Origin of the sequence: Falseniella ignava CCUG 37419, assembly GCF_000301055.1 — a bacterium.
In the GTDB taxonomy this organism is placed as follows: Bacteria; Bacillota; Bacilli; order Lactobacillales; family Aerococcaceae; genus Falseniella; species Falseniella ignava.
Map to the genome: position 1 here is coordinate 220,742 of NZ_JH932301.1, position 48,993 is coordinate 269,734.

General features: G+C 41.6%; 53 protein-coding genes, 1 other RNA gene and 1 riboswitch. Of the genes, 41 read left to right on the plus strand and 13 right to left on the minus strand.

The genetic code is table 11. The features are described 5' to 3' along the window. Positions 1-100: 100 nt before the first annotated feature. Positions 101-619: a phosphodiesterase gene (gene yfcE, locus HMPREF9707_RS05240; RefSeq protein WP_006701653.1), complete on the minus strand. Its 519-nt coding sequence runs from the start codon at positions 617-619 to the stop codon at positions 101-103. A gap of 123 nt (positions 620-742) precedes the next feature. On the opposite strand from yfcE, the gene ftcD reads away from it, so the two are divergent. Continuing rightward, a complete protein-coding gene (ftcD, locus tag HMPREF9707_RS05245; RefSeq protein WP_006701654.1) occupies positions 743-1,639 on the plus strand; it encodes a glutamate formimidoyltransferase in 897 nt (298 codons plus the stop codon). A gap of 2 nt (positions 1,640-1,641) precedes the next feature. Here ftcD and HMPREF9707_RS05250 read toward each other — a convergent pair whose 3' ends face one another. After that, the gene (locus HMPREF9707_RS05250) at positions 1,642-2,085 is read right to left on the minus strand and encodes a GNAT family N-acetyltransferase (protein ID WP_006701655.1); all 444 of its coding nucleotides are present in this window, start codon (positions 2,083-2,085) and stop codon (positions 1,642-1,644) included. A 126-nt stretch (positions 2,086-2,211) separates the two neighbouring features. Here HMPREF9707_RS05250 and HMPREF9707_RS05255 point away from each other — a divergent pair, with 126 nt between their 5' ends. Then, positions 2,212-3,465 carry a DUF1576 domain-containing protein gene (locus tag HMPREF9707_RS05255; protein WP_006701656.1) on the plus strand — a complete coding sequence of 418 codons (1,254 nt, stop codon included), beginning with the start codon at positions 2,212-2,214 and terminating at the stop codon, positions 3,463-3,465. Between the two features lie 111 nt (positions 3,466-3,576). Next, positions 3,577-3,729: riboswitch (Lysine riboswitch) on the plus strand. Between the two features lie 265 nt (positions 3,730-3,994). Here HMPREF9707_RS05255 and HMPREF9707_RS05260 read toward each other — a convergent pair. The 7 genes from HMPREF9707_RS05260 to HMPREF9707_RS05290 all read right to left on the minus strand — a co-directional run bounded on the left by HMPREF9707_RS05260 (position 3,995) and on the right by HMPREF9707_RS05290 (position 10,347). Further along, entirely contained in the window at positions 3,995-4,282 is a 288-nt protein-coding gene (locus HMPREF9707_RS05260; RefSeq protein WP_006701657.1) for a hypothetical protein, read from the minus strand. 93 nt (positions 4,283-4,375) lie between these two features. Further along, positions 4,376-5,065, minus strand: coding sequence for an MgtC/SapB family protein (locus HMPREF9707_RS05265; RefSeq protein WP_006701658.1), 690 nt, complete (start codon positions 5,063-5,065; stop codon positions 4,376-4,378). A gap of 183 nt (positions 5,066-5,248) precedes the next feature. Further along, positions 5,249-6,823 (minus strand): ABC transporter substrate-binding protein, encoded by a 1,575-nt coding sequence (locus HMPREF9707_RS05270; RefSeq protein ID WP_006701659.1) that lies wholly within the window; start codon positions 6,821-6,823, stop codon positions 5,249-5,251. A 21-nt stretch (positions 6,824-6,844) separates the two neighbouring features. Continuing rightward, positions 6,845-7,741: an ABC transporter ATP-binding protein gene (locus HMPREF9707_RS05275; protein WP_006701660.1), complete on the minus strand. Its 897-nt coding sequence runs from the start codon at positions 7,739-7,741 to the stop codon at positions 6,845-6,847. A gap of 9 nt (positions 7,742-7,750) precedes the next feature. Then, positions 7,751-8,536 (minus strand): ABC transporter ATP-binding protein, encoded by a 786-nt coding sequence (locus HMPREF9707_RS05280; protein ID WP_006701661.1) that lies wholly within the window; start codon positions 8,534-8,536, stop codon positions 7,751-7,753. After that, positions 8,537-9,385, minus strand: coding sequence for an ABC transporter permease (locus tag HMPREF9707_RS05285; protein WP_006701662.1), 849 nt, complete (start codon positions 9,383-9,385; stop codon positions 8,537-8,539). Beyond that, positions 9,382-10,347, minus strand: coding sequence for an ABC transporter permease (locus HMPREF9707_RS05290; RefSeq protein ID WP_006701663.1), 966 nt, complete (start codon positions 10,345-10,347; stop codon positions 9,382-9,384). The genes HMPREF9707_RS05285 and HMPREF9707_RS05290 overlap by 4 nt, the downstream gene beginning before the upstream one ends. Before the next feature lie 224 nt (positions 10,348-10,571). Here HMPREF9707_RS05290 and HMPREF9707_RS05295 point away from each other — a divergent pair, with 224 nt between their 5' ends. Together HMPREF9707_RS05295 and HMPREF9707_RS05300 are read left to right on the plus strand one after the other, a co-directional pair. Next, a complete protein-coding gene (locus HMPREF9707_RS05295; protein WP_006701664.1) occupies positions 10,572-11,540 on the plus strand; it encodes a sulfurtransferase in 969 nt (322 codons plus the stop codon). A 35-nt stretch (positions 11,541-11,575) separates the two neighbouring features. After that, positions 11,576-12,460 (plus strand): sulfurtransferase, encoded by an 885-nt coding sequence (locus tag HMPREF9707_RS05300; protein WP_006701665.1) that lies wholly within the window; start codon positions 11,576-11,578, stop codon positions 12,458-12,460. A gap of 46 nt (positions 12,461-12,506) precedes the next feature. Here HMPREF9707_RS05300 and HMPREF9707_RS05305 read toward each other — a convergent pair whose 3' ends face one another. After that, the gene (locus HMPREF9707_RS05305; RefSeq protein ID WP_006701666.1) at positions 12,507-13,412 is read right to left on the minus strand and encodes a hypothetical protein; all 906 of its coding nucleotides are present in this window, start codon (positions 13,410-13,412) and stop codon (positions 12,507-12,509) included. A 139-nt stretch (positions 13,413-13,551) separates the two neighbouring features. Between HMPREF9707_RS05305 and HMPREF9707_RS05310 the strand changes: the two genes are divergently transcribed. From HMPREF9707_RS05310 to HMPREF9707_RS05460, 32 genes are all read left to right on the plus strand, one after another. After that, the gene (locus HMPREF9707_RS05310; RefSeq protein ID WP_006701667.1) at positions 13,552-14,049 is read left to right on the plus strand and encodes a PTS sugar transporter subunit IIA; all 498 of its coding nucleotides are present in this window, start codon (positions 13,552-13,554) and stop codon (positions 14,047-14,049) included. A 111-nt stretch (positions 14,050-14,160) separates the two neighbouring features. Further along, positions 14,161-14,514, plus strand: a complete 354-nt coding sequence (locus HMPREF9707_RS08510) for a hypothetical protein (RefSeq protein ID WP_006701668.1) — start codon at positions 14,161-14,163, stop codon at positions 14,512-14,514. 70 nt (positions 14,515-14,584) lie between these two features. Then, on the plus strand, positions 14,585-15,091 hold the full coding sequence (gene tadA / locus HMPREF9707_RS05320) for a tRNA adenosine(34) deaminase TadA (protein ID WP_006701669.1): 507 nt from the start codon (positions 14,585-14,587) through the stop codon (positions 15,089-15,091). Between the two features lie 194 nt (positions 15,092-15,285). Next, entirely contained in the window at positions 15,286-16,527 is a 1,242-nt protein-coding gene (locus HMPREF9707_RS05325) for an ABC transporter substrate-binding protein (RefSeq protein ID WP_006701670.1), read from the plus strand. Between the two features lie 78 nt (positions 16,528-16,605). Then, entirely contained in the window at positions 16,606-17,472 is an 867-nt protein-coding gene (locus HMPREF9707_RS05330) for a carbohydrate ABC transporter permease (protein ID WP_006701671.1), read from the plus strand. A 1-nt stretch (position 17,473) separates the two neighbouring features. After that, on the plus strand, positions 17,474-18,313 hold the full coding sequence (locus HMPREF9707_RS05335) for a carbohydrate ABC transporter permease (RefSeq protein WP_006701672.1): 840 nt from the start codon (positions 17,474-17,476) through the stop codon (positions 18,311-18,313). 451 nt (positions 18,314-18,764) lie between these two features. Further along, positions 18,765-19,436 (plus strand): cobalamin B12-binding domain-containing protein, encoded by a 672-nt coding sequence (locus HMPREF9707_RS05340; RefSeq protein ID WP_006701673.1) that lies wholly within the window; start codon positions 18,765-18,767, stop codon positions 19,434-19,436. Beyond that, positions 19,433-21,130 (plus strand): ASKHA domain-containing protein, encoded by a 1,698-nt coding sequence (locus HMPREF9707_RS05345; protein ID WP_006701674.1) that lies wholly within the window; start codon positions 19,433-19,435, stop codon positions 21,128-21,130. The genes HMPREF9707_RS05340 and HMPREF9707_RS05345 overlap by 4 nt, the downstream gene beginning before the upstream one ends. Before the next feature lie 3 nt (positions 21,131-21,133). After that, positions 21,134-21,967, plus strand: coding sequence for a hypothetical protein (locus HMPREF9707_RS05350; protein ID WP_006701675.1), 834 nt, complete (start codon positions 21,134-21,136; stop codon positions 21,965-21,967). Beyond that, positions 21,964-23,001, plus strand: a complete 1,038-nt coding sequence (locus HMPREF9707_RS05355) for a uroporphyrinogen decarboxylase family protein (RefSeq protein ID WP_006701676.1) — start codon at positions 21,964-21,966, stop codon at positions 22,999-23,001. The genes HMPREF9707_RS05350 and HMPREF9707_RS05355 overlap by 4 nt, the downstream gene beginning before the upstream one ends. Before the next feature lie 17 nt (positions 23,002-23,018). Next, complete coding sequence (locus HMPREF9707_RS05360) at positions 23,019-24,236, plus strand: ABC transporter substrate-binding protein (protein WP_006701677.1); 1,218 nt, start codon at positions 23,019-23,021, stop codon at positions 24,234-24,236. 82 nt (positions 24,237-24,318) lie between these two features. Next, positions 24,319-25,188, plus strand: a complete 870-nt coding sequence (locus HMPREF9707_RS05365; RefSeq protein ID WP_006701678.1) for a carbohydrate ABC transporter permease — start codon at positions 24,319-24,321, stop codon at positions 25,186-25,188. Between the two features lie 8 nt (positions 25,189-25,196). Next, positions 25,197-26,015, plus strand: a complete 819-nt coding sequence (locus HMPREF9707_RS05370) for a carbohydrate ABC transporter permease (protein ID WP_006701679.1) — start codon at positions 25,197-25,199, stop codon at positions 26,013-26,015. A 4-nt stretch (positions 26,016-26,019) separates the two neighbouring features. Further along, positions 26,020-27,063 carry an ABC transporter ATP-binding protein gene (locus HMPREF9707_RS05375; protein ID WP_006701680.1) on the plus strand — a complete coding sequence of 348 codons (1,044 nt, stop codon included), beginning with the start codon at positions 26,020-26,022 and terminating at the stop codon, positions 27,061-27,063. Between the two features lie 6 nt (positions 27,064-27,069). Then, a complete protein-coding gene (locus HMPREF9707_RS05380; RefSeq protein WP_006701681.1) occupies positions 27,070-27,972 on the plus strand; it encodes a DUF7916 family protein in 903 nt (300 codons plus the stop codon). Between the two features lie 9 nt (positions 27,973-27,981). After that, positions 27,982-28,680 (plus strand): histidine phosphatase family protein, encoded by a 699-nt coding sequence (locus HMPREF9707_RS05385; protein WP_006701682.1) that lies wholly within the window; start codon positions 27,982-27,984, stop codon positions 28,678-28,680. Positions 28,681-28,694: 14 nt separating this feature from the next. Beyond that, entirely contained in the window at positions 28,695-29,723 is a 1,029-nt protein-coding gene (locus HMPREF9707_RS05390) for a uroporphyrinogen decarboxylase family protein (RefSeq protein ID WP_006701683.1), read from the plus strand. 37 nt (positions 29,724-29,760) lie between these two features. Further along, positions 29,761-29,850: signal recognition particle sRNA small type (ffs, locus tag HMPREF9707_RS08745), an RNA gene on the plus strand. Positions 29,851-29,993: 143 nt separating this feature from the next. Then, entirely contained in the window at positions 29,994-30,416 is a 423-nt protein-coding gene (locus tag HMPREF9707_RS05395; protein ID WP_006701684.1) for a bis(5'-nucleosyl)-tetraphosphatase, read from the plus strand. A 1-nt stretch (position 30,417) separates the two neighbouring features. Next, positions 30,418-31,245 (plus strand): putative RNA methyltransferase, encoded by an 828-nt coding sequence (locus HMPREF9707_RS05400; protein WP_051007506.1) that lies wholly within the window; start codon positions 30,418-30,420, stop codon positions 31,243-31,245. 33 nt (positions 31,246-31,278) lie between these two features. Continuing rightward, a complete protein-coding gene (gene dnaX, locus HMPREF9707_RS05405) occupies positions 31,279-33,315 on the plus strand; it encodes a DNA polymerase III subunit gamma/tau (protein ID WP_006701686.1) in 2,037 nt (678 codons plus the stop codon). Between the two features lie 20 nt (positions 33,316-33,335). Further along, the gene (locus tag HMPREF9707_RS05410) at positions 33,336-33,830 is read left to right on the plus strand and encodes a hypothetical protein (RefSeq protein WP_006701687.1); all 495 of its coding nucleotides are present in this window, start codon (positions 33,336-33,338) and stop codon (positions 33,828-33,830) included. Positions 33,831-33,915: 85 nt separating this feature from the next. Further along, positions 33,916-34,239 carry a YbaB/EbfC family nucleoid-associated protein gene (locus HMPREF9707_RS05415; protein ID WP_006701688.1) on the plus strand — a complete coding sequence of 108 codons (324 nt, stop codon included), beginning with the start codon at positions 33,916-33,918 and terminating at the stop codon, positions 34,237-34,239. A gap of 15 nt (positions 34,240-34,254) precedes the next feature. After that, on the plus strand, positions 34,255-34,851 hold the full coding sequence (gene recR, locus HMPREF9707_RS05420) for a recombination mediator RecR (RefSeq protein ID WP_006701689.1): 597 nt from the start codon (positions 34,255-34,257) through the stop codon (positions 34,849-34,851). 20 nt (positions 34,852-34,871) lie between these two features. After that, positions 34,872-35,507, plus strand: coding sequence for a dTMP kinase (tmk, locus tag HMPREF9707_RS05425; protein WP_006701690.1), 636 nt, complete (start codon positions 34,872-34,874; stop codon positions 35,505-35,507). Between the two features lie 11 nt (positions 35,508-35,518). Continuing rightward, positions 35,519-35,848, plus strand: coding sequence for a cyclic-di-AMP receptor (locus HMPREF9707_RS05430; protein WP_006701691.1), 330 nt, complete (start codon positions 35,519-35,521; stop codon positions 35,846-35,848). 6 nt (positions 35,849-35,854) lie between these two features. After that, positions 35,855-36,832: a hypothetical protein gene (locus HMPREF9707_RS05435; RefSeq protein ID WP_006701692.1), complete on the plus strand. Its 978-nt coding sequence runs from the start codon at positions 35,855-35,857 to the stop codon at positions 36,830-36,832. 21 nt (positions 36,833-36,853) lie between these two features. After that, positions 36,854-37,213, plus strand: a complete 360-nt coding sequence (locus HMPREF9707_RS05440; RefSeq protein WP_006701693.1) for an initiation control protein YabA — start codon at positions 36,854-36,856, stop codon at positions 37,211-37,213. A gap of 26 nt (positions 37,214-37,239) precedes the next feature. Further along, on the plus strand, positions 37,240-38,001 hold the full coding sequence (locus HMPREF9707_RS05445) for a tRNA1(Val) (adenine(37)-N6)-methyltransferase (RefSeq protein WP_006701694.1): 762 nt from the start codon (positions 37,240-37,242) through the stop codon (positions 37,999-38,001). After that, positions 37,994-38,314 carry a GIY-YIG nuclease family protein gene (locus HMPREF9707_RS05450; protein ID WP_006701695.1) on the plus strand — a complete coding sequence of 107 codons (321 nt, stop codon included), beginning with the start codon at positions 37,994-37,996 and terminating at the stop codon, positions 38,312-38,314. Before HMPREF9707_RS05445 ends, HMPREF9707_RS05450 begins: the two co-directional genes overlap by 8 nt. Beyond that, entirely contained in the window at positions 38,315-39,184 is an 870-nt protein-coding gene (rsmI, locus tag HMPREF9707_RS05455; RefSeq protein WP_006701696.1) for a 16S rRNA (cytidine(1402)-2'-O)-methyltransferase, read from the plus strand. Between the two features lie 12 nt (positions 39,185-39,196). After that, entirely contained in the window at positions 39,197-40,180 is a 984-nt protein-coding gene (locus HMPREF9707_RS05460) for a YdcF family protein (protein WP_006701697.1), read from the plus strand. 64 nt (positions 40,181-40,244) lie between these two features. On the opposite strand, the gene mscL is transcribed toward HMPREF9707_RS05460, so the two are convergent. The 3 genes from mscL to pcp all read right to left on the minus strand — a co-directional run bounded on the left by mscL (position 40,245) and on the right by pcp (position 42,549). Further along, the gene (gene mscL, locus HMPREF9707_RS05465) at positions 40,245-40,619 is read right to left on the minus strand and encodes a large conductance mechanosensitive channel protein MscL (RefSeq protein WP_006701698.1); all 375 of its coding nucleotides are present in this window, start codon (positions 40,617-40,619) and stop codon (positions 40,245-40,247) included. Between the two features lie 96 nt (positions 40,620-40,715). Then, positions 40,716-41,837 (minus strand): NAD(P)/FAD-dependent oxidoreductase, encoded by a 1,122-nt coding sequence (locus HMPREF9707_RS05470; protein WP_006701699.1) that lies wholly within the window; start codon positions 41,835-41,837, stop codon positions 40,716-40,718. A 70-nt stretch (positions 41,838-41,907) separates the two neighbouring features. Next, the gene (pcp, locus tag HMPREF9707_RS05475) at positions 41,908-42,549 is read right to left on the minus strand and encodes a pyroglutamyl-peptidase I (RefSeq protein ID WP_006701700.1); all 642 of its coding nucleotides are present in this window, start codon (positions 42,547-42,549) and stop codon (positions 41,908-41,910) included. Between the two features lie 96 nt (positions 42,550-42,645). Between pcp and HMPREF9707_RS05480 the strand changes: the two genes are divergently transcribed. The 5 genes from HMPREF9707_RS05480 to ftsX all read left to right on the plus strand — a co-directional run bounded on the left by HMPREF9707_RS05480 (position 42,646) and on the right by ftsX (position 48,950). Then, on the plus strand, positions 42,646-43,494 hold the full coding sequence (locus HMPREF9707_RS05480) for an NAD(P)H-hydrate dehydratase (protein WP_006701701.1): 849 nt from the start codon (positions 42,646-42,648) through the stop codon (positions 43,492-43,494). A 106-nt stretch (positions 43,495-43,600) separates the two neighbouring features. Continuing rightward, entirely contained in the window at positions 43,601-46,003 is a 2,403-nt protein-coding gene (gene secA, locus HMPREF9707_RS05485; protein ID WP_006701702.1) for a preprotein translocase subunit SecA, read from the plus strand. Between the two features lie 211 nt (positions 46,004-46,214). Then, positions 46,215-47,316 (plus strand): peptide chain release factor 2 gene (gene prfB, locus HMPREF9707_RS05490; protein WP_198003485.1). Its coding sequence is split into 2 segments (ribosomal slippage): positions 46,215-46,286 and positions 46,288-47,316, totalling 1,101 coding nucleotides; the frame shifts between segments, so codons are not numbered across the junction. A 75-nt stretch (positions 47,317-47,391) separates the two neighbouring features. After that, positions 47,392-48,069: a cell division ATP-binding protein FtsE gene (gene ftsE / locus HMPREF9707_RS05495; protein WP_006701704.1), complete on the plus strand. Its 678-nt coding sequence runs from the start codon at positions 47,392-47,394 to the stop codon at positions 48,067-48,069. After that, the gene (gene ftsX / locus HMPREF9707_RS05500) at positions 48,066-48,950 is read left to right on the plus strand and encodes a permease-like cell division protein FtsX (RefSeq protein WP_006701705.1); all 885 of its coding nucleotides are present in this window, start codon (positions 48,066-48,068) and stop codon (positions 48,948-48,950) included. The genes ftsE and ftsX overlap by 4 nt, the downstream gene beginning before the upstream one ends. Positions 48,951-48,993: the final 43 nt, after the last annotated feature.

Here is a 48,993-nt window from a genome sequence, read left to right on the forward strand (position 1 = left end):
CCAAGTTTGTTCAACTGAAAGAGCAGAGCTGAACAATTACCCTCATTAAAACTCCCGCAGAATCAAGTAAAACAAAATAAGAGTAGAAACACAGTGGTTTCTACTCTGCATCGCTTAATGAAATGAGTGACCATTGGCCGTTTTCGTAGAGAGCGCATGAGCAACTGCCATCCTTTGGCAAAGTGGTCGATCCAGGGTTGATTACGGTTAGTCGATCGATTTGCTCGATGGACTTGATATGGCTGTGACCAAATAGGACCGTATTGGCACCGAGTGATTTAGCACGGTCAAGTCGATCCTCAAGAGTCTCCTCGTAACCATGGACAGCATAAATGACCACGTCACCCCAACGAAGCAATGCTTCCTTGTTCGACAAATCTTGTTGCGTAACCATGCTATCCACATCAGCGTCGCAATTTCCTTTAATAAAAGTAATGTCACGCCCTACTAAAAATTCAGCTAACTTAGCTGGTTCATAAGTCGCATAGACTGGATTGCGCGGACCGTGATACAGCACATCACCTAAGTGTAGGAGATAATCGCAATCACCCAAGGCTTCTAACGCTTTTTTCGTTTGGATATAGGAACCATGCGTATCGGATAGGACTCCAATTTTCATATACACACCTCATTCTATTTTACGCTATACATTGAAGTAGCGTGCTACTTTAATTGTAACGCATTTGGTTATTAGAAGGAATATGCTACACTCAAGGAGAGAAAAAAGTGATGGAGGGACGAGATGGGTCAGTTAATTCAGTGTGTGCCGAATTTTAGTGAGGGGCGCGACGCAAAAGTTATTGAAGGGTTACTAGATGTGGCGCAATCGGTAGAAGGGGTTACGTTAATCGATGCATCATCCGATGAAAGTCATCATCGAACGGTGGTTACTTTGATTGGCAATCCGGCGGGCATCGAGGAAATTGCAGTACGATTGATGCGTTATGCGGTGGAGCAAATTGATTTAACCGCACATCAAGGTGAGCATCCGCGGATGGGTGCGATGGATGTCTGCCCGCTGATTCCACTGAAAGGAATTACAACGGAAGAATGCGTTGAAGTCGCTAAGCGTATTGGACAGCGAGCATCCGAAGGGCTTGCACTCCCCATTTTCCTATATGAAGCGGCAGCGTCAGTGCCAGCACGCCGAAATTTAGCGCGAATCCGAAAAGGGGAATTCGAAGCAATGGCGAATAAATTACAACAAACGGAGTGGCAGCCCGATTATGGACCGAGTGCACCTCACCCTACAGCAGGAGTGACGGCCATCGGTGTCCGTCAGCCACTGGTGGCTTTCAATGTAAATCTAAATACGGCGGATTTGTCGATTGCTCAAGAAATAGCGCGCAGTGTCCGGGGTTCGAGTGGGGGCTTTAAGCACTGTAAAGCGATTGGCGTGATGCTTGAGGACCAGCAAATCGCACAAGTCTCAATGAATATGACAGATACGCAAAAGTTACCACTCTACCGAGTGTTCGAATGCATCAAACTTGAAGCAAAACGATACGGTGTTTCGATATTAAGTAGTGAAATTATCGGGCTAACCCCAGGTCAAGCATTGGCGGATAGTGCCGCCTATTATTTACAGCTGAAGACATTCGATTATCAGCAACAAGTGATTGAAAATCATTTGATCTAGTCCTAATCCAACCGATACTGATACCACTCCTCGGCAACACGTTCAAAGCCAATGGCTTCGAACATTCGCTGACTTTGGTGGTTGAAGCGATAAACATTGGCATGAACTTCATCAAAACCACAATAATCAGCTAATTCAAGGATTGCTTGAACACTCCGTCGTCCAAGGTGTTGATTTTGGAATTCAGGAGCGACGACGATGCACAATTCACCGTTATCTAGCAGAGTAATATCTCCAGCGAGTTGCCCCAAATATTTAATATAATAACACCGGCCGTGGGTCGATAAATAGTGATACATCTTTTCAAGGACTTCGAGTGTATAGGGGGTGGTAGTATGATCCACTTGTAAGCATAATTGTGGATTTTGATACCACTCGAGGGTTACTTCAGGGCAGGGATAATAAGGAACGAGTCTTAAGGCTTGATCAATAAGAATGGCTTCCATCTGTCTACTCCTCGTATGTCGGAATTTTTAAATATTATAGCACAAATCCCTCAGGCGATTACCGGTCTATTTACACGATACTTAAGGCAACGTATAATAGAGGGACAGCTAAGAAGGAGTGGAAGTATGAACCAAGTTGAGCAATCATCATTTCGTTATTTAGATTTTTATTTATTAGGCATTATGGTACTTGTGACGGGATTCTTTGCGCAAGATGGGGCTAGTATTCTACAAGGACTATGGCAAATTACGCTGTCTCCAAGTCAATTGATCAGTGATTATATGTTGATTGGTGGGGTGGGTGCTGCCTTTGTCAATAGCGCGTTAGTTTATTTAATGATGGTCGCGCTGGCCCATTATTTAAAATCCGAATTAACGGGGATCTTAATTGCGGGACTCTTAACAGTTTTAGGTTTTGGATTTTTCGGTAAGCATATTCTCAACTCCATCCCATTAATTATCGGCGTGTATCTTTATACGAAATACCAAGGCATTTCATTTTCTCAACAAGTTCATGTGGCGTGCTTTGTGACAGGGATTTCGCCGGCGGTCAGCTATATCGCTTTGGGGCTCGAGTGCCCCTTATGGATTTCAATACCTGCTGCAACCATTGTGGGGATTCTAATTGGAATGATTGTGATTCCATTAGCGGGACATATGTTGAACTTTCACAAAGGTTATAATTTGTATAACATCGGGTTTACAATTGGTGTGATTGGCTTAGCCTTGCGAGGAGCCCTGCGCATGTTCGATTTACCAGTGGATAGTGTTAGCCATCTATATTTAGAAAATGATACTATAGCGACGACCTTTGTCGCGATATTGGGGCTGTTCTTAACCGTCTATGGTCTGGTCGAGAATCGAGGCTGGCGGGGGTACCGGGAATTGCTTACTCGAACTGGGAAAACATCCTCTGATTATGTTCAAGACTATGGTAAAGGCATTGTCTTAATCAATATGGGGGTCTTGGCATGGTTATGTCTAGCCTATGTCAAAATAAATGGTGGCATCATTAACGGTCCTCTAATCGGAGGAATTTTAACCGTCATCGCTTTTGGTGCTTTTGGTAAACACCCGAAAAATTGCTTGCCGATTTTCCTTGGTGTGATGATGATATCGATGTTGAATATGTATGGTACATCGAATACAACGTCATTATTGATTGGGTTGTTCGGTACGACCATCGCCCCGATTAGTGGAGAATATGGCTTTATGGTAGGTATTTTGGCAGGAATGCTCCATAAGGCGATTGCATCGAATGTGGGAATTGTCCACGGTGGATTGAACCTTTATAATAACGGGTTTGCGGGGGGATTTGTGGCGAGTTTAATGGTGCCATTACTTCAGACATTTCTGCCTCGAGATGGACAAAATGAGTAGTTGAAAAATAAAGTTAGCCTGGAGCCATGATTACCTATACTGCGGTATGGCGCCAGGCTAACTTGACAAGAAATACAAACCATACTATGATGAAGTAACAATTAGATGAACAAACTAGGGTGAGGTTGCTGATAATATAAGTAAAGCGCCAGCTTGAAAGGATTATTGGCCGAAGTGCACTAAACTGCACTGGGGATAGGTTGAAGAAGTCTATCACTCTGATGGGTTGTTGCCCAAACAACTTATCAAGGAGCTCCTAGCTTGTGGGCAAAAGACACGGAAATTATTTTTAATCAGACGTCGAGCTTTTGCTTAACGTTTTTTTGATTATTGGTGTATTGAGTAGCATGCTTAATTGAGCCAATCGATCAAATGGCGTATCAATAATTGTAGCGGTAGCCCCGCATTATCGCAAAACTAAGAATGTTGAATGGATTGAGTCATCAAACTATTCAAGTTCATTTTTGCAACATGTATTAAGCAAGGGATGCGGAAACATCCCTTGCTTTTTTGGTGTCTATTTTTATTTTCACCGTATCCGTTTACTATGCGTCATCCCTCGCAACAAAAAGTAAGTTGGGTTCCCACGATAATCGGCTAACGAGCCAAGTTGTTGCTGGCAATTCGGACAGAGCAGGGCGTTTGCAAGATTTGTCAGGTCGAATTCAGCTTCAATAATTCGTGGGACTTGCAGCTTAATAAGGTTGCCGCGCCCTCCCTTTTGATACAGAGCAATGGCTTGTTTGCAATGTTGGCATGAAACAAGGAGTGGGTAAGTATTTTTAATTTTTCGGTAATAAGGGTTTGAGTATTTCATAGGGTTCAACTCCTTCAAAATATTATGAATGCGATAGGCAAGTAGATGATTAATATAAAAAAGCTAGGACAATATCCTAGCTGAATCGCTAAATTAGACAAAGGTGACACTCTTAACGTTTGCCACTTCATCCCAAATTGTGCGTGTGATAGCTTCGACATCAATCTTACGCCGATCTCCAGTCATCTTAAATTGATAGTGATAACTGCCGCTATTTGTTGAGATAATAATATCTTTGACTTTCAAATGATTGCGGTCGATAATATCGTGTAAATCTTTCAACTTCGAACGTGGTTCATTAAAGTAAATATCTAAGACATAGGAACGATCGGTAAGCATCAGATTGATCGCAATTAAAATAAATAACATTACAATTGTACTTGATATCACAATGATAAAGTATCCAAGACCTGCTCCAATCCCTAAGGCTGCACTACCCCAAAGGGTTGCGGCTGTAGTTAGTCCCGTTACGGTCGCATTGCGATTGATAATAATGGTTCCAGCGCCGAGGAACCCGATGCCACTGACAATTTGTGCAATTAATCGGGATGGGTCTGAACTGATAATGCCAAGTAAGTCTGGATGTGCACGATTAAACTCAATTACACTTTCAGTGAGTTCCAGTTGGATCAAAGTAATCATGCAAGCGCTGACTGCTACAATCAAGTGCGTTCGAAGTCCAGCGGAACGGCCACTGCGCTCACGGTCAAAACCAATTAAGCTAACGCATAAAACAGTCACGAGTAAGCGAAGAAAAACATCTTGCGGATTAAGTGTGCTCATAGAATCAAGAACTCCTTTATAATCTACTGAGAGTTAATTATACCAAATATCACGCTTAATGGACATACACTAAAGCGGTCTTAGAACAATGCAAAACCCTCTCTTCGGTTTGATTCCGTTGAGAGGGTTTATCTTTCGTCAAGTTCATACTTCGCCTGAAGTATGCAGAATTTAAATCAGGACTTATTCATTGGTATTATCCAACCACACATTGGTAAATTCAATTTCACCGTTAATTTTACGGCTGTCTTGATCTGCCATTGGGTGTCCTTTCACATAAGCTTTAGTAACTAATTTTGCACCCCAGTTCCAAGTTGGAATGGTTGGTAATTCTTCAGCTAAGAGTGCTTGGATTTCACGGTAGATTTCAGCGCGTTTTTCTGGATCGACTTCACGATTTCCTTCTTCAAGTAATGCATCCATCGTTTCAGAACTATAAATGCCGTAGTTCATTGCTTGGCCGGTTCCGTATTTATAAGCTAAAGCAGAGATGTCCGGTCCAATGTATCCTTGGTGCATTGTTAATTCGAAGTCTTGTTGTTCTAAGACTTTTTCGTCATATGAACCATCATCCATTGAGTTGTGGTTTAACTTAATGCCAACCTCTTCGAGTTGTTGCGCTAAGATTGGAACAAAGTTATCCCATCCTGGATAGGTATCGATGGTTGTTTCAAAGTAGTAGCCATCTTCATTTAATTCATAACCAGCTTCTTCAATGAGTTCGCGTGCACGTTCAACGTCACGTTCTGGAACTTTCGCGTCTTCATTTAATGCCCAAGCATATTGGTAAGGAATATAGTATTCTGCAATGGATCCATTACCACGGTAGTTTTTCTCTAACATATCTTGACGATCAATCGCGTAAAGTACGGCTTCACGTAATTTTTTATCGGTGAAAATTCCGTCCTTCATATTGAAGACGATGTTCCCCATATTTGGGAAGGAGATATCGGTCACAACGTAATCTTCATTTTCTTCCATCGTTGGGATTTCATCTGCCGGTACACCGTTACGGTTTTCATCGGTTTCGCCATTTAAGAAAGCTTGGTATGCTACATCGCCATCCGGAATAAAGCGGACAACCACTTCATCTAAGTAAGGTCCTTCTTTGAAATATTCTTCGTTCTTTTCAAGGACTAGGTAGTCTCCGGGAATATGCTCTTTGAATTTGAATGGACCTGTACCGATCGGATGTTGATTGGCTTCGTTATCTAACCAATCTGTTCCTTCATAAATATGTTTTGGCATAATTTGCGTTCCGTGCCATGCGATAGCGCTTAAAATGCCTGCATTCGGTTCAGATAGTTTGAAGTTAACGGTGTTTTCATCGATCACTTCGACTTCTTCAATGTCAGCTAATGAACTTGCTGCAAATCCTTCTTCACTTAAGATTTGATCAAACGTCCATTTAACGTCTTCAGCAGAGAAAGGCTCGCCATCGTGCCATTTAACGTCGGGTATTAAGTGGAATGTTAAGTTTAAGCCATCTTCTGAAAATTCATAACTCTCTGCAATATCTGGAACGATTTCGCTGTAACCGTTAATTTTCAAGAGTTTATTCATGACGTTTTCGATGACAACTTTAGCTGCGTTGTTTGGGGCAGCATTAGGATTATATGTCTCAGGTTCAGCAGCGGTTGATACGACGAGCGTTCCACCTTCTACTGGGTCTTGAGCTTGAACTGAGCCCATTGCCATCGTATTGATTAAAGGGAACACACATAAGAGTGTTACGATGAGTTTTTTAATCTTTTGCATAGTAATTCCTTTCTAATAAATCTATTCGACAGAACAATTTAAGTAATGATTCGGACTAATCTCAATCATTTCCGTACTTTCGTGTTGGCCATAGTTCTGGTTGAAAGCATGGATCATGCGATCTAAGGCTTCATTTGTCACCTCCTTGCCATGGGCATTTGAGATTAGCACTTGGGTATACGGGTGGCGTGCTTCTGTTAATAATTGATGCGCAGGAATATCTTCGATAATTTGGCCGTGATACATAATAAATAAGCGGTCCACGATATTACGTAAGCTTAAAATATCGTGGCTTACGATAATCATGGTATTTTGTTGGGCTTGGTGCGCATCGAGTAACATCTCTAAGACACTGGCGCGAATGGATACATCCAGCATCGATACCGGCTCATCGGCTACGATAATATCGGGACGAATGAGTAAGCTACGTAAAATAGAAATTCGCTGTAGCTGTCCGCCAGATAATTCATGTGGATAGCGTGATAAGTAATGATCCGTCGGCGTGAAACCTGAACCTGCCAAGGCTTGGTCAATGATCGCTAAGCGCTCCTTTTGGGAGTTCCCAATTTGGTGAATTCGCAAAGGTTGCATTAAAATTTCTTGGATGGTCTGACGCCGGTCAAAGACCTCGTAAGGGTTTTGATAGATCATTTGGATTTTGCGTCGAAAGGCTTTGCGATGTTTCAGCCAATCAGAAAGTGATTTTTGATCAATTTCAATCGCGCCGTCATCTGCTTGATCTAAGGCGACTAGCAAGTTTAACAGGGTTGTCTTGCCGCTGCCAGACTCCCCAATGATGCCTACTTTTTGTTGCGGATGGATGGAAAAATTTAACTGATCGACTGCTTTAATTTGATGATGATGAATCTTGTCGGTAAAGATTTTCGTTAAATTAGTTACTTGAATAATTGGTTGCATCGAATCCTCCTACTGAATCAGTCGTTGGTAATCGGCCACAAGTTGCTGTGTATAAGGGTGGGTAGGGTTATGAAAGACTTGTTCAACAGGTCCTGCTTCAACTAACCGCCCATCTTTTAGAATAAATACTTCTTCACAAATTTGCCGAACAACGGATAAATCGTGAGTAATAATCAACTTTGTATTGTCGTAATCCAGTTGAAGCTTTTTAAGTTCGTCGAGGATACGATTTTGGGTAATCGCATCGAGTGCGGTGGTTGCTTCGTCGAGAACCATCAGTTGTGGCTCGAACAATAAGCTCATCGCAATCGAGACGCGTTGTTTCATCCCGCCAGAGAGTTCGTGTGGATAATGTTTCCTTACAATTGGATCGAGATGGAGTAAAGTAAATAAGTCGATAATTCGTTGATCGATAGCATCCTTTGGCGTATGTGGCCGGTGCGTTAAGTAAATATCGCGTAATTGTTGTTCGATGCGATGTACCGGGCTTAAAATGTTCATTGAATTTTGGAAGACGACAGAAATTTCTTCCCAGCGAATCCGATTCAAAGCTTCGGGTTCCATCGATAATAAATCCACCGAATTAAAAAGTACACTGCCACTCACACGGGTTTGTTTAGGGTTTAATAATCGGAGAACGGCGTTCATCAATGTTGTTTTTCCGCTACCAGATTCGCCAATAATGCCGTAAGTGGTATTTTTATCTAAAGTCAGTGAGACATCATGAATGACTTGATTTTCACCTTGATCTTGAAGGTATGAGACATTTAAATTTTGAATTTGCAGTAAACTCATTTATAACTCCTCCTGTCTCAGTGGATTAGATATTTGATTGAAGCCTTCGGCAATTAAGTGAAAAGCGTAGACGGTAATAACTAGGAACAATCCACCAAACAGAGCGACCCACCAAGCTCGGGTTAAGTAGGATTTACCATTATAGACAATCCGTCCCCAACTAGGTTGTAAAGGGTCACCCAATCCTAAGAAAGAAAGGGCTGATTCGTAGAGAATCGCACCGGATACCGAGCTAGCGGCACTGGTAATAATTGGATAGATACCATTGGGTACGATATGACGTGTAATAATTCGCCAATCAGATTCACCCAAGGTAATCAAACTTTTAATAAAGGTGCGTTCTTTAAGGGCAATCACTTGCGAGCGCATCATGCGAGCAGCGCCCGTCCAACTCGTCAGCGCAATTACTAAAATAATATTTAGAATACTAGAGCCATACAAGGCTACAACAATAATGATAAGGAAGAAAGTTGGGACCATCATAAATACGTTGATGACTTCCGCGATAAGTCGGTCAAACCATCCGCCGTAATATCCAGCAATGGCTCCGATAATAATTCCTAATAGATTCGAGATTAAGGCAGCAATTAAGCCAATGGATAAAGAGGTCCGTGTACCTAAAATGACCATGCTGAATAGGTCACGTCCTAATGCATCCGTTCCGAATAAATAAGTCCTAGAAGGGGGTGCGAGTAAGTCATCATTCAAAAAGGTCGGATCATGTGTAGCAATAACATCGGCAAAAATTGCAATCAAAACTAAAATCAGCAAGAAAAAAAGTCCTACTTTGAGCTCGGTTGATTGATTGATTTGTCGCTTTATACGTGTCCATTTTTTCAGTTGAATCACCTCATTCTAATTCTTGGGTCAACCATCGCTTGCACGATATCAATTAAAATCATAAAAATAATGACTGAAATCGAGATAATTAAATAAATCCCATTCAATATCATATAATCTCGAACATTGATTGAATCGATGATTAATCGCCCCATGCCCGGCCAACCGAAGATAATTTCAATCAGTGAGACCCCACTGAGTGTAAAAGCCAGTGACGAACCGAAAAGAACAATGACTGGCGAGGCAGCATTTTTTAAGACATAACGATTAAAGATATGATTGTCTTGCATGCCAGCGGCTCGGAAGAGCTGAATATAGTCATCTCCAATCACATTCAAAATCGAAGTACGTACGACACGAAAATAGATTGGAACTTGAATAATAACAATTGTTAGGACTGGCAGTACCATATGGTAACCAATATCCAAGGCGCGTCGCATTCCAGTATAGCGCATCCGGACATTTTGCATCCCAGAGGTTGGGAACCATCCTAAGAGAGAGGCGAAAATAATAATTAAGACCATCCCAAGCCAGTAGCTCGGAATTGCATCAATGAAGTAAGAAATATTGATTAAGGTCCGATCAAGTGTCCGGTTGTCTTTGCGAACGGAATAAATCCCCAGCGCCGTGCCGATCAATGCAGACAAAATAGTCGATGATAATGTTAAAATAAGTGTCGGTTTAAGGCGTGAGGATAGAATCGACCAGACACTCACGTTGTTCTTATACGAAAAACCTAAATCTCCACGTAATAAATTGCGTAAATAATGCCAAAATTGGATGTGGAGAGGATGATTTAAACCATACTCCATCCGAATCTTTTCAATCATTTGTTGGTTCGGATTTTCTCTTCCGGCAAGTAGTTTAATGGGATCCCCCGGAGCTAATCGAATTAAGAAAAAGGTCAGGACAAAAGTCAATATAATGGTAAAAAGTCCTAGAGCAAGACGCTTGAGAACGTATTTCTTCAACAGGTTTCCTCCTTTAACTAACACTTCGCTAGTTCGTGAATTCACAAACAGCCAATTTCATGTTACCATAGAGCTGTAAATTTTCACAAAGAAAGCGCTAAAATTAAAGTGAAATATTCATGAGCGTGAACTCATTTTGTGAAAAATATTGTAGTCAAGAAAAAAGCATATTGCCGCTAAAAACGGTATAATGATGCCGAGGATATTTAGAAGGGGGAGAATCGATGAATTTGTCACATGAAGAATTAATGAAGCAAAATTACAACCGTTCACAACCTGGAGCCGATTCAAGGTTAATGGATTCACAGCGGAAGGTGCATCCGAAGTTCTTTGTTGATGCAACATGGCTAGCCGAACATCTGGATGAGGTTGTTGTCGTCGAAGTCACTCGTGATGATGCAGCTTACCAGTTGGATCAAGTGCGAACTCGTAAGCATTATTTAGAAGGTCACATCCCTGGAGCGATTCATTTATCGACCGATGAATTAGGAGAATTCAAGGGGTACTTTCCTTCAGCGGAAGCGATGGCGAAAGTCTTCGAGCAAAAGGGGATTCGTTACGATACACCGGTCGTATTTTACTCTTTTTATGCGCGAGATATTATGTATATTGCGAGTCGAATGGCACTGGTGGCCTATTATTTAGGAGTGGAATCCGTTTATTTATTAGACGGTGGTTGGCAGGCGTGGGAACGTGGTGATTATCCCATTGAAGTTGGGGAAGTTACCTTACCTCAAGTCGCATTCGGGCGCTCGGTGCCTAAGTATCCAGAATTATTAGTTCAGACGCCTGAAGAGGTTGTTCAACTTTGTCAGGCAGAACCTGAGGCAAAATTAGTCAGTGTTCGCAGTTGGAATGAGTATATCGGATCGAATCAGGGTCATGCTTGGAACAAAGGGGTTGGTGAAATAAAAGGCGCTCTTTACGGTGGAGATGATTTTTTAACGAACGAACAAGGTTATGTAGCGAATCCTAAGGAATATCAGCCTTCGTGGGAGGCATGGGGAATCGAGCCAGAAGATAATTTGATTTTATATTGCGGTACGAGCTGGCGTGCTTCGACGTGTTTCTTTATAATGAAAGAATTGGGATATCAACACTTACGACTGTACGATGGCAGTTGGTATCGATGGTACTTAGCGCATGAAGCAGATCCAGAGCGATTCCCAATTCAACAAGGAGATCCAAGATAATTGAAAATAAAAAATTATTTAAGGAGGAAGTCGCGATGGTAGGAAAGAAGCGGTGGCAGAAAGAGAATGCGCGCCACTATGTTACAAGTGAATGGTTAGCTCAGCAGTTACATGAGGGTCTTGAAATTCAAGTTGTAGAAGTATATGATCCAGTTCAACCCGGGCCGAACGGACGTAGCCGAGCTGATTATTTGGCTGGGCATATTCCGGGTGCAAGCTTATTTGACTTTACACAATTTGGACCTCGTCCAGAATATTTACCACCCCTTGAAGTTTTACAAGAAGTCTTTGAGCAACAAGGGATCCGTTACGATCAACCTGTTGTCTTCTATGGTAGTTCATCGGTTCCTGGAATGCATATGGCAGCCAAGACTGCGTTTGTTGCCTATCTTCTGGGTATGGAACAAATTTATATTTTAGATGGAGGCTACCAAGATTGGCTCGATGGGGGCTATGACGTTGAGTCGGATGAAGTTGCTGTGACGTCGGTGCCATGGGAGAATCCACCTAAAACCCGTCGAGTCGCTATTGTTCAAACACCTGAAGCATATCAAGCGCTGCGTCAGCAACAGACCGATCGATTAGCTGTAAGCTTCCGAAGTTTGAAAGAATACCAAGGACAAAGTGAACAAGCAGCTGGGGAGATTAAAGGCGCTGTTTATGCGGGCGACGAAAGTTTATTTACCGAAACGTATCATATTCAACATCCGGAGAATTTTGAAGATCGTTGGCAAGAAGAGGGTATTTGCCTAGACCGTCCACTAGTTATTCACTGTGGATCAGGTTTCCGTGCTTCAACCGGCTTCTTCTTGTTGAAAGAGCTCGGTTATGAAGATGTGATTCTCTTTGATGGCAGTTGGGCAAAATACTACCCAGCACACCTCCAAGCTCCCGACCAATACCCAATAAAAAATGGTTAATGAATGACAAAGTCCACTGTGGTGAGCAGTGGACTTTTTTTATCGGTTAATAAGCAATAACGCCCACCCCAACGCCTAATTGGTCGAGATGTTGACTGGCAGCTTTTTGCAATGAGGTTTGTTGTGGCAGTGGTTGATCGATTGCTTCAATATAAGCGTCTCCGAAAATACGCTCGATACTCATATTTGGCCAGTTGGCTTGTGCAATAATCTCAAAGAGTCGCATAAAGGCAAGGATGTTGCTAGTCGGCGCCATAAATTGAGCATTATTTGGGTAGAGCAGCCAAGAATAACAATAAAAATAATGGATGGTTAATTCGGGGAAATACCGAGCTTTAAATTCACGAGCAAGGTCGAATTCATGGCGAATCTGATTCGGATGGATACGGCTTCCTTCCATAATATGGACACTAATAATTGGGTCCTTTGGTAGTAAATAACTCGGAAAGTCTGAACGAAATACAGTATTATCTGGCAATGTTTCCGGCCTGAAATGGGTGAATTCAAATTGTAATTCGCCCAATTTAAAGATACGAAACTTAAAAATTTGCATTAACCACGGGAAATCAGCTGACGTAATACCTCTTGGATTCGATTGATTGAATCTTAAAAAGAGATCCGAAATGGTTTGGTGAAAAATATCGAGCGACAATTGTTGTTGTTGATAAACTTCTAAGACGTGTTCGAGCATAATGGCTAGCGTAATAAAATTGTCCCAATGATTATCAGTAGCAACCTTTTCGCCTTTTAGTGCACGAAGTGCCAATGATTGGTAGCGTTGATGATTAAGTGAGTAATCGCGTATCATTGGTTGAATTAATGTGATATCAAATTGTTTAGATCTGGAGACGGACTGGTTATATTGAGTGAGGATTTCAGTGAGTCGATTTAGACGGGGAATATAATTTATAAAGTATGTTTCATAACTTGATGTAATGCATGGAACGAGCATAAGGAAACCTCCAACGATTGATAGTTTTATTATATCAAATATCAAAAAATCATGCCGTATGATTATTCAATTGATAAGATTTTTGTTATAATAAAAGTTAAGTTAACAATATTAAGTGAATTATATAAGGAGGCGTACGATGTTCAATTTTTTCAAAAAGAAAACAGAGCCAAAGAATAAAGTGGTTGAAATCTATGCTGTTGCACCAGGACAATTTGTTCCAATCGATCAAGTGGAAGACCCAGTATTTTCGAAGAAAATGATGGGCGATGGGTTTGCGATTCTACCCGACTCAGCCGCAATTTATAGCCCAGTTACGGGTAAAGTAGTCAGTGTGTTCCCAACACAACATGCGTTAGGAATCGAATCAGACGGTCTAGATGTCTTGTTGCATATGGGGATTGATACGGTCGAATTGAATGGAGAACCGTTTGATATATCTGTTCAAGAAAATCAATCGGTAACATCAAGTACACAAGTAGCCACGGTTGATTTAGTGGCTTTAGACAATGCAGGTAAGAATAATGCGATGATCGTTGTCTTTACCAATTCAGATACCGTAGTTGATCATATTGAATGGATAGCAGACGGTCAAGTTCAAGCAAATGCGTTAGTGGCGAAGGTACACTTGAAGTAGCGGCTTGACGAACAAACTTTGCAAAGAGAATTATCACATCAAATTATTTCTGAGATGAAACAAGATGTGTTATAATAAGAGTAGCTAATAAAATATCGAGGAGGAAATAAAATGAGTCAAAATAATTCAAACAAACTGTGGGTTTTAGCGGGCGCAGCATTAGTAGCAGGCGCAGCATTTTTAGTGTTAAATGATGATGCTCGTGAAGGTGCGAAAGCACTAGTCAATCGTGAACGTGCGAAATTATATGTTCGTAATCACTTAGGTGGTAGCGATGCGATTATAAGTGCAATCGATCATTTACCAGATCGTGAAGTTAATGCAATTTTAGCGATGGCAAATGGAGCTTCTAAAGGAGCAAATCGCGCTTATAATAAAGGGTCCGATGTATTCAATGCGATTGTAGATCGTGCTCGCGATTTAGGCGACGATGTGACAGATGCTGTCAACGACTGGATTAACTAATTAGAGAATTTTTAATTGAAGGCCTCGCTTTGTCGAGGTCTTTTTTTGTGAAAACAGCGGGAGGTGCAAAATGGAAAAGGAAGAAGCGTCGCTACAAGGAATTCACGAACGATGGATGCGACAAGCGTTGGAGGAAGCGGATAAAGCAGAGCAATTGAATGAAGTTCCGATTGGCGCCATTATTGTCAAAGACCAACAAATTATTGGTAGAGGATATAATGTCCGAGAAACACAACATCAAGCAACGGGACATGCGGAAATTCAAGCAATTGAAGATGCTAACCGCCACCAACAAGCATGGCGTTTAGAAGGCGCGACGATGTATGTCACGTTAGAACCTTGTCCAATGTGCGCCGGTGCCTTAATTAATTCCCGAATTCAGACAGTAGTGTATGGGGCCTCAGACCTGAAAGCGGGGTGTGCAGGGACCTTGATGAATTTATTGCAAGATGATCGCTTTAATCATCAAGTTGAAGTTATCTCCGGAGTTCTTGCAGAAGAATGCGGAGATAAATTAAGTTATTTTTTCAGAAAGTTACGCCAGCGAAAAGGGAAGAATATAGACAGAGCGGAGTAGATTGTTACCTGTTTGAGTGTCATAGGATTGTCAGTGCTAGGGCATCGTGATATAATTCACTTATAATAATAAGTTAAAGGAGGGCGCCTATGGTTAGATGATTTGCAATAAACATAACTAGGAATGTTAATAGAGTGGCGCCTTTTTGTGTTGGACGGCGTCAATTGTAGTTGATTGAAAAGAAGGAGAAACATATGAAAAAAATTATGAAATGCTTGGCCGCTTTAATGTTGTTATTTACGACCATAGTTCCTTTTGGAACAACGGCTCATGCCGAGGAAATAGTTGAAATTAATTTTATGATTCCAGATTGGGGTGCCCCTTCTGAAGAGCTGTTGAAAGAATTTGAAGAACAATCAGGCATTAAAGTCAATGTTTTACCGACAGCTTGGGATGATATTCGGGATAAATTAGCGATTGCTGCTGCAGGGAATACAGTCGCGGCAGATGTTTTTGAAGTTGACTGGTCGTGGGTCGGAGAATTTGTTAATGCGGGTTGGTTAGCACCAATTGAATTAGAAGATGCGGACGATTTCCCAGCATTATCACAATTTGCAGTAGATAAAACGGTATATGGTGTTCCTTATGCGAACGACTTCCGTATCGGTTATTACAATAAACGCATGTTCAATGAAGGAGAAGTAGATGAAGATGTTACTTCTTGGGATAAAGTTATCGAAACAGCGAAAACATTAAAAGAAGCTGGTGTGGTTGAATATCCAGTTTCAATTCCGATTGAAGCGGGTGAAAATACTACGACCACTTTCTTATGGTTAGCACTTTCTCGTAACGGTGTCGTCTTTAATGAGGATGGAACGTTGAATGCTGAAGCAGCCCTTGATGCACTGACAGTTTATGAGGAATTAATGACGAATGAATTAGTCGACCTTGGTAACGTTAACAGTTCAGGATATGATTCATTTATGCCAATCGTCAATGGTGACGCAGCCTTTGTAGTTGGTCCTTCCGGACTGCTTCAAATGGTTGAAGGCGAAGATTCTGCTGTAAAAGGTGAAATTGAGACGGCCCTATTGCCAGGTAAAGAAACAACCTCTCCTGTAACAGCTTCATTCCAAGAAGGTGTAGGAATTTCACCAAATACAGAACATCCTGACGCAGCCCTTGAATTCGTAAAATGGTATACTTCACCAGAAACTCAAGCGCGTTTATTTGATGAGTTAGGTTCACTACCAACACGTATTAGTGTGCTCGAAAAAGTCGTTGAAGAAGGTAAAATTAATATCGCGGGTGTGATGACAGAGTTAGCGGGTATGATTGAATCGCCTTTCCCACACGGTGTTCCTGCATACTACACCGAAATGAGTGCAGAAATTTATAACGTCATTAATCAACTAGCAACTGGCAAATTAACTGCTGAAGAAGCAGCAGAGCAAATGGTTGAAAATGTTAATAAAGTGGTTGAAGCAAATAAATAAGGAAAAGCACAACAGACCAGTTATTTGCTGGTCTGTTTTTGTATCAAAATATGATAGAAAGAAAAGGGGTGAGAATTGATGGATAAGATTAAACGGGGCGCTTTATTTCTACCAGGGATATTGCTGATGGGAATATTAGTCCTTTATCCGATCATTAAAACTTTTTACTTGAGCTTATTAAATTATAAATTAACGCGACCGAATCAAACAAAATTTATCGGTCTGGAAAACTATATAAAAGTTATACAATCGCAAGATTTTATGAATGCGTTAATCAATACACTATATATTTTGGTGATCGTTACAGTCGTAGTGTTAATTATCAGTATTGCGATAGGCATGTTGTTAAATATCAATTCATCAATGAGTTCTTTTCTAACAGCATGCGCCATTATTCCCTGGGCGCTACCCCCTCTAGTCAATGGGATTATTTGGCGATTTATGTTCCATCCAACTTATGGGCTAATTAACAAATTATTGTTAAATTTTGGTTTAATTGAAACGCCTGTTTTCTGGCTAACGGATCGGTGGCAGTTGTTGATGATTGTGTCATTTGTTATTGCTTGGCGTGTGATTCCGTTTTGTGCCATTATTGTATTAGAACGATTGCAGGCTATTCCATTCGATCTATATGAAGCAGCACAAGTTGATGGAGCCAATCGTTGGTATCAGATGACGGATATTACCCTCCCTTTTATTGCTCCTGCGATTAAAGTTGTTTTGTTACAAGCTTTATTAGCAGGTGTTATGGCATTTGACGAGATTATAGCGCTCGCCGGCTATCGCTTTGAGACACAATCACTTCTCGTATATAATTACATGAATACATTTAGCTATCTAGACTTTGGTTATGGATCTGCGATTACTTATATCTCAATGCTCTTATCCGGGGTGTTTGGGTATTTCTACATTCGATCAATCAATATAGAAAATGCGGTGGATTAATATGAAGAAAAGAAGTAAGGGACTTTACTCAATTGCGGTGGTTTTATTTTTAATCTTTACCTTGGCGCCGATTGTTTGGAATTTTATTATGAGTTTAACGCCGAACAACGAACTGGTAAAATTCTCTACGCAACTATTACCTACAACAATCTCGTTTGCGAATTATCAGAAGATATTAGATTCATCGACCAAGGCGCATCAAGTTGTTTTTAACGGATTGAAAAACTCAATCAAACTCGCATTGTACACGACGTTGATGTGTGTTCCATTAGCAACCTTAACAGCATATGGCTTTCGTCGATATCATTTCAAATGGAAGATCGGACTTTTTCGTTCATTATTGATCACAATGGTAATACCAGTCTTTGCTACCATTATTCCTATTTTTGAAATGTTTGCACAATTTAAATTAATTAACAATTTATTTTGGGTAAGTGTGATTTGCGTCACCGCCTTTTATCCGCTCTCGACTTGGATGATGTATAACCATTTTCATAGTATTTCACAAGATTTATGGGACGCTGCGGCGATGGATGGCGCGAATGAATGGTATACGGCGTGGGAGATTATTTTACCTGCCTCAAGAAATGCCATATTAGGTTGCGTATTGACGGTTATTTTGATGACGTGGAGTCAATTTCAAATTCCGATGATTCTATTGACGTCTCAATCTAATAAAGTCGTAACATTAATTTTATCGGAATTTATGACTCGTGACTCGGTAGATTATGGTATGATTGCTGCATCAGGATTATTTACAATTTTGCCGCCACTTATTATTGCAATTATTTTCCGTCGAAGCTTAGTAAGTGGACTGTCATCAGGAAGTGTGAAAGGATAATGTGACTCGAATTATTCGAGAAAATATCATAATCTTTATGTGAATTTATTCATTAGTGTGAATGGATTGTTTAACTTAGAATTTAATGATAAAATAATCTTGAACTATGTTGCATAGATTGTTTTAGAGGAAGGAAGGGATTGCCAATGCGAAAGTGATTTAGCGTAATGGAACAAGTTTTGTTTATTGAAGAATCCCTTGTCAACATCTAAAACTGAATATTTCAACATGCCTTCAGATTAACGGGATTGTCGTTTTTTTAAGTGAGATTAGAAAGCGTTGATGGACCGTCAATTGTGCCAAGGGCTTGTTTGTCTATGCAATATTTGCGTTATTTTTAAACTTTAATAGATGATTTAACGAGATATTGCCGTTCAATCCAAAGGGGTTGATCGGTTTTTTGTGTTGTTGTGAAATATAAGTGGGTTCGTAGCAAACTTGAGGAGAAGACATGGAAGAACAGGATAAATTATTAAAAAGAATTTCAGATCTCGTATTAGATATGGATGAAGAGGGCATCGTTGATGCAGTCAGGGAGTATCTCGATGCAGACTTTGATCCAGAAGTAGCTGTATTAGATGGTTTGGTTGATGGCATGAATCGCGCAGGGGAGCTGTTTGCTGAAGAAGAGTACTATGTGACCGATTTGCTGTTTTGTGCAGATACGTTCGAATTAGGAATGGAAATCTTACAACCGATTTTAATGGAGCGAGTGGATACTCGAGCGGACTTACCGAAAGTGGTCATTGGAACTGTGGAAGGTGATACGCACGATATCGGGAAAAACTTATGTCATATTATGCTTGAAGCAGGAGGCTTTGAGGTAATTGACTTAGGTAAAGACGTTCCACTCCAAAACTTTATTGATGAAGCTGTCGCACAAGACGCACATCTGATTGGACTGTCAGCGTTAATGACAACGACCATGGGTGGGATGCGTCGGGTGATTGAGCTTCTAGAAGAACAAGGTTTGCGTCAGCAAATTAAAGTAATGATCGGAGGCAGTCCAGTCTCACAAGCTTTTTGTGATGAGATTGGCGCTGATGGTTATTCCGAAAATGCTTTTGAATGTGTGGAGTTAGCGAAGCGATTAACTCATCACACTGAATTGGAATCAAAATGATTGTCAAAATAAATTTACCGGATGGGCGTCAATTGGATTACGATACAGAAAGTCGCGAATCGCTTTGGCAATGTCTGCGTCGACATGACGTATTAATTAGTGGAGACTGTGATGGGCGTGGGCGTTGTGGCCAATGTCGCGGAACAGTTTCAACTCAAGGACAGTCGCCTAAAGAGCGGCTCTTATGTCGTTATTATCCAACGCAATCGGTAGCAGTGACTAATTTTAAACTTGAGACACAACATACGATACTGACTGAAGGGACTTTGCCTCACTTTGAGTACCGACCCGCTATTACAAAGCGCATACTGACAGCGGGAGAGGCCCAACAAGCGTCAAAACAACTCGGTTTATCTATGGATGAACAAACCCACCAATGGACGGGAGTCTACGACCAAGGTGAGATATTCTCTATCGAACCGGGGGATACAACGGCGTGGCAATACGGTCTGGCAGTCGATATTGGGACCACAACGGTCGTCGTAACATTAGTGAACTTACTGACAGGCGAGCAGTTGGCGACAAAAAGCCAACTCAACCAACAAGGGCAATATGGCTCCGATGTTTTAACGCGAATAACGCATGTGATGGATTCAGGCTTATCAGGGTTAGATAACTTGCAAACCGCTGTTATCAATACAATTAAAGGATTGATTCAGGCGTTGCGAATTCAAACAGGGGTGAATTCGCAATATATCTATCAGATGGTTATCGCGGGAAATCCAGTGATGTTGCACTTGTTACTTGGAATTAATCCAGAGCCGTTAGGCCGTTCGCCTTATGAGTTAGTCGTTAAATCGAGTCAAAATTTTCAAGTTCATCCTGAATGGGATTGGTCTATTAATTCACGGGCACGTATTATTACGTTGCCGATGATCTCAGCTTATGTTGGCGCAGATGTTGTTTGCGGCGCCTATGTAGCGGAACTCGATCGACAAGATCAAGCCATTGTGATCGATATTGGGACGAACGGCGAGATGATTTTAGCCTCCAACCAACATCTTCTCAGCTGTTCGACCGCAGCGGGACCAGCGTTTGAAGGGATGAACATTACATCAGGAATGAAAGCCTCGAGTGGTGCGATTGAGGAAGTGCGTTTGACGCCTGAAGGGGCAGTCTTATCAGTGATTTCAAATACAGAGCCGATTGGACTCTGTGGTAGTGGTGTATTAGCAGCATTGCGTGAGGGACTCCGATATCAATTGGTTAATGAACGTGGACGAATTATCGATCCACAAAGTCTAGCGCCGGATGATGATCGTCTTCAGTACATTGAAGTCGACGCAACAGGGAAACGTCGAATTCGTTTAGCTGAGGGAGTCTATTTATCGCAACAAGATATTCGCCAAGTCCAATTAGCGAAAGGTGCGATTATGGCCGGGATTGAACAATTGCTAGTTGAAGCTCAAACTACGGCAGAAGCTATCCAGCACGTCTATATTGCCGGACAGTTTGGAGCACATATTGATGAGTCGAGCCTGATTGAAACAGGCATCTTACCTCAAGCTTTTAAAAATAAGTTGCACTACTTGGGGAACACATCTCATAGTGGAGCCTATATGGCACTGATGTCACTTGACGTCCGACAGGACTTAGAAGCATTAAGTCAGCGAATTGAACCGCTCGAATTAAGTCTAATGGACGACTACCAGCGACGTTTTGTACGCCACACACTATTTGAGAAGCGGGGTTAAGCGATGTCGCATTGGAAGCGAATTGAACAGCTTGAAAGATTACATTATCCTTTTGACAGTGGCGAAGGGTTGACTTCAAACCAGCATCAATGGTTAGCAGAAACGCACGGTTCTTTAGAGGTGATGCAAACATTAATCCGTTTGCGTCAAAAGGCGACTCAAAAACCATATGTATTAGCACCGATCGGTCATCTGATGGCGTCACAAGCACTCGGAGCGCATGTAAAATATGTAGCCACCGGCGGAGCTTATGTCACACGATGGGAAGCTCAAGCTGACTTGGATCTTACCCAAATCGTCCCGTTAATCGAATGGTTGAATCAATTGGATGAACCTGTAGGCTTCAATGACACCGGGCTTTGGACCATTTGGGAGAGCCTCATTGGCTTACGGGAATTACTTACGGTGCTTAAACGAGATGCGACGGTGCCACTCCAAGCTTTCAAACAATTGTATCAACAGTGGACGAAGCTCTTACAAGCCGAATTGAAACTCAAGCGAGGGATGATTATTCTAGGTGATCCAATTGGAATTCCCGAAATAATCGGGGATGCGTTTTATCGAGAATACGTCATGCCTTGGCAATGGGAGTGGCTATGTGAATGGTTAACTTATGTTCGTTGCACATCAGGCGTGGTTTATGTTAATCCATTAATGGCGGATGGACTGATCCGGTATCGAAAGACTGATTATCGGGTCATACACCACCGCTGTTCGAATGATCGATTTACCGATCAAGTTTTATTAAATCCAATGTATCAAGGGGCTGTAGTCACTCGACTGCTTGATGGCAGCGCCGTTGAATTATTAGTAACTGAAAAGGAGTACTGCAATTGAATTCAATCGAGAGGTTAGCTGCTTTTAATCAAGGGTTGCCAGTAGATCGCCCACCCTATATGTTGTTTCATGGAACATTTGGTGCGAGATTGACCCACCAAACGTATCAAGAATCTGAAGCAACTGCGGGTAATATTGCAGCCAAGGAAATCGCTGTATACAACGCATTCGGATGCGATAATGTTTCGGTGAATTTGGGGTTAAATGGACTGGGAATCATCTTAGGGAGTCAAATGAAGTATCCGGAAGATGCCAGTCCGATGTTAGATGTTCCATTGCTGTCATCTTTAGATGAGTTAGACAAAATTGATTTATCCAAAGTTTCTTTCGAAGCTTCTTGCTTATTACGTAAACATGATTTAGCGATTCAAATGATTCAAGACCGACTCGGTCAAGAGGTTGCAGTAGCTTATGAGCTTACAGGTCCCTTAACTTCCGCAGCGAGCTTAATTAATATTGAGACTTTGCTGCGTGGAACTCGAAGACAACCCGAACAAGTGCATCAACTCTTAGAGTTAGTAACACAAGCAACGTTACGTATTATTGATGCCTTTGCATTAAATCATCAAACAACATTCAATATAACGGATCCAGTGTCATCAGGAGCTTTGATTAGCGGCAAACAATACCGTGAATTTAGCCAACCTTATACTCAACGCATTGTAGAGCATATTAAACAATATCAACGAGGGGAGGTGGTGATTCACATTTGCGGCGATACAACAAAGTTTCTGACCGATATTGCCAGTACTGGAGTCGATTATATCTCAATCGACCAACAAGTTGATTTGAAAACAGCGTTGGAGATTGTAGAAGAATTACCGGTAGGTATTATCGGCAATATCGATCCAGTGAAATATCTCCTTCAAGGTGATATTAACTCAATCCAGCAACAAGTTGCCCAAAGTTATGAGGCAGCAAAGCATAGTTCAACGAAGTATATTATTGGACCGGGATGCAGTGTGCCACTAGCCACACCGATTCAAAATGTGACGGCGTATGTGGAAGCGATAATGCATTACGGTCGAATGTAGAAATAAGGAGACAGATTATGAAAAAAATAATGTTAAAACTTGTAGCGGCAGTCATGCTACTAAGCGTTTTCGTTCCGAGCTTATTCACTGCAGTTCACGCAGAAGAGAAAGCGGAGCAAACCGTGAGTATTTTAGTTCCTGGTTATGATACAGGTTACTTACGTGAAGAACTTGATGCCGGTATTAAAGCTTTTGAAGAAGCTGAAGGGATTAAAGTTGAAGTCATTCCTGTAGGATGGGATGAATTAAACAGCCGTATTGTTCAATTAGTAAATGGCGGACAAGCGCCAGATATTATGCTAATTGGGACACGTTCACTTCGTCAATTCCGTGATGAAGGAATTATTCGCGACTTAGATGAATTCATTACACCTGAATTTATTGAACCGCGTGTTGAAAGTGTCTATCACACAGCAACGATTGACGGTAAACAATATGGTATTCCAATGGCGTTCTCAAGTCGTGCATTAATCTACCGTACAGACTTAATTGAAACACCGCCAACCAATTGGGACGAATTATTAGAAGTGGCAGAAAAAGTCAAAGAAGAACATGATATTTATGGATTCTACTTACCAATCGACGGACCAGGAACTTCGATTGAATTAATGAACTTCTTCTACCAAAATGATGGCTTCCCAGTAAGTGAATCAGGTGAATTCCAACTTAATACACCTGAAATTGTTGAAACTGCAGAATACTTAAAACAATTCGTCGATAAAGATTTAGTTCCAAGTCCACTTGAATCTGAACGTAACGATCAAATTAAAATGTTCGTTAATGGAGACTTAGCAATGTTCGTAACAGGTCCATGGGATCAAGAAGCTTTAGAAGAACATAAAGAAGAATACCCATACGCAGTGGCACCCCTACCAGAAGGTAAACATCCAGGCGTTAACATTGCAACGGACTCTTACGTTATTACACAAGGAGCTAAAAATCCAGAAGGTGCATGGAAATTCATTGAATTTATGGGTCAAGAAGAATTCCAACGTCCAGTGAGTGAAGCATTCAACTGGTTCCCAATTCTTAAAGCTGAAGAAGCTGACGAAAGATTCCAAACAGACTTTATGAAACCGTTCTTAGAGACCATTGCTTTCGGTTACCCAGACCCACATACACCAAACTGGGATGAGTTTAACCGTGCATTCGTTCAAGCTTTACAAGAAACCTTGTTAGGTGAAAAAGACGGTCAAACTGCCTTTGATGAAGCTCAAAAAGAAGTCGCTGAATAATTTTTAAACGAAAAATTTTTGCTGGGCCAATTGAGCCCAGCAAAATTTTAAATCAATGGGAGTCTGAAGGAGGGATTATCAGATGCGAAAACATACCGATTGGGTACCTTATACTTTGATTATGCCAGCAATTATTCTTTTGATTATTTTATATGGTTATCCTTTTTTCTTGACATTGATTCAGTCATTTCAAGAAGTGCGATTGTTTGGTGGCGAGTCGACTTGGGTAGCGTGGGGGAATTTTAAAAAGATTTTTACCGATAGTTCTTATGTAAAAAGCTTGTCGATCACCTTGCGTTATGCGATTTTTACGGTATTTCTTAAAATTGTAATTGGCTTTATATTCGCCATGTTGTTAAATAGCGATATTTACTGTAAGAAGTTCGTGCGTTTTCTGTTCCTTTTACCATGGGCAATGCCACAAATTGCGGTAGGGATTGTATGGAAATGGATTCTCGACGGTAAATATGGTTATTTAAATTACTTTTTACAGCAGATCAATGTGATTAGCTCAAATATTTCTTGGTTAGCTCGTCCAGATATTACACTCTATGTCGTCGGGATTGTTGATGCTTGGATGGGATGGCCTTTAGTGACGATGATGTTCTTATCGGGACTAGAAAATATTCCAACGAGTCTTTATGAAGCAGCGCGTGTCGACGGTGCAGGTTATTGGTCCCGCTTTGTCAATATTACCTTAGCTCAGATGAAGAGCATTATTATGGTGACCTTAACATTGGTAACCATCTGGACTTTCAACTCCTTTAACGTTCTCTATGTTATGACGGAAGGCGGACCACTTCGCTCAACGGAAACATTAATGATGCGCGTCTATAACGAAAGCTTCCGTAATTTTAACTTCGGAATTAGTAGTGCGCTTTCGGTTTTAATTTTAATTTTCTTAGTCCTTATTACGTTCAACTATATTCGTAATATCTTGAAGGAACAGTAGGTGATGACATGCAAAGAAAATTACGAACAGCAATTGTTATTTTAATTGGGCTTTTAATCAACTTGCCGATTATCATTATGGTTATTTCTTCGTTAAGTTCCTACTCTAACCTCTTGCAAAATCCGGTTCACAGTTTTGAGTGGCCACCGATGTGGGAAAATTATACGGAGACGCTCTTTGGTGAAAAAAGCATTATTAAACCGTTAATCAACAGTTTGGTTGTCTCAGGGGTTACGATGGTGCTATGTACCAGCGTTGCGGTCTTAGCGAGCTATGCGACAACGCGTTATCCGATTCGATTTAAAAAAGGTTTTCTTTATACGGTCCTACTATTTCAGATGTTTTCACCCGTCTTACTCTCTGGACCACTTTATGCCATCTTTAATACGTTAGGTATTTTAGATACTCGCTTATCACTGATTATTGGTAACACGGCGAGTTGCTTGCCGATGACGATTTGGTTATTGTATACCTATTTACAAGGGATTCCGCTCTATATCGAAGAAGCTGCGCGAATGGATGGCTGCACTTGGTATGAGAGTGTCTTCCATGTGTTGCTTCCAATGGCGTTACCGGGAATTATAACGGCTAGCTTATTTGCCTTTATTTCTGCTTGGGGAGATATTATCTTCGCCCGCTCAAGTATTTTGAATATGGCGAATAACACGTTGCCGCTAGCTATTATTCGTTTCGAAGAATATAATCGGACACGTTGGGATCTACAACTGGCTGCCAGTACGATTTCAACCATCCCAGTCTTTGTATTCTTTATGTTTATTCAAAATTCAATTGGCCGTGGGTTAATGCAAACAAGTAGTAAGGAGTAGAACTATGTCAAAAGTAACGATTGATAACGTCACAAAATCTTATAGTCGTGACACTACTATTTTTACCGATTTATCGCTGGTCTTCCCAGACAATGAATTTATCGTTATTCTAGGGCCGTCTGGTTGTGGTAAGACGACCTTGCTTCGGATGATAGCCGGATTAGAGGATTTCGATAAAGGACGTATCTTAATTGACGAGACCGATGTCTCAAATATGAAGCCTGAGCAACGTGATATTGCGATGGTGTTCCAAAACTATGCGCTCTATCCGCAAAAGACGGTCTATCAAAATATGGAGTTCGGTCTTAAAATGCGTAAAGTTCCAGCTGAAGAGCGTGCCGAACGTATTAAAAATGCGAGTGAAATTCTAGGCTTAGATCAGTTATTAGATCGCTATCCAAAACAATTATCTGGTGGACAACGCCAACGGGTAGCATTAGGGCGAGCTCTAGTGCGCGATCCTAAATTATTCTTGCTCGACGAGCCTTTATCGAACTTAGATGCGAAGCTTCGAATTAAGATGCGCTCAGAAATTATCCAACTTTATCAACGAATTGGTAAAACAATGATCTATGTGACGCATGACCAGACTGAAGCGATGACGATGGGAACACGCATTTTATTAATGAATGAAGGTTTAATTCAGCAATATGATGTTCCGGAAAAATTATACGATGAACCCGCGAATATTTTTGTGGCACAATTTATCGGAAGTCCACAAATGAATATTGTCAGTGAACCGGTTCAAAATGGGAAAGTGAAATTTGGAAATATTACGTTAAATGTGCCGGAGGGGTACCAAGGTGATCGAATTCATATTGGATTGCGGGCAGAAGATTTACAAATTGCTGACGGTGAATTCTATGAAGTATCACATACAGAAAACTTAGGAAACGAACAATTAATCTATCTTTATGATGACCAAGGTGAGGAAATTGTGGTGCGAGATTACGAACGTACACAGCTAGAACCAGGTCAGCGTGTCGGATTAACCTTGTTAGATCATAAGATTCATTGGTTCGACCATCAGACAGGGGAGCGAGTTTAATTATTGATGAATGCGAGAAGAATATTAGATTGTTATGCGAGTGATTTTGAGCAAATGAATCGGAAGATGCTGTTGCAATCCATAGCTGCTGCGGAAGGTCGTACGGTACTCGTTGAATTAAAAGAAAGTTTTGAATCATATATAAAAGACTTGACCAATTCTGAATTGGCAGTGGCAGCCGGCGCGGATTTGATTTTATTGAATCAGTTGAATGTACTAGAACCGGTTATACTAGGGATCGACCAAGCTGACCGTCCGGTTCAACGCTTAAAAGAATTAGTCGGTGTTCCGTTAGGGGTTAACTTGGAGCCGATTGTGCCGACATCTGCTCAAACCTACGAACCATTGGAAACGATGATATCCGGTCGGAAGCTAAGTGTTGAAACACTAGACGTTATTGAGAATTTGTCGTTGGATTTCTTATGTATTACAGGGAATCCAAAATCAGGCGTTACGAACGAAGGAATTGTACAGAGTATTCAACTTGCCAAAGAACATTATTCAGGAATCATTATGGTAGGGAAAATGCATTCTGCAGCCATTCAAGAGCCGGTCATGACAGAAGCCGTTGCGGAGCAATTTGTAGAAGCAGGAGCTGATGTGGTCTTATTACCAGCCGTTGGGACGATTCCGGGTTTTACGATGGAGGAATTCCTAGCGTGTCAACGTATTATCCGTCAATCAGGTAAGTTGGTCATGGCTGTTAATGGAGCGAGCCAGTGTTGTGCACCGAGAGATGTAATCCGTCAGATTGCTTTGAATAGCAAAGTAGGCGGCGCTGATATCCATCACATTGGATCATCGAACAGTGGTGGTGTGGCACCTTTTGAGAATATTTATGAATTGTCGATGACCATTCGTGGAGAAAATCACACATTAAGACAATTAGCGAGATCGATTCGACGTTAGGAGAAAAATATGGACGCAAAATTAGAAAAAGGTTTAACGATTTATTTTATTCGTCATGGGGAGACTTACTTCAATTTACATCAACGAACGCAAGGTTGGGTAGATCCGTTTTTGACCCCTAAAGGGATTGAAGATATGCGCCAAGTTGGCAAGCGTCTTAGCCGAGTGCGTTTTGATGCAGCCATTGTCAGTGACTTGAAGCGTACCACGAGAACGGCGGAGATTTTACTAGGTGAAAGTATTTATCCACGTTGGATGGTGCCAATTCGCGAATTAGCGGATTTCCGTGAGATTAGTTTTGGGAGTTTTGAAGGAATGACTGCCAATGAAACATGGGAAATACTCCGGCAATATCTCGGTTTCCCTTCGGTTGAAGCGATGTTAAATGAAACAACCGAGGCCGAGCGGCTCTCTGCACTGAAACCGGCAGATTTGCATGGTGAGGGTGAAGATTATCAAGATTATTTGGCTCACTTACATGTTGGGGCAGATAAACTGCTTGATGAGTTAGGAGATACGGATGCGACCTTACTCTTTGTGGGGCACAGTATTAATATCCGTCATATTTTACAATATTTGATTCCGAAAGAAGACCATATTCCAGAGCTTTATGATATGTATTCGATGAAAAATGGCGGGGTTATTACGATTAATAATCAATCCGGATATTTTAAAATTCACCAATACATGGATAAATTTTATGAGTAAAGGAGACGATGCCAATGGAACTCACTTCCGCTGAACGTTGGGAAAGACTTCATACGCAATCCCCATTAGATACGATGCCGGTCGTACTCTTTGATAATTTAGTGAGCGCTAAATTAATCGACCGAACTTACCTTGAATCTGAAGCAGACGCGACATTATTGCTTGAGAAGTTATTAAAAAGTTATCAAACCTTTAAAGCAGATTCCGTCTCTTTAAATTATTCGATGAGCGAAATCAATCAGGTGCTTGGCGGTGAAAGTAAAGTTACTCATCCAAATACTTCACGTAGTATTGTGGCTTATCCTGCCCAAGCATTAGACGACGTTGCGGCATTGCCAGAGTTGGCATTGGAGACACTTCCGGTTACTTTAAGGTTGCGTCAAGCCATCGAACATTTTCTTAATGAGACACATGGAGAAGTCCCAGTTCGTCTTCATTTTAGAGGTCCTTTCAGTATGGTAGCAGGTTTGATTGAATCGGAGAAAATTTTACGCGGTATGCGCCGAGATCCAGAAGGACTCCATGCAGCGTTAGCTTATACGACACAATTAGCCACACAGCTCGTTGAATGTTTCAGTGATTTGGCACCGATTATCTACAATATAAGCGATCCGGTGGCGAGTGGTAGTTTAATTAGCCACAAGCAATACGAGGCGTTTGCCTTTCCATATACGCAACAACTTGTCGAAACATTGCATCAACAAAATCAACGCGTACACCTACACATTTGTGGTAATACGGAACGAGCATTACCGTTGATTCAACAAACGGGTGTGGATGCATTTAGTATGGATCAAGTGGTTGATGTGGCAAAGGCTTTTGAAATGACTGATCATCAGTTGTTGCTGATGGGCAATGTCGATCCCGTTAAGTTTTTCTTAGAGGGAACACCTGAAGAAATCAAGCAGGAAGTTGAACGCATTGCTCAAGCCGCAAAAGATGCAAAAGGAACATTAATTCTAGCTCCAGGATGTGATTTGCCTTATGATACACCGATTGAACAAATTCAGGCCTTTATGGAAGCAGCACGCGCTTGTTCGTAAAAGGGTGTGACTTGCTTTCAAGAGAAACCTATGATACTATAAAGATGCCAATGGTGGAGTCACGAACCGGGTCAGGATCGGGAGATAGCAGCTCTAAGTGACGAAGCCATGTGGTATTTTTTTATATTCAAGTGAGCGCCATTCCGAAAGGAGGCGCTTTTTAATTGATTGTGATTCATCCAGTCTTTGGAATATAAAACCCTCAAAAAATCATCAGATAGTGTATAATAGGAGTAATTAACTGGAGAAGATGTAAGTGAGGGATAATGGATGCAAGTACAAGAAAAATCATGCGGCGCTGTAGTATATTATACTGACCACGGCGAAAATCATTATTTATTGATTTGTCACCGGAATGGGGGTCATTGGGCCTTTGCGAAAGGGCATGTCGAAGCAGGTGAAACAGAAATCGAAACAGCTCAACGTGAGATTCAAGAAGAAACAGGATTGAATGTTACGATTGATCCGCGCTTCAGAACGTCGGTGAGCTATTCACCGAGTCCAGGTGTTCAAAAAGAAGTAGTTTACTTTGTAGCTTTATCCGACCAATTAACGGTGACTCAACAAATCGAAGAAGTTACCAATGTTCTTTGGTTGCCTTATTCACTTGCCTTGGAACGGCTCACTTATGAGAATGATCGAGATATTTTAACGCAAGCTCAGCAATATTTATTGACAAAGGAAGGCGAATAAATTGAGTATCCGATACCAATGTCCAGTTTGCCAGCAACCTCTGCAAATCGAAGGTCGCAGCATGAAATGTCCGAAGGGACATCATTTTGATTTTGCTAAAGAAGGCTATATTAACTTGCTTCTACAAGGACATTCGACGAAATATGACAAATCGTTATTCCATGCTCGACGGGAATTAAATGATCGAACGAAGCTGTATCAACCGGTTATTGATTGTATCACTCACATCTTGACGGCGAATGGATCACTAGCCCTCAAGTTGCTTGATGCTGGAACAGGTGAAGGTTACATCTTGAATCAAGTTGATCAACAATTAAAAGAACAAGGTATTCATTCCGATGCTGTAGGCATTGATATTGCCAAAGACGGTATTCGTCAAGCTGCCAAAACTTATCGAGCAATCGATTGGGTGGTGAGCGATTTGGCCAACGTACCTCTAACGGGACAACAATTTGATGGCATTTTGAATGTCCTAAGTCCCTCTAATTATCAGGAATTTAATCGATTGCTACGTCCTGGAGGGCAAGTCATTAAAGTGATTCCAAGTACCCACTACTTAAAAGAACTACGTGAGAGAATCTACAATACATCTGATCGCTCGCAATATGATAATACTAAAGTTAAAACCTTGTTCTACCAACATTATCCCGCTGTTCAGAGCCAAATCTTAGAATACATTGTGAGATTAACTCCGACGGATTTGGCATTACTCATCGATATGACGCCGCTGACTTGGGGGTTGAATTCTCAGCAGCGTCAACAATTATTAAATCATTCAATTGATCAAGTGACGATGCATTTTGAAGTGTTGGTGGGGCAAACAAACTAAGCATTTTACTATAAATTGAGAAAGGAGCGCGCCATGAGTTATCAAGCTTTATATCGCGTTTGGCGACCGCAAACATTCGATGAAATGATTGGACAAGATCCGATTAAAGAGACACTGAAAAATGCGGTAAAAAACCAACAAATTAGTCATGCTTATTTATTTACTGGTCCTCGTGGGACTGGAAAGACGAGTGCAGCTAAAATTTTGGCGAAAGCCGTCAACTGTCCGAATACCCAAGATGGCAACCCTTGTAATGAATGTGACTTGTGTCAACGGATTACGCAAGGATTGTTAAGTGATGTAGTAGAAATTGATGCGGCAAGTAATAACGGAGTCGATGAGATTCGCAATTTGCGTGATAATGTTCGTTATGCAGCTAGCGAAGCCACCTATAAGGTCTATATTATTGATGAAGTTCATATGTTAACAACCGGAGCTTTCAATGCATTATTGAAGACGCTCGAAGAGCCACCAGAACGTGTTATTTTTATTTTGGCGACGACAGAGCCGCATAAAATTCCAGCAACGATCTTGTCACGAGTGCAACGTTATGACTTTCAACGAATTAGTGAGACAGATATTGCCAATCATTTAGCTCATATTTTAGAGCACGATCAAGTCGCCTACGATTCAGAAGCGCTTGCGCTGATTGCTCGAGCAGCCAATGGAGGGATGCGCGACAGTCTCAGCCTGTTAGACCAAGCTATCTCTTATCATCCAGAGAAAGTGACCTTAGATGCGGCACTGAGTGTTTCAGGCAGCTTAAGTCAAGAGGCGCTCTTAGCTTATATTGAAGCCATCTATCAACATCAAGTGGAAGCTGCTTTAGCCATTGTTCGTGAACAATTAAGTGAAGGGAAGCAAACGGCACGTTTCATTGAAGAACTAATCTTATTAAGTCGGGACTTATTGTTATCTCAATATTTGGAGAAAAATCAAACGCTCTTAACCGACGCTCAGCTTGAAACCATTGAAGCAATCCCAGCGTCCTTCTACTATCAAATGATTGAATCACTCAACGAAACCCAAAATAAGTTGAGGTTTTCTAATCAACCGCAAGTTTATTTAGAGATATTTACGGTTCAACTGGCGTCCGAACAACCATCTCAGTTGGTAAGTTCCTCAGCGACACCGCAAGATTCCGAACTGGTTGCGCAAGTTGTCCAACTTAAAGAACACTTGACGCAATTGGAATCCAAAGTAGAACAATTGGCTCAATCCACTCAGCAAGGTCGTGCGGTAGTCACGTCTGAACCGGTTTCTAGCGAACAACCATTGACTCCGCGTGAGCGCCCCAATCATCAAGCTGCTACTTATCAGCTCGATCAATCGGCGGTCTACCATGTATTGAATGAGGCGACCCATCAAGGACGTAAGCAAGTGAAGTCTGCTTGGTCTTCGATTGTTGGGCAGCTGCCTCCCCAGATGCGCCGCCTCTTTACCGATAGTGAAGTGATCACTGCAGGGAATGGCTATATTTTACTTCGCCTCGATAGTGCCCTGTATGCAGGAGAAATCCAACATGAGATGCAAGTTCAACAGGTATTACAGCAAGCCATCGAACAAATTTTAGCAGAGTCGTACAAAGTCGTGCTTGTATTAAGTAGTGAATGGCCAACGTTACGCCAACAATACAAAGTTTTGCGCGATCAAAATAATAATCAGCCGATTCCATTGCGAGATCGGGAGGATGAGAATGAACCAAAAAATGAGACGAACTCGCCAGAATTGTCGAATGAATCCGTGATGGCACCGGATGAGGAGCCATCGTCATTTGATATTGAAGTGTCTGAGGAACCAATGAATGATACCGTAAGGGACGAGTCTGTGCCTGAGGAATCTACTGTGGAGATTCGGGATTGGAAGCAAGGAACCAACGAAGCGGGTGCCAACGCTGAAAATGAGGTTGAATATACCGATATTTTTGGCACAGTCTACCAAGGTGAACCCGAAGAAGCAACCTCCATCGAAACAATGCAATTTTCGGAAGATCCGGAAGAAGATGCAGCAATTCGAGAAACCATCAACTTATTTGGGGAGGAAAATATATCGTTCCATTATGATCGATAGCATTTAGATGAGGTGAGAGAATGAATTTAATCGTTAGCAGTTACATTAATTTGTGGATTTGGTTGATGGCATTATTATTCATTTACTTTTTAGGAACGCGTTATAGTGCTCAGCCTCAATTAATTCGCAAATATGCGTCGTTACAAATTATTTTAGCTGCCTTAGGGGTGATGACGTTGTATCACCAAGTAATGTACTTAGAGTCACATATTCATGGAGAATTAATTTTATCGTTGCTACTATTAATCGCAACGTTAGCGGTCCAACTGCATCTATTAAATCAGCTCGTCGTGGTCGGATCTCAAACCATGATCGGACCTTATAATACTCGGCGCGAACAAGCGTATCGTAGTACGCAGAGTGTTACTTTGGTGATAAGTTTTATTTTATGGTTGATTACTTATTATCGAGCCAGCGAAACGGTAGTTTGGACCTGTATTGGAATCGGGGGTTTGAATCTCTTATCGATGGCATCGTATCGCATCTTCCAACGATATTTGCATCACAAGTTCTAGACAGTGAGCCTAAGAGAGACGATGCTATTTTAGGGGAAACTATGATATAATTAAAGCACAAAATAAGATGAAAAGGATGATGAAGATGGCGAAAATACCCAATATGGCTAATATGCAAGGCATGATGAAAAAAGTTCAACAAATGCAAAAAGATATGGAAAAAGAACAGAAAGCCATTCAATCTGAAATCTTTGAAGTAAGTTCTACCAATGACTTAGTGATTGTTAAAATGAATGGCAATCGTCAAATTGAGTCTCTCGAGTTGAAACCAGAATTGGTGGACCCTGAAGATATTGAGATGTTGCAAGACTTGGTCATTGCAACAGTGAACGAAGCCATCCAAAAAGTAGAAGCAGAAACAGAATCAAGACTTGGTAAGTATACTCAAGGGTTGAACTTACCTTTCTAGGAAGTAGGTGAGACGATGCAGTATCCTGCGCCTATTGCAAAGTTAATTAATTCATTTACGAAGTTACCAGGAATCGGACCAAAATCAGCAGCCCGCCTCGCTTTTTACATCTTAGAGATGAAAGAAGCGGATGTGTTAGAGTTTTCTCGTAATTTAGTGAATGTTCGTCGTGAACTCACTTACTGTAGTGTTTGCGGCAATATTACAGATGTTGATCCGTGTTTAATTTGTTCAGACGAACAGCGCGACCCATCGACGATTTTAGTGGTAGAAGATGCCCGAGATGTGATGGCGATGGAACGACTGCAAGAATATAACGGTCGCTATCATGTATTAGGTGGGGTATTATCACCCATGGAAGGAATCGGGCCAGAAGACTTAAATATTCCGTCATTACTTCAGAGGTTACAAAATGAAGAAGTGAAGGAAGTGATTGTAGCCACCAATGCGACTGCTGAGGGTGAAGCGACTGCGATGTACTTATCGCGTTTGATTAAACCTGCGGGTATTAAAATAACGCGACTGGCACATGGTTTATCGGTGGGTACGGACATTGAATACGCCGATGAAATGACGCTCTATCGGGCGATTGAGGGCCGACGAGAATTATAAACAATGAATGGAGCAAGAGAGTGATAGGTAAATTTATATCAATGGAAGGACCAGACGGTTCAGGTAAAACCAGTGTTTTGGCAAAATTAGCTGAAATGCTTGAGCAAACCCATCCAGAATGTGTTCTAACGCTCACACGTGAGCCGGGAGGAAGTCCGATTGCGGAGCAAATCCGAGAATTAATCTTAGATCCGCATAATACAGCGATGGATGCACGGACGGAAGCAATGCTCTACGCTGCCGGTCGCAGACAGCATATGGTTGAGAAAATCCTTCCAGCGCTTGAACGTGGCGAACTGGTTATTACGGATCGTTTTGTGGATAGTTCACTCGCGTATCAAGGCGTTGCTCGTCAACTGCCGATGGAAGAAATTTGGGCGATCAATCAATTTGCAATTGGGGACCATTTGCCAGATTTAACATTGTTAATCGATATTCCAGCTGAAGTTGGTTTAGAGCGAATCTATCGAGCACGAGGGACGCGACAATTTGACCGACTGGATCAAGAAGATTTATCGTTTCACCAACGAGTCCGTCAAGCTTATCTGGATCTAGCTCACGATAATCCGCGTTTTGTCTTAATTGATGGCGACCAACCGATTGAAAAAGTTGCCCAAACATGTTACCAAGCATTGATCAAAAATCAAATTATTTAGGAGGAATCACCATGAAATTAGTCATAGCTATTGTTCAAGACCAAGATGAATTAGATTTAGGAAATGCATTTCGCGAAGCAAAGATTCCAGCGACCAAGTTAAGTACGACCGGTGGCTTCCTGAAAAGCGGAAACACGACTTTCCTTTGTGGGGTTGAAGATGATCAAGTTGAAAAAGTACTTGATACGATTGAATATGTCTGCAAACGCCGCGATCAAGTTGTGACTTACCCATCAAATATGGATGTAAACTTAGAGCTAGCCAGCTCATTCCCAGTACGCGTTGAAGTAGGCGGCGGGATTGTGTTTGTCGTGCCAGTTGATCAATTCCACCGTATCTAGTCTTTTATGCAAGAACAAGCAATTACGCAATACTTATATCATTTAGTTGAGACCGGTCAATTAGCGCATGCTTATGCTTTGACCGGTTCCCATTATCCTTCAAAACAACAAGTCGTAGTTTCGTTAATTCAGGCGCTTGTTTGTACGAATAAAACGTCTCAGGGCGAACCGTGCCATCATTGTGACGCATGTTTGCGTGCTAAAAATGGTCAGATAGCCGATGTTTATACGCTGAAGCCCGCCGGAACAGTGATCAAAGTTGATCAAGTCCGTCAAATTAACGAATGGTTAGCAACAAAACCACTAGAAACATACTTTAAGTTGGTCGTCATAGAACAAGCGGAGACCTTGAATCTCAATGCAGCTAACGCCATGTTAAAACTGCTCGAAGAGCCAGATCCACATCGCTATTTACTCTTGTTGGTCCCGGAAATGAGTGATTTACTCCCGACAATTCAATCGCGATTACAAGAACTTCCTATTCCTGCACCACCGTCGGCGCAACAAGTGGCAGATTGGCGAGCACAAGGTGTGAGTGAATTTCATGGACGCCTCTGGAGCGCCTTACCTGATCAAGTCGCAGATTATTGGATGGCTGAATACGATGAAGTGGCGGTCGACCAATGGATTAAATCCTTAGACCGCTTTTATCAATATTTATATACAGGAAACGATCAAGGAATTGTCTATATTCAAACCCGATTAAAAAAGCAGCTCGATTCACGGTGGTGTCGAGTGAGTTTGGACTATTTAATTGGTTTTAATTATCAAGTAATGAACGCCTTAACTGGATCCGAAGCGCCAAGTTATTATGCGGTGGAACAATTAATTCAATCGGACGGGGCGAAGCTTCATCAAGTTCTTTGCTTGAATGATTTATTATTAGAGGCGATGGAACGATTGGAAGCGAACGTATCAGCCCAATTAACCTTAGAACGACTTGTATTGAGAGCAGAGGATGCATTAGCCAATCACAATGCGTAATGAATTAAAGGAGGCGAATTGATGGAAAAAAAGACACCGAATGAATTATTACTTGAAGCTGAGCAGCAACTTGTTGATTTGCAGCGAACACTCGCCCAACTAAACTTAGAAATAAAACAACTTGAAGAAGAAAATAATCGTCTGAGGATGAATAACGCTGAGCTCAAACAGCAAATTATTCCGGTTATCGAACAAACATTTAATGAACAGTCAGCCCCATTTGAAACGTTAGAAGACCCAAAATCAGGGAAAGGCTATGAAAGTTTGCAGAACTTTTATCAAGATGGGATTCATGTGTGTCATGAATTTTTCGGATCTAGATTAGAACCAGGGGAAGAATGTCTTTTTTGTGTGGAAGTGTTAAAACGATTAAAATCTTAAGCCGTGTGCAAATTGAGGTGAAGTGATTGTCAAATTCAACTGAATCTATCCTGTTGAATCCAGGGGAACGTCTGGATTATTTTCTCGGTGGTGCGTTAAAAATGATTCAAAGCCAAGATTACTTTAGTTCATCCGTTGATGCAGTTTTATTGGCTCATTTTATGACAATTCCTCGTCGTTCAGATTTCCGGTTGCTTGATTTTTGTAGCGGGAATGGCATTATTCCTTTATTAGTTAGCTACCGTACTCAAGCACCGATTGAAGGAATAGAAATCCAGGCAGAATTAGTCGCAATGGCACAGCGCAATGCACAAATTAATCAACGCGAGCACCAAATTACCTTTCGACATGGCGATTTGAAAGAGTTCACAGTGGAAAATCATCATCGCTTTGATGCGATTAGTTGTAATCCTCCGTATTTTGTAGTGGGTAAGACCGAAGCGCTGCACCAGAATCCGAGCGTCGCGATGGCGCGTCACGAGGTCACGGTTACCGTTGAAGATTGGGTTAAGCAAGCAGGGCAATTATTAAAATACAAAGGACGGTTGTACATCGTCCATCGACCAGAACGACTTGATGATCTATTCGACACATTACTTCGCTATCATTTTTCAGTTCATCGAATTCAATTTATTCATCCGAAGCCGGACCGCAATGCGAATGGCGTTTTAATGGAGGCCATTTACCATGGTGGAAGAAATGGGGTTCGTGTGGAACCGCCAGTTGTGGTGCACCAAGCGAATGGCGAATATACCGAAGCGATGTTGGAGATTTATCGACATGGCTAATTATTATTTTTATGTGCTCTATTGCAAAGATGGGACACTTTATGCAGGGTTTACGACCGATTTAGAGCGGCGGCTGGCTGCGCACAATAGTGGACGTGGTGCCAAGTATACTCGTGTTCGATCACGTCGTCCGGCGAAACTTATTTATAGTGAACAATGGTCGAGTAAATCCTTAGCGATGCAAGCAGAAGCCCGCTTTAAGCAACTGAGCCGCTCTCAAAAAGAAACATACTTAAAGAAAGCAGGCTGTGACATCCAATATCAAGAGCAGCAAGTGCATCGGGATTGTCGATCGAGTGAGGAGGAGATTTAAGTGAAGATTCAATCGAGTTATCAAAGCTCCGGCGGTAAGCTCTATTTAGTGCCCACTCCGATTGGGAATCTCGATGATATGACTTATCGAGCCATTAAGGTGCTAAAGGAAGTCGATTTTATCTTAGCGGAGGATACGCGACACTCTATCCATCTGCTCAATCACTTTGAAATTCAGACGCCAATGCACAGTCACCATGCCCATTCTCATCAAAGTGAGATCGAGCGTTGGCTTGAACAGTTAGCGCAAGGGCGCTCGATTGCTTTAATTAGCGATGCCGGGATGCCGCTTATTAATGATCCGGGTCACGAACTGGTTCAAGCAGCTATCGATCGAGATTATGCGGTAATTGCGTTGCCAGGCGCGACCGCGGCTTTAACGGCATTAGTTGCATCGGGGATGATGCATGAACATTTCACCTACTACGGTTTTGTCCCACGTAAAGAGGGCGAACGAGAAATTCTCTGGCAGCAAATTGCTCAACATCAAGAGACAGCAATACTTTATGAATCGCCTTACCGGATTGAATCGGTCGTTCGATCTATCGTCCAAACGTTGGGAGATTCAGTCGCGATTGTGATAGCCCGAGAATTGACCAAACGTTACGAGACGTATTTGCGCGGTGCAGCAGGAGAAGTATTGGCTTATCTTGAGGCAACGCCGATTAAAGGAGAAATTGTACTATTGATTGATGGTAGTACGGCTGTTCAGCCAACAGTTGATGCCATGGAAGAGCTGAGTTTAAAAGATTATGTCCAGCATTTAATGGAAGAAGAGGGGTTGACCGCTAAGCAAAGTATTAAAGAAGTTGCTAAACGTAGAGATGTTCGTAAGCAAGAAGTTTATGCAGCTTATCACGAAATAACCTAAGGTGAGCGCAATATGTTTTTATATGTTGGAATATTATTATTAGCGATTGCATTGTACGGCGCTTTGCGAAAGTCGAGTTGGCTCTTTAGCAAAGGGTATTTGATGTTTGCTTTGATTTGTTTTTGGCTCGAAGCGACGTTGTGGTTCAGTCGACACGAGGTGCCCGTCTATAATCGAATTATGACGGTCCTTTATGCGGTGACGTCACTCTGTTTACCCCTATTTATTATTGCATTGAACTGGGTGATGATTTCACGCCGTCATAGTTATTTAATCAAATCGAAAACACGGACGTATTTATCCCTCTTTTTTGCAAGCTCGATTATCGTGTCAGTTATTTTATCGTTAGGTTTATTAGTAGGGAATCAGCCAAGTCTCGTGATGCGATTTATCCAAATTTACTTTTGGATTGGGTATTATTATCTCTGTACCTTTATAATGTATCTGCTTTTCAATTTGTTATTATACTGGCGAAGATGGCCGAACTCAGCAGATGTATTGATGGTACTAGGTAGCAAATTAAATCCCGATACAACCTTATCTTCGACCTTGATCAATCGACTGGACCTGGCGCTCGATTTGTATCAACACTATCCTGAAGCTCAGATTATTGTGACGGGAGGTTGTCATCAAGGACAGTCAGTCAGTGAAGGAGAGCGGATGGCACAGTACTTGATACAACGAGACGTTCCTGAGGAACAAATTACGATTGAGAGTCAGGCCCAACATACTTACGATAATATTGTGAATACCCAGTCCTTGATAGACATACCAAATAAACAAGTTGTCGGTGTGACAAGTTGGTATCATTTGATGCGCGCATCCTACTTAGCATGTCGTGAACAATTGGATGCTGAATGGGTCGGCGCGATGGAGATGGGGCGCTGGCCAGTGTATGCGATGGTTAGAGAATTTGTCGGATTTTTATCGCTACATAGTGAGTTGAACTTATTGCTGATGACCTTGATGATTATTTATCAACTATTTTCAAATTAAAAGACTTAGTGATCATTTAACGCATAATGCGTGAAACGATCACTCAGTCTTTTTTTAATGTAAATTATTTTTTGCGTAATTCTACTAAAATATCTTGCAATAATTCGGCCTCTGAAGGTCCAGCCGGAGTTTCGTCTGGAGTAACAATTTTCTTGCCTTGGACACGTTCTAAAGCTTTTAATGTTAAGTATAAGAAGAAAGCAATTAGAATAAAGTTAATTACAGCTTGAATAAAGTTACCAATTCCGATCGAAGTGTTGCCGATTGTAAATGCTAATTGGCTAACATCTGCGGCTCCGGTTAAAGAGACAATGAGTGGCATAAAAATATCATCAACTAACGAATTAACAATCGCTGTGAATGAAGCCCCCATAATAATACCTGTAGCCATTGTGATGATATTATCATTCGCAATGAATTTCTTAAACTCTTTCCACATATGTATAATCTTCCTTTCAATCTATAGAACTTTAACTTAATTATGACAGAGGCTAGATGAAATATCAATTGTTATGGTAAGTGTAAACTCATATTTCTACTGAGGTTGAATATATTTTTCAATAGGATAGTCTGTTTCATTAATCTCCCATTGATGGTGTAATACTCGTTGGCTCCATTGATAGCCGATATAAGGACCGCTCGTTAAGCCAGAAGAGCCAAGACCGCTCACAGCCCAAACGTTCGCAAGTTGTGGAACTTGGCCGAGTAGTACAGAGTAATCTGAAGTTTGTCCACGTGTTCCAATACGAATTTTACTTGCTGCATCAAGGGTGAAGGGGTGTCCTTCAATCCACTGATTCGCTTCATCAAGTAAATCTTGCAGTGGTTCGTAATCCGGTTCTAAATCAAAGCCCGCTTCGTTCTCGTGAGTCGCCCCGATAATTAATTCTCCGTTGTTGAATGGAATAATATCGCCTTGGCCAAAAGGCATCACCACCGGCCAATGTTGATTACACCAAGCGCCCGATTGGTACACGAGGAGTTGGCCTTTTTGAGGATGAATATCAACTTGGTATCCTAAAGGTTCTAAAAGTTCGGGTAGCCATGCTCCGACGCTTAATAAGAGTTGATCAAATTGAAATAAAGTATCACCGGTGTCTACTTGAATTTGGCCATCCGTTGACTTTAAGCGAACGCGTTGATTGTGTAGAGTCCCGCCATAATGTTCAATGGCTTGACGTAATATTGCAATCAACCTTTCGCCGTGAACCCGTCCACCGCCACTGACCCAAGTTGCTGGAAATTCTGAATTAACCAATGGGAAGTATGGAGAAATTTCTTCGGAAGTTAAGGACTTAATTTCACCAATACTTGGTGAATCAGTAATTTTTTCACGGTATTGATCGACATCTTGTTGAATGCGTCGTTCAGTTTTTCGAATTAAGAGGGCGCCGTCCACTTGATAGATTTCATCCGCAGGATAACCATCTTCAATCAAATCATGGGTCAATTGATGATAAAACTCAGCCCCTCTGCGAACGAGCTGATACCAAGCCTGATTTCGTCGTAATGAAAACCACGGACAAATAATGCCAGCTGCAGCTTTCGTTGCTTGTCCGGTATCATCATCAAATAAGTGTACTTTAACCCCATTGCGAGCAAGGTAATAAGCGGCTGTCGCTCCGACAATCCCCCCACCAACAATTCCTACTTCCATATAAGAACCTCCTTAATTTGTTATAGAAACATTTGTTTAAATCAATAGCTATGTATCTCGGCTTAAACGTTTAAGCGATTGTGCCACCGACAAGATTCAGATCGGTCTGATAATGGATGATGGTATTTAAGGCAATGACTAAACCGCGAGTAATATCATCGAGTGCCATCGAAGGTTGATTCGATTTTTGGACGACTTGTTCGGGAATATACGGAACATGAATAAAGCCACCACGAGATTCGGGGTATGACTTTGTAAGAATGTCCAAGATACCATACATCAAATGGTTACAGACAAAGGTTCCAGCGGAATTTGAGACCGAAGCAGGGATGCCAGCGGCACGAAGTTGGTGTACAATAGCTTTAATCGGTAACGTTGAGAAATAAGCTGCTGGACCGTCCTTTCGAATGGGTTGATCGATGGGTTGTTGCCCGAGGTTATCTTTAATTAGCGCATCGTCCAGGTTAATCGCTACTCGTTCAGGGGTGATTCCATATCGTCCACCTGCTTGACCTATAGCAACCACAATATCCGGTTGTTCAGCTTGAATCACAGCTTCAACCCGTCCAATGGCTTGGTAAAAAGCGGTAGGGACTTCCAGTTTAATTAAGTCTGCTTTTACCAATGTTGGATCGAGTTGGCGAACGGCTTCTAAGGCAGGATTTACTTTCTCTTGATTAAAAGGTTCAAAAGCAGTTATTAATATTTTCATCGATGAGTTCTCCAATCACAAATAAAATCGAATGATCCATTATTTCCATCATACTTTACTACGACCATAGAAACAATCTTTAGAAAGGAATATGAGATGCAATCTATCACAGAACAGCTTGTTCGCCAATATTTTCCCAAGCGAAACCAGAAAAGTCACAAAGGCATGTATGGTAACGTCTTATGCATTGGCGGCAATGAATCAATGGGCGGTGCGATTATATTAGCGTCAGGCGCAGCGCTTTATAGTGGAGCTGGAACAGTGACTTGTGCGACAGACGCGGTCAATCGAACAGCTCTCCATGCGCGATATCCTGAAGTGATGTGGCTTGATTGGCAGGAAATCTGCTCAGATGATTTGAGTCGCTACCAAGTAATCCTAATCGGGCCGGGCATGGGACAAAGTGAACTTGCAATACAGTTGCTTGAAAAAGTGTTAAAGACTGTTACACCGTCGCAATGCTTGATTATTGATGCGGATGGGTTGAATTTATTAGCTGATCATTTACCTTTACGATTGGCCTGTCAAGCTAAACAAATCATCTTGACGCCTCATCGCATCGAGTGGCAACGGATCAGTGGGATTGGACCTGAACAAGAAGCCATTCAAGTGCATCAAAGAGCGGTTCAATCGCTGAATGCTACCGTCGTCTTAAAAGGTGCACCGACCCAAGTCTACCTAGGTGAACAAGTATGGCAAAATACAACTGGAAACCCAGGACAATCTGTTGGAGGAATGGGCGATACTTTAGCAGGGATGGTTGCCGGAATGTTAGCCCAAAATTCATCGGAACCATGGAGCATTCTCAATGCAGTGTATCTTCATAGTTATATTGCTGATCAGTTGGCAAAGAATCAATATATTTGCCTACCAAGTCGAATCATTGAGGCGATTCCAGAAACAATGAGGCATTTTTCACAATATTCAAAGGGATTCAATGATTAATGATTTATTTTTGACGGCGCTCGTGTTACAATAAAATGGTGTATCTATGCCAAAATGATAGGTTATAATATATATGAAGGACTACTTGCACAAAGGAGATTATTAAATGGCAAATTTTCTTAAAAATTTAATTGAAAATGATAAAGGAGAACTTCGCCGTACAAGTAAAATGGCGGACCAAGTTATCGCTCTAGAACCGCGTTTCGCACAAATGAGCGATGAAGAATTACGCGGTATGACAGCCGAATTTAGAGAGCGTTTAGCTAAAGGTGAAACACTCGACGATATTTTAGTTGAAGCTTTTGCAGTAACTCGTGAAGCTGCGCGTCGTGTGCTAGGATTATTCCCTTACAAGGTACAAATTCAAGGTGGGATTATTTTACACGAAGGAAATATTGCTGAGATGAAGACCGGGGAAGGGAAAACCTTAACCGAAACCATGCCTGTTTACTTAAACGCGCTTGATGGCAAAGGAGTTCACGTTGTTACCGTAAACGAGTACTTAGCAACACGTGACTCGGCAGAGATGGGGGAAGTTTACCGTTTCTTAGGTTTAACCGTAGGACTTAACTTAAACTCCATGAATGCGAATGAAAAACGCGAAGCATACTTATGCGATATTACGTATAGTACAAATAATGAGTTAGGGTTCGACTACCTACGTGACAACATGGTTGTTTATGAGAACCAAATGGTTCAACGCCCATTGCACTATGCGATTGTTGACGAGGTAGACTCCATCTTAATTGACGAAGCTCGTACACCATTAATTATTTCGGGTCAATCCGGAAAATCAACGGCACTTTATACGCGTGCAGACTATTTTGTGAAAGGTCTAAAAGAAGACGAGGACTATACGATTGATATTACGTCAAAATCTATTGCCTTAACGGATACGGGCGTGGATAAGGCAGAGCGTGTGTTCCGATTAGAAAACTTATACGATGTGGATAATACTGCACTTGTACACCATATCGACCAAGCACTCCGTGCCAACTACATTATGTTATTAGATATTGATTATGTCGTCGATGAAGGCGAAGTAAAAATCGTCGATCCATTTACCGGACGGATTATGGACGGACGTCGCTATTCTGATGGATTACACCAAGCAATTGAGGCTAAAGAAGCGGTTGAGATTCAAGATGAATCGAAGACTATGGCGACAATTACCTTCCAAAACTACTTCCGTATGTACGATAAACTAGCTGGAATGACCGGGACTGCAAAGACGGAAGAAGAAGAATTCCGTGAAATCTATAATATGAACGTCGTTCAAATTCCGACAAACCGTCCAATTGCCCGTAAAGACTATTCAGATTTACTATATCCGAACTTGAGATCGAAGTTCTCAGCGGTTGTAAAAGATATTAAAGAACGCCACGAAAAGGGCCAACCAATCTTAGTCGGGACCGTAGCAGTTGAAACGTCCGAACACTTATCTCATCTACTTGATCAAGCGGGTGTACCCCACGAAGTGTTAAACGCGAAAAACCACTTCAAAGAAGCGGAAATTATATTACAAGCAGGGCAACGTGGTGCCGTAACCATCGCGACGAACATGGCTGGACGTGGAACGGACATTAAATTAGGTAGCGGTGTGAAAGAACTCGGAGGTCTTTGTGTTATTGGGACTGAGCGTCACGAAAGTCGTCGGATTGATGATCAGTTACGTGGTCGTTCAGGACGTCAAGGGGACCCAGGTGAGTCACAATTCTACTTATCTCTTGAAGATGACTTAATGCGACGTTTTGGATCAGAAAGAATTCAAGGCTTATGGGAACGTCTCAATGACGGTGAACATGAGGATGAAGACTTAGCGATTCAAAGTGGTATGCTCAGTCGTCAAGTAGAATCTGCTCAAAAACGAGTTGAAGGAAATAACTATGACACACGTAAAAACGTTCTAGAATATGACGAAGTGATGCGGGAGCAACGTGAAGTTATTTACGGACAACGTCAACAAATTATTCAAGGCGATGAACCATTAACACCATATATTAAAGCGATGATTCGCCGAACAATCGAACGTCAAGTTGCCTATGCAACAGAAGGTGAACGTAAAGATTGGCAACTTGAATCCCTATTAGAATTTGCCCAAAATGCGATTGTGAGCCCAGATTCAATCTCGCTAGCAGATTTGCAAAATAAAGACCGTCAACAATTAGTAAATTACTTGATGGGACTTGCCGATGCAGTTTACCAATCTAAGAAGGAGCAACTCAATACACCGGAACAACTGGCTGAATTTGAAAAAGTCGTTGTCCTACGTGTTGTTGATGCCAAATGGACGGATCATATCGATATGATGGATCACTTACGTCAAGGTGTTGGATTACGTGCTTATGCGCAAACTAACCCATTAACTGAATATCAAATGGAAGGGTACGAACGTTTCGAAGATATGGTGTCAGCCATTGAGTATGATGTAACGAGATTTATTATGAAAGCTCAAGTTCGTCAAAACGTTGAGCGTGAGCAAATTAATCGTCCGGTTAATACGAATTAATCGATAACTCAAAATATTAAAAGATAAAATGATAAATTCATAAATCAATCGATGCTGTAGAGGTAGCTCATTAGGGTTTGCAAAATCTTAACGGCGCCAAGCTTAGGAAGTGAGATTACCACTCAACTTGCTTGGCCTCTGAATTCAGCATCGATTTTTAATCACCAATGTAGCGAGATAATGACTGAAAAAGCGAATGGAGGAGAATAGGATGGAACTCTATGAGATTGAAAATCTTTTTTCAGATTTAGGCGAACGTCTAGCGGACTTTAGGAGGTCCCTTTGACTTAGACGCAATTAGAGAAGCGATTGACCACTATGAAGCAGAGATGTTGGAGCCGACTTTCTGGGATGACAATGAGCATGCCCAACAGGTGACACAACAACTTAATCATGAAAAAGAACGTCTTGCACAAATTGAAGGTTTGATCGATCAGTATTCCGAAGTGGAATGCGGGTTGGAGCTATATCGTGAGACGCAAGATCAAGAGTTATATCAAGAAGTTGAAACAATGATTCATACGCTTTCTCAACAAGTTGAGCGTTTTGAGACAGCGCGCTTGTTGTCAGGAGAATATGATAGTAATGATGCAATCCTTGAGATCCATCCGGGAGCCGGGGGAACAGAATCCCAAGACTGGGGAGAGATGTTGCTTCGTATGTACACTCGGTATTGCCATTCGCATAATTTAACTGTGAACGTCATTGATTATCAAGGTGGCGATGAAGCTGGCTTGAAAAGTGTGACACTAGAAGTTAAAGGTTACAATGCGTATGGCTTATTGAAATCTGAAAAAGGCGTTCATCGCTTGATACGGATTTCGCCGTTTGACTCCAATAGTCGCCGTCATACGTCCTTTGCGTCGGTCGAGGTGACACCGATTATTGAACACTCGATAGAACTTGAGATTATGCCAGACGATTTGCGGATTGATACCTACCGAGCGAGTGGAGCGGGTGGACAACATATTAATAAGACGGATTCGGCCGTCCGGATTACGCACTTACCAACAGGAATTGTTACCCAAAGTCAGTCTGAACGGTCGCAAATTCAAAACCGTGAACAAGCATTGAGTCTCTTAAAAGCAAAACTTTACCAACGTCAGTTGGATGAACAAGCGGAACAACTTGCAGAAATTAAAGGGGAGCAAAAGGACAATGCCTGGGGATCGCAAATCCGATCCTATGTCTTCCACCCTTATTCGATGGTGAAAGACCATCGGACTTCCTATGAGATAGGAAATGCTGATAAAGTCATGGATGGAGAAATCGATGATTTTGTCGAAGCTTATTTGAAATGGTCTGTTGAATAATTGGTATCGAAATGAAATCAATTTGTGATACAACCTCGTTATACTAGAGACTTCAGTGAGAAAGGAAGTTGAATTATGATTCTCATCGAAAATGTAACCAAACGCTACGATAATGGTGTTGTAGCGCTAGATCATATTAATTTAAGAATCGAACAAGGAGAATTTGTCTATTTAACGGGAAAAAGTGGTTCTGGCAAATCGACTTTGATGAAATTATTATACTTTAAAGAACTACCACAGACTGGGAAAGTAACCGTTGGAACCTTTAAGTTACACCGTTTGCGCCGTCGACGCGTGGCTGAATTGCGCCGTAGCTTAGGAATCGTCTTCCAAGATTATAAGATTTTACCGCGCTTGACGGTCTTCGAGAATATTGCTTATGCCATGGAAGCCACCGGGGCAAGTCGCAAAGCCATTCAAAAACGAGTCGAAGAAGTGATGCAGTGGGTAGATATTGCGGTTTTACGCGATCAATATCCCGATCAATTATCGGGCGGTGAATTACAACGCGTTGCGATTGCACGAGCCATTGTGAATCAACCTAGAATACTTCTAGCTGATGAACCGACTGGAAACTTAGATGTGGCGCACAGTCAAGAAATTGTCCGTCTCTTGGAACGCATTAATCAAACTGGAACGACCGTCTTGATGGCGACACATAACTTGAACTTAGTTGAACAGTTCCCGCATCGAGTAGTATCACTCGAGCATGGACGAATTGTTAAGGATACGCAAGGAGGGGTGAAACGATGATTTTTTTACGTAATTTTACCCGCCATATTCGCGATGGTTTTCGCAATCTGTTTCGCAACGGCTGGATGACAGTGGCCTCATTAATTGTGATGATTCTAACGCTGTTTACGTTGGGAAGTTTGATGTTTATTATGAGCAACGTCGATAACATTACGAACGATATTGAAGCGGGCGTTAATATCCGAGTGCATATCAATCTGGACGCTACAGAGGAACAGATTGATGAATTGGGAGAAGCTATCAAGCAAATCCCAGATGTAGAACAAGTGACTTACCGTTCAAAGGAAGATGAGTTGGATGAATTGGTCGAGTCGATTGAAGAATTCAAGTTAGTATTTGGCGATAATAATCCACTCTATAATGTTTTCCTAGTAAGTGTCCGTGATAATTCACAAATCGAACCGGTTGCGAATGAAATTAAGCAACTTCCGTATGCTAAAGAGGTGAATTATGGTGAAATTGACACTGAAAATCTCTTGCAAGTCTTAAATTATATTCGCATCGGGATGGCCTTTGCTTCGGCGGTCCTTGTTGTCATTGCCTTAGTGGTTATCTCGAATACAATTCGAATTACTATTGAAGCGCGTCAAAGTGAAATTGAAATTATGCAATTGGTCGGCGCACATCGCCGGTATGTTCGAGCACCTTTCATCTATGAAGGAGCCTTTATCGGATTATTTGGGGGAGCAGTCGCATCGGGGTGTGTATACTTAGCTTACCAAGCACTCCATAATGTGGCGATTGAATATAATGACTTAAGATTGTTACAATTAACGCCAATGTGGCCTTTAATGAGCTATATTATTATCGTGCTTCTAATCTCTGGTATCTTGCTCGGTATATTAGGGGCAAGACGCTCGGTAGGCCGACTGATTGAATAAGAGAGAAAGTAGACCTTTTGGGGTCTACTTTTTTTACTGTAAG

Coding starts and splice junctions, on each gene's coding strand:
- yfcE (WP_006701653.1), bottom strand. CDS start 619: ATGAAAATTGGAGTCCTATCCGATACGCATGGTTCCTATATCCAAACG.
- ftcD (WP_006701654.1), top strand. CDS start 743: ATGGGTCAGTTAATTCAGTGTGTGCCGAATTTTAGTGAGGGGCGCGAC.
- HMPREF9707_RS05250 (WP_006701655.1), bottom strand. CDS start 2,085: ATGGAAGCCATTCTTATTGATCAAGCCTTAAGACTCGTTCCTTATTAT.
- HMPREF9707_RS05255 (WP_006701656.1), top strand. CDS start 2,212: ATGAACCAAGTTGAGCAATCATCATTTCGTTATTTAGATTTTTATTTA.
- HMPREF9707_RS05260 (WP_006701657.1), bottom strand. CDS start 4,282: ATGAAATACTCAAACCCTTATTACCGAAAAATTAAAAATACTTACCCA.
- HMPREF9707_RS05265 (WP_006701658.1), bottom strand. CDS start 5,065: ATGAGCACACTTAATCCGCAAGATGTTTTTCTTCGCTTACTCGTGACT.
- HMPREF9707_RS05270 (WP_006701659.1), bottom strand. CDS start 6,823: ATGCAAAAGATTAAAAAACTCATCGTAACACTCTTATGTGTGTTCCCT.
- HMPREF9707_RS05275 (WP_006701660.1), bottom strand. CDS start 7,741: ATGCAACCAATTATTCAAGTAACTAATTTAACGAAAATCTTTACCGAC.
- HMPREF9707_RS05280 (WP_006701661.1), bottom strand. CDS start 8,536: ATGAGTTTACTGCAAATTCAAAATTTAAATGTCTCATACCTTCAAGAT.
- HMPREF9707_RS05295 (WP_006701664.1), top strand. CDS start 10,572: ATGAATTTGTCACATGAAGAATTAATGAAGCAAAATTACAACCGTTCA.
- HMPREF9707_RS05300 (WP_006701665.1), top strand. CDS start 11,576: ATGGTAGGAAAGAAGCGGTGGCAGAAAGAGAATGCGCGCCACTATGTT.
- HMPREF9707_RS05305 (WP_006701666.1), bottom strand. CDS start 13,412: ATGCTCGTTCCATGCATTACATCAAGTTATGAAACATACTTTATAAAT.
- HMPREF9707_RS05310 (WP_006701667.1), top strand. CDS start 13,552: ATGTTCAATTTTTTCAAAAAGAAAACAGAGCCAAAGAATAAAGTGGTT.
- HMPREF9707_RS08510 (WP_006701668.1), top strand. CDS start 14,161: ATGAGTCAAAATAATTCAAACAAACTGTGGGTTTTAGCGGGCGCAGCA.
- tadA (WP_006701669.1), top strand. CDS start 14,585: ATGGAAAAGGAAGAAGCGTCGCTACAAGGAATTCACGAACGATGGATG.
- HMPREF9707_RS05325 (WP_006701670.1), top strand. CDS start 15,286: ATGAAAAAAATTATGAAATGCTTGGCCGCTTTAATGTTGTTATTTACG.
- HMPREF9707_RS05330 (WP_006701671.1), top strand. CDS start 16,606: ATGGATAAGATTAAACGGGGCGCTTTATTTCTACCAGGGATATTGCTG.
- HMPREF9707_RS05335 (WP_006701672.1), top strand. CDS start 17,474: ATGAAGAAAAGAAGTAAGGGACTTTACTCAATTGCGGTGGTTTTATTT.
- HMPREF9707_RS05340 (WP_006701673.1), top strand. CDS start 18,765: ATGGAAGAACAGGATAAATTATTAAAAAGAATTTCAGATCTCGTATTA.
- HMPREF9707_RS05345 (WP_006701674.1), top strand. CDS start 19,433: ATGATTGTCAAAATAAATTTACCGGATGGGCGTCAATTGGATTACGAT.
- HMPREF9707_RS05350 (WP_006701675.1), top strand. CDS start 21,134: ATGTCGCATTGGAAGCGAATTGAACAGCTTGAAAGATTACATTATCCT.
- HMPREF9707_RS05360 (WP_006701677.1), top strand. CDS start 23,019: ATGAAAAAAATAATGTTAAAACTTGTAGCGGCAGTCATGCTACTAAGC.
- HMPREF9707_RS05365 (WP_006701678.1), top strand. CDS start 24,319: ATGCGAAAACATACCGATTGGGTACCTTATACTTTGATTATGCCAGCA.
- HMPREF9707_RS05370 (WP_006701679.1), top strand. CDS start 25,197: ATGCAAAGAAAATTACGAACAGCAATTGTTATTTTAATTGGGCTTTTA.
- HMPREF9707_RS05375 (WP_006701680.1), top strand. CDS start 26,020: ATGTCAAAAGTAACGATTGATAACGTCACAAAATCTTATAGTCGTGAC.
- HMPREF9707_RS05380 (WP_006701681.1), top strand. CDS start 27,070: ATGAATGCGAGAAGAATATTAGATTGTTATGCGAGTGATTTTGAGCAA.
- HMPREF9707_RS05385 (WP_006701682.1), top strand. CDS start 27,982: ATGGACGCAAAATTAGAAAAAGGTTTAACGATTTATTTTATTCGTCAT.
- HMPREF9707_RS05390 (WP_006701683.1), top strand. CDS start 28,695: ATGGAACTCACTTCCGCTGAACGTTGGGAAAGACTTCATACGCAATCC.
- HMPREF9707_RS05395 (WP_006701684.1), top strand. CDS start 29,994: ATGCAAGTACAAGAAAAATCATGCGGCGCTGTAGTATATTATACTGAC.
- dnaX (WP_006701686.1), top strand. CDS start 31,279: ATGAGTTATCAAGCTTTATATCGCGTTTGGCGACCGCAAACATTCGAT.
- HMPREF9707_RS05410 (WP_006701687.1), top strand. CDS start 33,336: ATGAATTTAATCGTTAGCAGTTACATTAATTTGTGGATTTGGTTGATG.
- HMPREF9707_RS05415 (WP_006701688.1), top strand. CDS start 33,916: ATGGCGAAAATACCCAATATGGCTAATATGCAAGGCATGATGAAAAAA.
- recR (WP_006701689.1), top strand. CDS start 34,255: ATGCAGTATCCTGCGCCTATTGCAAAGTTAATTAATTCATTTACGAAG.
- HMPREF9707_RS05430 (WP_006701691.1), top strand. CDS start 35,519: ATGAAATTAGTCATAGCTATTGTTCAAGACCAAGATGAATTAGATTTA.
- HMPREF9707_RS05435 (WP_006701692.1), top strand. CDS start 35,855: ATGCAAGAACAAGCAATTACGCAATACTTATATCATTTAGTTGAGACC.
- HMPREF9707_RS05440 (WP_006701693.1), top strand. CDS start 36,854: ATGGAAAAAAAGACACCGAATGAATTATTACTTGAAGCTGAGCAGCAA.
- HMPREF9707_RS05450 (WP_006701695.1), top strand. CDS start 37,994: ATGGCTAATTATTATTTTTATGTGCTCTATTGCAAAGATGGGACACTT.
- HMPREF9707_RS05460 (WP_006701697.1), top strand. CDS start 39,197: ATGTTTTTATATGTTGGAATATTATTATTAGCGATTGCATTGTACGGC.
- mscL (WP_006701698.1), bottom strand. CDS start 40,619: ATGTGGAAAGAGTTTAAGAAATTCATTGCGAATGATAATATCATCACA.
- HMPREF9707_RS05470 (WP_006701699.1), bottom strand. CDS start 41,837: ATGGAAGTAGGAATTGTTGGTGGGGGGATTGTCGGAGCGACAGCCGCT.
- pcp (WP_006701700.1), bottom strand. CDS start 42,549: ATGAAAATATTAATAACTGCTTTTGAACCTTTTAATCAAGAGAAAGTA.
- HMPREF9707_RS05480 (WP_006701701.1), top strand. CDS start 42,646: ATGCAATCTATCACAGAACAGCTTGTTCGCCAATATTTTCCCAAGCGA.
- secA (WP_006701702.1), top strand. CDS start 43,601: ATGGCAAATTTTCTTAAAAATTTAATTGAAAATGATAAAGGAGAACTT.
- ftsE (WP_006701704.1), top strand. CDS start 47,392: ATGATTCTCATCGAAAATGTAACCAAACGCTACGATAATGGTGTTGTA.
- ftsX (WP_006701705.1), top strand. CDS start 48,066: ATGATTTTTTTACGTAATTTTACCCGCCATATTCGCGATGGTTTTCGC.